This window comes from Sporosarcina sp. NCCP-2716, assembly GCF_023707985.1.
GTDB lineage: Bacteria > Bacillota > Bacilli > Bacillales_A > Planococcaceae > Sporosarcina.
The window spans coordinates 1-56,451 of sequence record NZ_BRCF01000007.1 but is presented as its reverse complement, the minus strand read 5'-3'; the positions used below and the strand labels follow the sequence as shown (position 1 = coordinate 56,451).

At 54.2% G+C, this 56,451-nt stretch carries 59 protein-coding genes, 1 other RNA gene and 1 riboswitch (1 of these 61 only partly in view); of the genes, 38 read left to right on the top strand and 22 right to left on the bottom strand.

The genetic code is table 11. The features are described from left to right. The 9 genes from NFU03_RS10950 to NFU03_RS10910 form a co-directional block, all read left to right on the top strand. Positions 1-431, top strand: partial view of a hypothetical protein gene (locus NFU03_RS10950; protein WP_251638641.1) — the final stretch only. It extends 598 nt beyond the left edge of the window; 431 of the gene's 1,029 nt are visible here — the last part of the coding sequence; the start codon falls outside the window, past its left edge; the stop codon is at positions 429-431. 107 nt (positions 432-538) lie between these two features. Then, complete coding sequence (locus tag NFU03_RS10945) at positions 539-1,201, top strand: hypothetical protein (RefSeq protein WP_251638639.1); 663 nt, start codon at positions 539-541, stop codon at positions 1,199-1,201. Next, on the top strand, positions 1,198-2,217 hold the full coding sequence (locus NFU03_RS10940) for a hypothetical protein (RefSeq protein ID WP_251638637.1): 1,020 nt from the start codon (positions 1,198-1,200) through the stop codon (positions 2,215-2,217). Before NFU03_RS10945 ends, NFU03_RS10940 begins: the two co-directional genes overlap by 4 nt. 235 nt (positions 2,218-2,452) lie before the next feature. Next, positions 2,453-3,793 (top strand): Nramp family divalent metal transporter, encoded by a 1,341-nt coding sequence (locus NFU03_RS10935; RefSeq protein ID WP_251638635.1) that lies wholly within the window; start codon positions 2,453-2,455, stop codon positions 3,791-3,793. 139 nt (positions 3,794-3,932) lie between these two features. Continuing rightward, positions 3,933-5,489 (top strand): ABC-F family ATP-binding cassette domain-containing protein, encoded by a 1,557-nt coding sequence (locus tag NFU03_RS10930; protein ID WP_251638633.1) that lies wholly within the window; start codon positions 3,933-3,935, stop codon positions 5,487-5,489. A gap of 332 nt (positions 5,490-5,821) precedes the next feature. After that, entirely contained in the window at positions 5,822-6,493 is a 672-nt protein-coding gene (gene msrA, locus NFU03_RS10925; RefSeq protein WP_251638631.1) for a peptide-methionine (S)-S-oxide reductase MsrA, read from the top strand. A gap of 183 nt (positions 6,494-6,676) precedes the next feature. Further along, positions 6,677-7,459 carry a 3D domain-containing protein gene (locus NFU03_RS10920; protein WP_251638630.1) on the top strand — a complete coding sequence of 261 codons (783 nt, stop codon included), beginning with the start codon at positions 6,677-6,679 and terminating at the stop codon, positions 7,457-7,459. Between the two features lie 109 nt (positions 7,460-7,568). Then, complete coding sequence (locus tag NFU03_RS10915) at positions 7,569-8,426, top strand: STAS domain-containing protein (protein ID WP_251638627.1); 858 nt, start codon at positions 7,569-7,571, stop codon at positions 8,424-8,426. A 97-nt stretch (positions 8,427-8,523) separates the two neighbouring features. After that, entirely contained in the window at positions 8,524-9,336 is an 813-nt protein-coding gene (locus tag NFU03_RS10910) for a Cof-type HAD-IIB family hydrolase (protein WP_251638624.1), read from the top strand. Between the two features lie 51 nt (positions 9,337-9,387). Here NFU03_RS10910 and ssrS read toward each other — a convergent pair. Next, a non-coding RNA gene (gene ssrS / locus NFU03_RS10905) (6S RNA) lies at positions 9,388-9,579 on the bottom strand. 171 nt (positions 9,580-9,750) lie between these two features. Here ssrS and NFU03_RS10900 point away from each other — a divergent pair. After that, positions 9,751-11,475, top strand: a complete 1,725-nt coding sequence (locus NFU03_RS10900; RefSeq protein WP_251638622.1) for an AAA family ATPase — start codon at positions 9,751-9,753, stop codon at positions 11,473-11,475. A gap of 251 nt (positions 11,476-11,726) precedes the next feature. On the opposite strand, the gene NFU03_RS10890 is transcribed toward NFU03_RS10900, so the two are convergent. Genes NFU03_RS10890 through NFU03_RS10875 form a run of 4 tightly spaced genes read right to left on the bottom strand, consistent with a single transcriptional unit; the run spans position 11,727 to position 14,526 of the window. Then, a complete protein-coding gene (locus tag NFU03_RS10890) occupies positions 11,727-12,461 on the bottom strand; it encodes an ABC transporter ATP-binding protein (protein ID WP_251638618.1) in 735 nt (244 codons plus the stop codon). After that, positions 12,442-13,224, bottom strand: coding sequence for an ABC transporter permease (locus NFU03_RS10885; RefSeq protein ID WP_251638616.1), 783 nt, complete (start codon positions 13,222-13,224; stop codon positions 12,442-12,444). The genes NFU03_RS10890 and NFU03_RS10885 overlap by 20 nt, the downstream gene beginning before the upstream one ends. Next, the gene (locus NFU03_RS10880) at positions 13,221-13,511 is read right to left on the bottom strand and encodes a thiamine-binding protein (protein WP_251638614.1); all 291 of its coding nucleotides are present in this window, start codon (positions 13,509-13,511) and stop codon (positions 13,221-13,223) included. The genes NFU03_RS10885 and NFU03_RS10880 overlap by 4 nt, the downstream gene beginning before the upstream one ends. 13 nt (positions 13,512-13,524) lie before the next feature. Then, on the bottom strand, positions 13,525-14,526 hold the full coding sequence (locus NFU03_RS10875; protein ID WP_251638612.1) for an ABC transporter substrate-binding protein: 1,002 nt from the start codon (positions 14,524-14,526) through the stop codon (positions 13,525-13,527). Positions 14,527-14,608: 82 nt separating this feature from the next. Beyond that, positions 14,609-14,712, bottom strand: a riboswitch (TPP riboswitch). A gap of 163 nt (positions 14,713-14,875) precedes the next feature. Here NFU03_RS10875 and NFU03_RS10870 point away from each other — a divergent pair. The 7 genes from NFU03_RS10870 to NFU03_RS10840 all read left to right on the top strand — a co-directional run bounded on the left by NFU03_RS10870 (position 14,876) and on the right by NFU03_RS10840 (position 21,946). After that, entirely contained in the window at positions 14,876-15,598 is a 723-nt protein-coding gene (locus tag NFU03_RS10870) for a YebC/PmpR family DNA-binding transcriptional regulator (protein WP_251638610.1), read from the top strand. 166 nt (positions 15,599-15,764) lie between these two features. Continuing rightward, complete coding sequence (locus tag NFU03_RS10865) at positions 15,765-16,985, top strand: carboxylate--amine ligase (RefSeq protein ID WP_251638608.1); 1,221 nt, start codon at positions 15,765-15,767, stop codon at positions 16,983-16,985. Between the two features lie 24 nt (positions 16,986-17,009). Then, complete coding sequence (locus NFU03_RS10860) at positions 17,010-18,059, top strand: lipid II:glycine glycyltransferase FemX (RefSeq protein WP_251638606.1); 1,050 nt, start codon at positions 17,010-17,012, stop codon at positions 18,057-18,059. Positions 18,060-18,203: 144 nt separating this feature from the next. Beyond that, complete coding sequence (gene cuyB, locus NFU03_RS10855) at positions 18,204-18,896, top strand: cysteate racemase (RefSeq protein ID WP_251638605.1); 693 nt, start codon at positions 18,204-18,206, stop codon at positions 18,894-18,896. 132 nt (positions 18,897-19,028) lie between these two features. After that, positions 19,029-19,178: a Fur-regulated basic protein FbpA gene (locus NFU03_RS10850; protein ID WP_251638603.1), complete on the top strand. Its 150-nt coding sequence runs from the start codon at positions 19,029-19,031 to the stop codon at positions 19,176-19,178. Positions 19,179-19,257: 79 nt separating this feature from the next. Further along, positions 19,258-20,724: an amidase family protein gene (locus NFU03_RS10845; protein WP_251638600.1), complete on the top strand. Its 1,467-nt coding sequence runs from the start codon at positions 19,258-19,260 to the stop codon at positions 20,722-20,724. 58 nt (positions 20,725-20,782) lie between these two features. Then, entirely contained in the window at positions 20,783-21,946 is a 1,164-nt protein-coding gene (locus NFU03_RS10840; protein ID WP_251638599.1) for a DEAD/DEAH box helicase, read from the top strand. Between the two features lie 41 nt (positions 21,947-21,987). Here the strand turns inward: NFU03_RS10840 and map are convergent, their stop codons facing one another. From map to NFU03_RS10825, 3 genes are all read right to left on the bottom strand, one after another. Further along, on the bottom strand, positions 21,988-22,734 hold the full coding sequence (gene map, locus NFU03_RS10835) for a type I methionyl aminopeptidase (RefSeq protein WP_251638597.1): 747 nt from the start codon (positions 22,732-22,734) through the stop codon (positions 21,988-21,990). Between the two features lie 84 nt (positions 22,735-22,818). Then, positions 22,819-23,187 (bottom strand): magnetosome magnetite crystal formation protein family, encoded by a 369-nt coding sequence (locus NFU03_RS10830; protein ID WP_251638596.1) that lies wholly within the window; start codon positions 23,185-23,187, stop codon positions 22,819-22,821. A 111-nt stretch (positions 23,188-23,298) separates the two neighbouring features. Continuing rightward, entirely contained in the window at positions 23,299-24,033 is a 735-nt protein-coding gene (locus tag NFU03_RS10825; protein WP_251638595.1) for a hypothetical protein, read from the bottom strand. Between the two features lie 206 nt (positions 24,034-24,239). Between NFU03_RS10825 and NFU03_RS10820 the strand changes: the two genes are divergently transcribed. Next, positions 24,240-24,785 carry a GNAT family N-acetyltransferase gene (locus NFU03_RS10820; RefSeq protein WP_251638852.1) on the top strand — a complete coding sequence of 182 codons (546 nt, stop codon included), beginning with the start codon at positions 24,240-24,242 and terminating at the stop codon, positions 24,783-24,785. A gap of 129 nt (positions 24,786-24,914) precedes the next feature. On the opposite strand, the gene NFU03_RS10815 is transcribed toward NFU03_RS10820, so the two are convergent. From NFU03_RS10815 to NFU03_RS10805, 3 genes are all read right to left on the bottom strand, one after another. Beyond that, positions 24,915-25,499 (bottom strand): beta-class carbonic anhydrase, encoded by a 585-nt coding sequence (locus tag NFU03_RS10815; RefSeq protein WP_251638594.1) that lies wholly within the window; start codon positions 25,497-25,499, stop codon positions 24,915-24,917. A gap of 84 nt (positions 25,500-25,583) precedes the next feature. Next, a complete protein-coding gene (locus NFU03_RS10810) occupies positions 25,584-25,733 on the bottom strand; it encodes a hypothetical protein (RefSeq protein WP_251638593.1) in 150 nt (49 codons plus the stop codon). 100 nt (positions 25,734-25,833) lie between these two features. Continuing rightward, complete coding sequence (locus tag NFU03_RS10805; protein ID WP_251638592.1) at positions 25,834-27,066, bottom strand: aminopeptidase; 1,233 nt, start codon at positions 27,064-27,066, stop codon at positions 25,834-25,836. A 188-nt stretch (positions 27,067-27,254) separates the two neighbouring features. Between NFU03_RS10805 and motA the strand changes: the two genes are divergently transcribed. Both motA and motB read left to right on the top strand, forming a co-directional pair. Then, on the top strand, positions 27,255-28,070 hold the full coding sequence (motA, locus tag NFU03_RS10800) for a flagellar motor stator protein MotA (protein ID WP_251638590.1): 816 nt from the start codon (positions 27,255-27,257) through the stop codon (positions 28,068-28,070). Next, positions 28,054-28,824: a flagellar motor protein MotB gene (gene motB / locus NFU03_RS10795; RefSeq protein ID WP_251638588.1), complete on the top strand. Its 771-nt coding sequence runs from the start codon at positions 28,054-28,056 to the stop codon at positions 28,822-28,824. The genes motA and motB overlap by 17 nt, the downstream gene beginning before the upstream one ends. Positions 28,825-28,900: 76 nt before the next feature. On the opposite strand, the gene NFU03_RS10790 is transcribed toward motB, so the two are convergent. Both NFU03_RS10790 and NFU03_RS10785 read right to left on the bottom strand, forming a co-directional pair. Next, on the bottom strand, positions 28,901-29,122 hold the full coding sequence (locus tag NFU03_RS10790; RefSeq protein ID WP_251638586.1) for a DUF1128 domain-containing protein: 222 nt from the start codon (positions 29,120-29,122) through the stop codon (positions 28,901-28,903). A gap of 41 nt (positions 29,123-29,163) precedes the next feature. Beyond that, the gene (locus NFU03_RS10785) at positions 29,164-30,540 is read right to left on the bottom strand and encodes an alanine/glycine:cation symporter family protein (protein ID WP_251638584.1); all 1,377 of its coding nucleotides are present in this window, start codon (positions 30,538-30,540) and stop codon (positions 29,164-29,166) included. Between the two features lie 242 nt (positions 30,541-30,782). Here NFU03_RS10785 and NFU03_RS10780 point away from each other — a divergent pair, with 242 nt between their 5' ends. Next, positions 30,783-31,148 (top strand): YtxH domain-containing protein, encoded by a 366-nt coding sequence (locus NFU03_RS10780; RefSeq protein ID WP_251638583.1) that lies wholly within the window; start codon positions 30,783-30,785, stop codon positions 31,146-31,148. A gap of 31 nt (positions 31,149-31,179) precedes the next feature. Next, positions 31,180-32,211 carry a YihY/virulence factor BrkB family protein gene (locus NFU03_RS10775; RefSeq protein WP_251638581.1) on the top strand — a complete coding sequence of 344 codons (1,032 nt, stop codon included), beginning with the start codon at positions 31,180-31,182 and terminating at the stop codon, positions 32,209-32,211. A gap of 21 nt (positions 32,212-32,232) precedes the next feature. On the opposite strand, the gene NFU03_RS10770 is transcribed toward NFU03_RS10775, so the two are convergent. From NFU03_RS10770 to NFU03_RS10760, 3 genes are all read right to left on the bottom strand, one after another. Beyond that, positions 32,233-34,140, bottom strand: coding sequence for a heavy metal translocating P-type ATPase (locus NFU03_RS10770; RefSeq protein WP_251638579.1), 1,908 nt, complete (start codon positions 34,138-34,140; stop codon positions 32,233-32,235). A 250-nt stretch (positions 34,141-34,390) separates the two neighbouring features. Next, on the bottom strand, positions 34,391-34,555 hold the full coding sequence (locus NFU03_RS10765; RefSeq protein ID WP_398290219.1) for an SE1561 family protein: 165 nt from the start codon (positions 34,553-34,555) through the stop codon (positions 34,391-34,393). 78 nt (positions 34,556-34,633) lie between these two features. Next, a complete protein-coding gene (locus tag NFU03_RS10760; RefSeq protein ID WP_251638575.1) occupies positions 34,634-35,017 on the bottom strand; it encodes an OsmC family protein in 384 nt (127 codons plus the stop codon). 64 nt (positions 35,018-35,081) lie between these two features. Here NFU03_RS10760 and NFU03_RS10755 point away from each other — a divergent pair, with 64 nt between their 5' ends. Then, positions 35,082-36,254 (top strand): MFS transporter, encoded by a 1,173-nt coding sequence (locus NFU03_RS10755; RefSeq protein WP_251638573.1) that lies wholly within the window; start codon positions 35,082-35,084, stop codon positions 36,252-36,254. A gap of 83 nt (positions 36,255-36,337) precedes the next feature. Here the strand turns inward: NFU03_RS10755 and NFU03_RS10750 are convergent, their stop codons facing one another. Together NFU03_RS10750 and NFU03_RS10745 are read right to left on the bottom strand one after the other, a co-directional pair. Next, entirely contained in the window at positions 36,338-37,144 is an 807-nt protein-coding gene (locus NFU03_RS10750) for a polysaccharide deacetylase family protein (RefSeq protein WP_251638571.1), read from the bottom strand. Positions 37,145-37,191: 47 nt separating this feature from the next. Beyond that, positions 37,192-38,103 carry a TIGR01777 family oxidoreductase gene (locus NFU03_RS10745; protein ID WP_251638569.1) on the bottom strand — a complete coding sequence of 304 codons (912 nt, stop codon included), beginning with the start codon at positions 38,101-38,103 and terminating at the stop codon, positions 37,192-37,194. 87 nt (positions 38,104-38,190) lie between these two features. Between NFU03_RS10745 and recX the strand changes: the two genes are divergently transcribed. Both recX and NFU03_RS10735 read left to right on the top strand, forming a co-directional pair. Beyond that, positions 38,191-39,003, top strand: a complete 813-nt coding sequence (gene recX / locus NFU03_RS10740; RefSeq protein WP_251638567.1) for a recombination regulator RecX — start codon at positions 38,191-38,193, stop codon at positions 39,001-39,003. Then, positions 38,993-39,325 (top strand): YfhH family protein, encoded by a 333-nt coding sequence (locus tag NFU03_RS10735; RefSeq protein ID WP_251638566.1) that lies wholly within the window; start codon positions 38,993-38,995, stop codon positions 39,323-39,325. The genes recX and NFU03_RS10735 overlap by 11 nt, the downstream gene beginning before the upstream one ends. Before the next feature lie 11 nt (positions 39,326-39,336). Here the strand turns inward: NFU03_RS10735 and NFU03_RS10730 are convergent, their stop codons facing one another. Next, a complete protein-coding gene (locus NFU03_RS10730; RefSeq protein ID WP_251638564.1) occupies positions 39,337-40,320 on the bottom strand; it encodes a metal-dependent hydrolase in 984 nt (327 codons plus the stop codon). Positions 40,321-40,435: 115 nt separating this feature from the next. On the opposite strand from NFU03_RS10730, the gene mutY reads away from it, so the two are divergent. The 9 genes from mutY to nikC all read left to right on the top strand — a co-directional run bounded on the left by mutY (position 40,436) and on the right by nikC (position 50,065). Next, the gene (gene mutY, locus NFU03_RS10725; protein ID WP_251638562.1) at positions 40,436-41,503 is read left to right on the top strand and encodes an A/G-specific adenine glycosylase; all 1,068 of its coding nucleotides are present in this window, start codon (positions 40,436-40,438) and stop codon (positions 41,501-41,503) included. A 46-nt stretch (positions 41,504-41,549) separates the two neighbouring features. Then, entirely contained in the window at positions 41,550-41,771 is a 222-nt protein-coding gene (locus NFU03_RS10720) for a gamma-type small acid-soluble spore protein (protein ID WP_251638561.1), read from the top strand. Positions 41,772-41,925: 154 nt separating this feature from the next. After that, on the top strand, positions 41,926-42,471 hold the full coding sequence (gene ntdP / locus NFU03_RS10715; protein WP_251638560.1) for a nucleoside tri-diphosphate phosphatase: 546 nt from the start codon (positions 41,926-41,928) through the stop codon (positions 42,469-42,471). 50 nt (positions 42,472-42,521) lie between these two features. Further along, complete coding sequence (locus NFU03_RS10710; protein WP_251638559.1) at positions 42,522-44,267, top strand: ABC transporter ATP-binding protein; 1,746 nt, start codon at positions 42,522-42,524, stop codon at positions 44,265-44,267. A gap of 147 nt (positions 44,268-44,414) precedes the next feature. After that, positions 44,415-45,437, top strand: coding sequence for an ABC transporter ATP-binding protein (locus NFU03_RS10705; protein ID WP_251638558.1), 1,023 nt, complete (start codon positions 44,415-44,417; stop codon positions 45,435-45,437). Next, positions 45,409-46,434 carry an ABC transporter ATP-binding protein gene (locus NFU03_RS10700; protein WP_251638557.1) on the top strand — a complete coding sequence of 342 codons (1,026 nt, stop codon included), beginning with the start codon at positions 45,409-45,411 and terminating at the stop codon, positions 46,432-46,434. The genes NFU03_RS10705 and NFU03_RS10700 overlap by 29 nt, the downstream gene beginning before the upstream one ends. Next, positions 46,431-48,053 carry an ABC transporter substrate-binding protein gene (locus tag NFU03_RS10695; protein ID WP_251638556.1) on the top strand — a complete coding sequence of 541 codons (1,623 nt, stop codon included), beginning with the start codon at positions 46,431-46,433 and terminating at the stop codon, positions 48,051-48,053. The genes NFU03_RS10700 and NFU03_RS10695 overlap by 4 nt, the downstream gene beginning before the upstream one ends. A 93-nt stretch (positions 48,054-48,146) precedes the next feature. Further along, positions 48,147-49,151 (top strand): ABC transporter permease, encoded by a 1,005-nt coding sequence (locus NFU03_RS10690; protein WP_251638555.1) that lies wholly within the window; start codon positions 48,147-48,149, stop codon positions 49,149-49,151. Positions 49,152-49,168: 17 nt separating this feature from the next. Next, positions 49,169-50,065 carry a nickel transporter permease gene (nikC, locus tag NFU03_RS10685; protein ID WP_251638554.1) on the top strand — a complete coding sequence of 299 codons (897 nt, stop codon included), beginning with the start codon at positions 49,169-49,171 and terminating at the stop codon, positions 50,063-50,065. A gap of 36 nt (positions 50,066-50,101) precedes the next feature. On the opposite strand, the gene NFU03_RS10680 is transcribed toward nikC, so the two are convergent. Together NFU03_RS10680 and NFU03_RS10675 are read right to left on the bottom strand one after the other, a co-directional pair. Beyond that, positions 50,102-51,187, bottom strand: a complete 1,086-nt coding sequence (locus NFU03_RS10680; RefSeq protein WP_251638552.1) for an FUSC family protein — start codon at positions 51,185-51,187, stop codon at positions 50,102-50,104. A 75-nt stretch (positions 51,188-51,262) separates the two neighbouring features. Next, the gene (locus NFU03_RS10675) at positions 51,263-52,552 is read right to left on the bottom strand and encodes a glutamate-1-semialdehyde 2,1-aminomutase (RefSeq protein WP_285835441.1); all 1,290 of its coding nucleotides are present in this window, start codon (positions 52,550-52,552) and stop codon (positions 51,263-51,265) included. A 129-nt stretch (positions 52,553-52,681) separates the two neighbouring features. On the opposite strand from NFU03_RS10675, the gene bcp reads away from it, so the two are divergent. The 3 genes from bcp to perR all read left to right on the top strand — a co-directional run bounded on the left by bcp (position 52,682) and on the right by perR (position 54,680). Continuing rightward, positions 52,682-53,173 carry a thioredoxin-dependent thiol peroxidase gene (gene bcp, locus NFU03_RS10670; protein WP_251638550.1) on the top strand — a complete coding sequence of 164 codons (492 nt, stop codon included), beginning with the start codon at positions 52,682-52,684 and terminating at the stop codon, positions 53,171-53,173. Next, positions 53,173-54,117: a D-2-hydroxyacid dehydrogenase gene (locus NFU03_RS10665; RefSeq protein WP_251638548.1), complete on the top strand. Its 945-nt coding sequence runs from the start codon at positions 53,173-53,175 to the stop codon at positions 54,115-54,117. The genes bcp and NFU03_RS10665 overlap by 1 nt, the downstream gene beginning before the upstream one ends. A gap of 113 nt (positions 54,118-54,230) precedes the next feature. Next, positions 54,231-54,680, top strand: coding sequence for a peroxide-responsive transcriptional repressor PerR (gene perR / locus NFU03_RS10660; protein ID WP_251638547.1), 450 nt, complete (start codon positions 54,231-54,233; stop codon positions 54,678-54,680). Positions 54,681-54,723: 43 nt separating this feature from the next. Here perR and NFU03_RS10655 read toward each other — a convergent pair whose 3' ends face one another. Then, on the bottom strand, positions 54,724-55,080 hold the full coding sequence (locus NFU03_RS10655; protein WP_251638545.1) for a YgzB family protein: 357 nt from the start codon (positions 55,078-55,080) through the stop codon (positions 54,724-54,726). 125 nt (positions 55,081-55,205) lie between these two features. Between NFU03_RS10655 and NFU03_RS10650 the strand changes: the two genes are divergently transcribed. Beyond that, complete coding sequence (locus NFU03_RS10650) at positions 55,206-56,084, top strand: nucleotidyltransferase-like protein (protein WP_251638543.1); 879 nt, start codon at positions 55,206-55,208, stop codon at positions 56,082-56,084. The last annotated feature ends 367 nt before the right edge of the window (positions 56,085-56,451 follow it).

Here is a 56,451-nt window from a genome sequence, read left to right as displayed (position 1 = left end):
TGCAGATGGATAACGATCTGGAATCTACAACCCCTGAAGAGTTGTATGAAGCGAACCAGCGTATTTTCCAAATACCACTCGACCGCCCGGATCAGCCGAAAATTATCTTTATGCCAATGGAAACCGGCGACCTGTACGACTTCGCACTGATTCCGGACCATACGACGCTGATTTACCAGGCTGTCGCCGGTACGAATGACCGCGGAATCTACGAATACGAATTGTTCGGCTATAACTGGGGAACAATGCAGACCGAACGGCTTACCTTCCAGAAAGAACATGCAGCCCGTCCAGTGTATGGGGCCGATCAGAAACTTTACTATATGGTCGACTATAACTTCGCAGGGCGCCAGCCGGACTATACGCTGTTCCGCATGGAGCTGAACGGCAGCGAAACTGAGCAAGTGCCGCTCAGAGGCGCTGCAGATTGATCCGCTCTCAGAAACTCTGGTTCCTGCCGAAAACGAAGCATTGTCACCCGGCTGCCGGAATGGTACGCTGAATGGAAAGTACGTAAGGTGTAAGGTGGGGTTTGTCCATGACGGGGAAACGAAATCGATTGCTCGTGAGTCTGTCGGCCGGCTCGCTTCTGTTTGCATATGCCCTCTATCTGACCGCGCTGTTCGGGTCCGGGGAGGCGCATATGGGCTGGCTTTTATTTGCAAGTCTATGCGGAGCGGCCCTGCTCTGTGTCGGGATGGGGCCGGCGGTAAAATCATGGCGTTCCCTGCTCGCTGTAATACTGGTGCTTCTGAATGGGGCGGCAATCATAACAGGGATGTGGCTCGCAGCCGATACAGGCATGCGGGCTGTTCCTGTATTCACGGCTGCAGGCTGGCTGCTGTCAGGAATTGCAGTCATCAGTCTGTATTTACTGGCGATCGCGGGCACTGCGCAAGGCGGGCTTCCCGGGGAAGGAAGGGTGCTGCATGCGGTCAACGTATCCGTCGGCCTGCTGCTGATTGCGGGCACCCTCCGTTACTTCTATGACTATTACTTATTCAGCGAAGATGGAAACACGGCGATCTGGCTGCTGGCCGTGCCGTTTGTGCTGTTCAGCGTCGTCTATTCCATACAGACGGCCCTGCTGAAGCGGCCGGACAGGAAGCTTGTGATCTGCCTGGGCATTTTCCAGCTCATCCTGCCGGCAGTTTTGTACATACTCTGGATTAGTCTGGCAGTCGGGGAGGGATGGCTATGAATCGAAGAAGCTGGATGATGGCGGCGGTCACCTTCCTGACGAGCGCCTGTCTCATCCTTGGTGTACTGTATCGCGTGCCTGCAGCGGAGAAAGAGGACGGGCTGACAGGACAGTTCGATGTGGCGGCAGACGGGACGATCGCCTACGTCACCCAGGAGAACGGCAAGCCGTCGCTGAGTGTGAAGTCTGATGTGAATGAACTGCTCGTCCAGCTGCCGACGGATCGTTCCATACTGGATATTGCCATCACCGCCGACGGGGAGAGCGTGCTGTATGCTGTGTCTGACAAGGAGCTCGGGACGGAGAGCCGGAGCACGGTGTTCCGGCTGGACCGGCTGACCGGCGAAAGTGGAAAGCTGTTCTCGGCGGATGCGGTCATCACCGAACTTGTGATGGACCCGAAAGCGGCGGATCGCCTGTTCTATTTACAGGCGGACCGGTTCTCGGATTATTCACCAGGCGCGATGCTCTATCCGTATGGCTTCGATGTCCACAGTTACGACCTGGCACGCGGACAGCACGAAAAGCATACTGATATGGACAGGCAGAGCATGTCGTCACTGCAAGTATCCGCCGAAGAGGAAGCCGTCTATGTGCAGATGGATGAGGAAACGGGCGGACGGGGAACGGCGGAGGAAGTGGATGCGGTCGGACGCATCTTCAAAATCCCGCTTTCGGATCCCGACCGGAAGCTCGTCATCAGCATCCCGGAAGACACGGCGGACCTGTACGATTTCGTCCTCATCCCGGAGCGGTCCGAACTCATCTACCAGGCGATTGCCGGGACGGATGAGGATGGTTTCCTGGAGTATGAGCTGTTCTCCTACAACTGGGGAACGCAGCAAATCGAAAAGCTGACCCGGCTGCATGCATATGCCGGAACTCCGATCTACGGGATGGACGGCCGTGTGTATTTCATGGCCGACGAGGCATTCGGACGGAATGACTCGGACGTAAAGCTGTACAGTATGGAGCCGGATGGGCGCACGCTTGTGCAGATCGATCTGGATTCATGAAAATGAAACACGTGATGGAGTCCGGACAGCCAAAGGAATTCGGCTGTCCGGACTTTTGCCGTTCAACAGGGCCGGCCGGCTGCCAAAGCGCAAGGGGCGGACCGGTCATCGGCTGAAATTACTTGAGCGGGGACGCTGTTTAAGAACTGGGAAACGTGGTATGTTAGGTTACATCAAGAAAATCGAATGTCAGGCAGACGGAAAAAGTTGCACAAGGGAAAAACGGGGGTGGCGTATGGGAGAGAAAAAAGACGGCTGGCTCCGCGAAAGCTCGGGGGTCAGCCTTGAAGAGGCCAACAGCACGGTCGACGTGCAAAATAAGAAAGGGTTCTGGCGGAAGCTGTTCGCCTTTGCAGGACCGGGCTCGCTCGTCGCGGTCGGCTATGTCGATCCGGGCAACTGGGCGACGTCCATTGCCGGCGGGGCGCGCTTCGGCTACATCCTGCTCAGCGTCATCCTGATCTCCAATCTGATCGCGGTGCTGCTTCAGTCGCTTTCCGCGAAGCTCGGCATCGTGACAGGTAAGGATCTGGCGCAGGCGACAAGTGCGTCAGTCGGTAAGAAGATGTCAGTATTCCTCTGGCTCATCACCGAACTGGCCATCATCGCGACGGATCTCGCGGAAGTGATCGGTTCGGCGATTGCCCTCAACTTGCTGTTCGGCATCCCGCTGTTATGGGGCATCGCCATCACGACACTCGATGTCCTGCTGCTGCTTTACTTGCAGAGCAAAGGGTTCCGCATCATCGAGTCGATCGTCATCGTGCTGATGGCGACGATCTTTGTCGTGTTCGTCGTTGAAGTGATCGCCTCGAAGCCGGAACTCGCGGATCTGTTCGCGGGATTCGTGCCGCAGGCGGAAATCGTGATGGATCCGGGCATGCTGTTCATCGCACTCGGGATCTTAGGGGCGACCGTCATGCCGCACAATCTGTACTTGCATTCATCGATCGTCCAGACACGGAATTACAAGCGGACCGAAGCGGGGAAAAAGGAAGCGATCAAGTTCTCACTCATCGACTCCGGTTTCTCGCTGACCGTCGCGTTCCTCATCAACTCGGCGATTCTCATCCTCGGCGCCGCGGCGTTTTACGGAACCTCTCTTGACGTCTCGGAAATCGAAGCGGCGTATGAACTGCTCAGCCCGACACTCGGCGTCGGCATCGCAAGTACGCTGTTTGCCGTTGCGCTGTTGGCATCGGGGCAGAACTCGACGATCACCGGCACGATCAGCGGACAGATCGTCATGGAAGGGTTCATTCACCTGAAGATCCGGCCGTGGCTGCGCCGGCTCATCACCCGGCTGCTCGCGGTCATCCCGGCATTCATTGTGACCTGGATCGCCGGATCGAAAGGGACAGGGGAGCTGCTGCTGTGGAGCCAGGTCGTGCTCAGTCTGGCGCTGCCGTTCGCGGTCGTGCCGCTCGTGCTGTTCACGAGTGACAAACGGAAGATGGGCAGCTTCGTCAACTCATTGCCCGTCAAAGTGCTCGCCTGGGCGAGCACGGTCGTCATCATCATACTGAACGTCTTTTTGATCGGTTATATCATCGTCACGGGGCATGACCTCGGATGAGCAGGAACGTCTCGGCTGCCGGGGCGTTTTTTGCTGTTCCCCCTCGCATGGGCGCTCTGTTTCTAGTATGATAACGGATAGATGCGGAGCAGGAGATTCGCGCGCCGCCTGAATCTTGTGAGGAAAAAGGTGTACATCTATGAGTTTATTGACAGTAACGGATTTAAGTCATGGTTTCGGGGACCGGGCGATCTTTGAAGACGTGTCGTTCCGTCTGCTGGCCGGCGAGCATATCGGCCTGATCGGCGCGAACGGTGAAGGAAAGTCGACGTTCATGAATATCATTACACGGAAGCTCGAGCCGGATGCGGGCACGGTTTCCTGGGCGAAACGGGTGCGTGTCGGGTACCTGGATCAGCACGCTGCATTGAAGCAGGGTATGACGATCCGCGACGTGCTGCGGACGGCGTTTCAATATTTGTACGACATGGAAAGTGAAATGAACAACCTGTTCGCAAAGATGGCGGACGTCGATCCGGATGAATTGGAGAAGATCCTGGAGGAAACCGGGCAGATCCAGGATGACCTCGAGCAGCACGATTTCTATATTCTTGACGCGAAAGTGGAGGAAGTGGCGAATGGGCTCGGGCTGGACGAATTCGGACTTGACCGGGACGTCAATGACCTGAGCGGCGGACAGCGGACGAAAGTGCTGCTCGGGAAGCTGCTGCTTGAGAAGCCGGACATCCTGCTGCTGGACGAGCCGACGAACTATTTGGACGTGGAGCACATCGAATGGCTGCGGACGTATTTGCAGAACTACCCGAGTGCATTCATCCTCATCTCGCACGATATTCCGTTCCTGAACAGCGTCGTGAACCTGATCTACCATATGGAAAACCAGCAGATCACGCGGTATGCCGGTGACTATGATGAATTCCTGAGGGTCCATGAGATGAAGAAACAGCAGGTCGAAGCGGCGTTCAAGAAGCAGCAGAAGGAGATCGCCGGGCTGAAGGATTTCGTCGCACGCAACAAAGCGAATGCGGCGACGAGCGGGATGGCGCGTTCCCGCCAGAAGAAACTCGACCGCATGGACGTGATCGAGCTGGATGCGGAGAAGCCGAAGCCGCATTTCGACTTCAAGACTGCACGCACACCGAGCAAGTATCTGTTCGAGACGAAGCAGCTCGTGATCGGCTATGACGAACCGCTGTCGAGCCCGCTTGACCTTGTCATGGAACGCGGCCAGAAAATCGCGCTGTCCGGCGCGAACGGCATCGGGAAGACGACGCTGCTGAAAAGCCTTCTCGGCGAGATCCCGGCACTGTCCGGTACAGTCGAGCGCGGCGAGCATCTGCACATCGGCTACTTCGAGCAGGAGATGAAGTCCGACAGCGATAAGACGTGCCTGGAAGAGATCTGGAGCGAGTTCCCGAGCTACACGCAGTATGAAGTGCGGGCGGCGCTGGCGCGGGTCGGGCTGACGACGAAGCACATAGAGAGTAAAGTGAAGGTGCTGAGCGGAGGGGAGCGGGCGAAAGTGCGCCTGTGCAAACTCGTGAACGAAGAGACGAATCTGCTCGTGCTCGATGAGCCGACGAACCACCTGGACGTCGATGCAAAGGCGGAGCTGAAACGGGCGCTGCAGGAGTATAAAGGCAGCGTGCTGCTCATCTCCCACGAGCCGGACTTCTATGAAGGCGTTGTGAATCATGTGTGGAACGGGGAAACGTGGACAACGAAAATGTTTTGATGATTTTAGTGGGGACGCTGCGGCTGCAGCGTCTCTTTTTTGTGTAGGGAGGAAGGGGTTATGAGCGTTATTTGTGTTTTATGAGCGCTTTCCCGGTTTTATGAGCGGAAAACGGGATTTATGAGCGTTTTCCCGGTTTTATGAGCGGAAATCGAGATTTATGAGCGCTTTCCTGGTTTTATGAGCGGAAATCGGGATTTGTGAGCGTTTCCCCATTTTTATGAGCGGAATCCCATTTTTACGAGCCCCCGCCCTCCCGTAAGTTGAATTAATCGCCTCCAACAGGTGGAATCCCGCCCGAAACAGGGTACAGGGAGGCAAGAGGTGAGATTATGGAGCGAGCACATACGATTGTGGAGTTGGAAGAGGGGCTGCACGCGCAGCCGGCGGAGACGGCGCTGTTCGGGATGGGCTGTTACTGGGGGCCGGATTCGCGTTTCGGCAGTCTGCCTGGGGTTTTGCGTACACGGGTCGGGTTCGCCGGAGGGACGACTGAGCAGCCGGTCTACAGGAACATGGGCGACCATACGGAAACAGTCGAAATCACCTTCCGGCCGGAGATCATTTCCTATGAGGACTTGCTGAACGTGTTCTGGGAGAACCATTATCCGAACCGGGATGAATACAAAGGGCGCCAGTACATTTCGCTGATCCGGTACTTCAGCGAAGAACAGAGGGTCACGGCGGAACGCGTCAGACAGCGGATGGAACAGCGCCTGGGCGAGCCTATCGAAACGGAGATCGCCCCGTTCAGCACATTTACGGAGGCGGAAGAGGGACACCAGAAATACTACTTGAAACGTTATCCGAAAGCGCTGGAACAACTGAGCACGCTGTATCCCGAGCAGCGCCTGCTGACGGATTCGGCGTACGCGGCACGGCTGAATGGGCTCGTCAATAGCTTCGGGACACGGGAGGACACCGCCACTGAAATAAGGACGTGGCCGATTCCCGCTGCCGATCAGACAGTGCTGATCGACCAGCTGCACAGCATGAAATGGTGAAAACGGGCAGACGCAGAATGCAGGATTCCTACAAAAGGGGTCCTGTTTTTTCATGCGTTCTGCTGGCAGGATACGAGATTGCCAAAAAATATGTCTAAAAAGAGGACGGTTGGAAATACTTACTTGCATCACCGGGTGCTTCAGCAGCGGTGAAAAGTTCTGAATCGTAAAGGAGGAACGCAATTGAAGACAATTGCCCAAGTCCTTGTCCTCTTACTGGCAAGCAGTATTCTCGCTGTGCCGGCTGCTGCAGGGACGACGACATTCGAAGGGGACACGGAAAGAGAAGAGGTTGACGGTCGGGAGTTTTTCTCATTCCAGCCAGCGCTCGAAGCTGAAACGATCGCCGTCAACCCGATCCTAGCCGACAATCCGGTCCCGCTGACGTATACCGTAAAGAAAGGGGATACGCTGTTCGCCATCGCTGCCGCCCATGAGATCCCGCTGACTTCACTGACGGCATGGAATGCACTGACGAGCGACTTGATCCACCCGGGGGATGTCCTGAACGTATCGCGGGAAGCGCCTGGATCCGCGACGAACGAGAAGAAGAGAACATTGCTCGCAACCCGGCCGGCTGCGCAGAAACAGCAAGTGCCGGCAAGCGGCCCGCCGCCCGCTGCAACAGCGAAAACTGCCTCGGCTGCCCCGGCGGCTCCAGCTCCGGTTCCCGAAGGCAGGGAGCTGACGATGACAGCAACGGCCTACACAGCCTATTGTAATGGATGCTCCGGAACGACGAAAATTGGCATCGACTTGAGGGCGAATCCGAACCAGAAAGTCATCGCGGTCGACCCTTCCGTCATCCCGCTCGGCTCGAGAGTGTGGGTGGAAGGTTACGGGGAGGCGATTGCCGGAGATACCGGCGGCGCCATCAAAGGGAATAAGATCGATGTGTTCATTCCCGGGCAGGGTTCTGCAATCGCTTGGGGCGTTAAGAAAGTACGGGTGAAAGTGCTGAATTGAGAACCGGAGACACTGTCTCCGGTTTTTTCTCTGCAAAGTTCTGCATTCTCATGTAAAATGGAGAGCAGTGGAAAACGTACATAGTGCAAGAGATAGGAGCGGAATTTACATGAGGGACTGGAATAGGGAGTTATATGATTATTTAATGGAACACATCACGACGATCACCGATGAATGGCTTGCATTGCGTGATTTCGAAAAGAATTCCATCTACTCGAACGATGCGGGAGCGGCTGCTGAACAGACGCTGCGCGAGCAGAACAATGTGACGAACCGGACAGTGGCGAGCAGCCTGCTCGGAGATAAGGAAAATTTCAACGAGCGGAAACAGGATTGGGCGAAGCTTATCGCGAAGAGCAGGATCGCTTCGAATACACCGATCTTTCAGGTGGTGGACGCAATCAGCCGGGTCCGGAAAGTGTTCTGGCGGCAGGTCGAGAAGTTCACGGGTCTGCCGGGGAACGAAAGTGTGCCTGTCTCGGCGGTCCTCTTATGGGGAGAGACGATCCACATTGCGTTCGATCAGCTGCTCGGTGCGTTCACGGAACAGTATTACAACCTGATGACGACACGGCTGACTGCGCAGCAGAGCCTGATCGTCGAATTGAGTTCGCCGATCATCAAAGTGAACGAAACGGTCGGGATCCTGCCGCTCGTCGGTGATATCGATACGGACCGTGCGAAGATGATCCTCGAAGTGGTGCCGCAGAAGTGTGCGGAGTCGGACATCTTGAACTTGTTCATCGATCTGTCGGGTGTGTCCATCATCGATACGATGGTCGCCAACCAGATCTACGAAGTTATCCAAGTGCTCAACCTGCTCGGTGTGCACGCGACGATCACAGGCATCCGTCCGGAAATTGCACAGACTTCCATCCAGCTCGGACTCGATTTCTCTTCGATTCCTACCCACAGCTCCCTGCAGCAGGCACTGAAGGACAAATATGTCCTGCGTGAGGTCAACTGACAGCGAGCGGATAGCTGTACGGCACCGTTACCGAAGGATAGACTGGGGCTAGTATCGTTGAAACGGGGACCGATCGTTTCGGCAAGGAGGAATTGAATTGACGAATCGTAAAATCGTATTTTTCGACTTGGACGGCACGCTCATGAGCGACGACAAAACCATTCTGCCGTCGACGAAAGAAGCGCTGAGAGCATTACGGGACAAGGGCATCATCACGGTGATCTGCACCGGCCGGTCGCCGTACATGTTTCGTCAGCTGACAAAAGACCTTGAATTCGACTCTTATATTTCGATGAACGGCCAGCACGTCGTATTCGAAGGGAAGGAGCTTTTCTCGAACCCGATGGCCCCCGCCCTGCTGACGGAAGTGAGTGCATTCGCAAACGAGCATGGCCACGGCATCACGTACTCGAACCATGATTTGTTTTCATCCAACGCAGCGGACCATCCGTTCATCGAAGGGAGCCTCGGCAGCTTGAAACTGGCGTATCCGGAAGTACAGGCGGATGTCTTTACCCATTCACCTGTCCATCAGATTCAACTCTATGCAGATGATGAAGAAATCCGGAAGTACGAAGAACGGTATCCGGACTATGTGTTCATCCGCTGGGGGGAGAACGCGGTCGATATGCTGCCGAAAGGCGCGTCGAAAGCGGTCGGCATCCTGAAAGTGATGGAGCATACAGGTATCGCATGGGAAGACAGCTACGCATTCGGCGACGGACCGAACGACTTCGAGATGATTGAATGCGTCGGCACGGGCATCGCGATGGGCAACGCCATCCCTGAATTGAAGGCGCAGGCGGATCTCGTCACGGATACGTGTTCGAATGACGGGATTGCGAAAGGCCTGATATCGGTCGGCCTGCTGGAGGAATCGGAAATCTCATTGCAATACGGACTGTCCTGACTGGCAGCAACAAAAGAAAAACGCACCTCCCGATATGGGAAGTGCGTTTTTGTTATGGCCGCCTTTGCCGTATTACAGTTCATAGAAAGTTTTAAACCACCACTCCTCAAAGTGGGTGTTCGCAGGATGGTTCCTGTCCGCCCGGTCAGTACTGGCCGGTTTGCCATTCCCCATCCTATATAAAACTCCCTTTTACAGCTTAAAGGTTAAAACTTTATGGGAATACGTACAATGCAGCTTATGTATATAGTGTACTGCTGACAGCCGGGAAATGCAATGGAAAAGTTTCGGGGACGTTCTTTTTTCAGTCAGAATTTTGTTCACGGGATCGACACGAAAATGCAAGATTATTTGTTGTCTTTTCTGAGGAGCAGTCCTTATAATGGAAATATCTTATTTAAGGAGCTGGGAAATTTGAAGTTTGGGAAACTGACTGCTTCAAAAGCAGTTATCGTCCTGTCCCTTCTAGTCATTGGCGCGGCATCGGTCTTCTTCTGGCTGACAAGTGATGCCCATCGTGCAACTCCTGTGTCATTCGCCTCCCTGGAGCAGAAACTCGCGGCGGCTGGAGATACGGCTGCGCTGAAAGAAACCTCATCCGGTGCACTCTATTTAACGACGGAGAACGGACTGTATGTGACGAATGTGCGTCCGGCAAGTGAACTTGCGGAACAGCTTGTCGCTGCGCATAATGTTTCCTATACGTATTCGAACAGCAGCGCATCCGGCTATATCGTTGCAGGGCTGCTGCTTGCGGCGCTGCTGACGTTTTTCATCCTCCAGCGGAAAGGTAAGCTCGGAATCGGGGCTTCGGCCATGAAGCACAGCGCTTCCAAAGAATCGCCGCTTCCGGATATAACGCTGAATGACATCGGCGGTCTTTCGCAGGAGATGAAGGACGAAATCCACCAGACACTCGACATTATCAAAGACCCCCGAAGAGCCGCGGTCCTCGGCGTAAAGGCGCCGAAAGGGATCTTGCTCGAAGGCCCTCCGGGGACGGGGAAAACCCTTCTCGCCCAGGCGATTGCCCATGAGATCGGTGCTTCGTTCTATTCGTCGAGCGGCGCAGCATTCACGGAACTGTTCGTCGGAGTCGGGGCTTCCCGGATCCGGACGATGTTCCAGAACGCACGGAAACAAGGCAATGCCGTCATCTTCATCGACGAAGTCGACGCGCTTGCCGGCAAGCGGAAAGCGCACGGCGGGGAAGAGTCGGAGAAGACGCTGACGGAGCTTCTCGTCCAGCTGGATGGCGGTTCGGATAACGAAGGTGTGCTGTTCATCGCTGCGACGAACCGGAAAGATATGCTGGATGAAGCCTTCCTGCGTCCCGGCCGGATCGATTATTCGTTCCAAGTGCCGCTTCCGGATACGCAAGGACGCCGCGAGATCATGGATATCCATACGAAAGGCAAAGCGCTCGCGCCGAACGTCGCTGCGTCACTCGATATGCTGGCGGAAAGCACGTCCGGTTTCTCAGGTGCTGAAATCAGTGCGCTGTTCACGACGGCGAGCAAGCGTGCAATCCGGGAAGGCCGGTCGGAAATCGATAAAAGCGATATGGACTTCGCCATCGATCGTACGATTCTCGGCAACACGTCCCGTACGCTGAACGATCCGCTGACGAAGCGCAGGGTTGCAATCCATGAGTCGGGCCACGCACTCATCTCGGCGATCACGAAGCCGCACTCCGTCCGGAAAGCGACGATCATCCCTCGGGGGCAGGCGCTCGGCTATGTCGCACCTATCCAGAAAGAGATGCACTTGCAGACGGCGAGTGAGCTGATGGATCAGGTGAGCATGATCCTCGGCGGCGGTGTCGCGGAACGGATCTATCTCGGCGAACACAGCATCGGCGTCAGCGGGGATGTCCAGCAGGCGAAGGACATCATCGAGCGGATGGTCGATACAGGTCTGCTGCAGGACGGTTTTACACTGACATTCAGTACCTCGGAAAAAGAAAAGAAGATGCTGGAAATCTTCGAAGCGGCCGTCAAGCGGACAGAGGAACTGATCCGCGGACACGCCGGACAGTTCGAGAACCTGGTGACGGAGCTCTACAAGAAAGAGACGCTGGACGGCGAGGAAGTGCACGCGCTCGTCTGTGGTCCTGTGAACGAGAAGATCTTCGCATGAATAAGAAAACTGCTCACGGATGCCGTATGGCGTCCCGCGAGCAGTTTTTTAGCGTCTGCGCTTCATGGGCTGGTCCTGCTGCTTTTTGTCATTCATGAACTTCATGACGACCGGCAGGATGACCGGGCCCCATTTCATAGCGGTTTTCACAAGTCTGCCTAGTTTCATAGCCCTCGCTCCTCAACGTTAGTAATACTCTTCCTTTCCCTGAAATGGATCGAGGTTAAACCTGTTAGAACATGGAACTCGTCCTAGCCCCGCAGTTCGCTGTAGATCTCACGCTTCAGCTGAAGGAAAGGTCCGCTCAGCAGAAGGTCTTCGGTACGAGGCCGAGCAAACGGGACGGTCAGTTCCTTCTTGACGGCTGCGGGCTTGTCCGACAGCACGATGATCCGGTCGGACAGGAACAGCGCTTCGTCGATATTATGCGTGATGAACAGGATCGACTTTCTGTTCGTCTCCCAGATGGACAGGAGCCACTGCTGCATCTCGAGACGTGTGAATTCATCCAGCGCGGAAAACGGTTCGTCGAGACAGATGATCTGCTGCGGTGCGTTCAGGCTGCGGATGAACGACACACGCTGCTTCATGCCGCCTGAGAGCTCATCCGGATAGGCATGCTCATAACCGGCAAGCCCGGCACTGCGGATAAGTTCCTTCATCTGCTCTTCATCCGGCTTTATCCCGGCGACTTCCGCACTGAGCCGGACGTTCTGCAGCACCGTACGCCACGGGAATAACGCCGGGCTCTGCGGCATGTAGCTGATATGTCCGCGGGAGCCGTTCAGCACGCTGCCGTCCAGCGAAATCGTTCCTGCATCAGGCGTATACAGTCCGCCGATCAGCTGGAAGATCGTGCTCTTGCCGCTGCCGGAAGGTCCGAGGATCGAGACGAACTCCGCATCGCCGACGGAAAGCGTGATGTTCCGGAGCACCTCGTTGCTGCCGTACGATTTTGCAATATGGTCAAGTGTGAGCCGGGCCATCTGGACTTCCTCCTTTGTGCCGCGAGCGGAGCGCAAATCGTTCCGCCGCAGTGATGATGCCGAAGTAGAGCAGACTTAAAATCATGATGAGGGCGATTGCGACGAATACGCGATCGGTCTTGAATGACGATGACGACATTGTCATGTAGACGCCGATCCCTTTGCTCGCACCGAGCCATTCCGAAATCACTGCACCCATGACGCTGTACGTCGCAGCGATCTTCAGCCCCGAAAAGAGGGAAGGGAGCGCATATGGCCATTGCAGCTTCCAGAAGATCTGACGTCGGCTGGCCCCGATCATCTTCATGTAATGGAGCATGTCTCGGTCGGTCTGGCGGAAGCCGTCGAGCGCCGCGATGGTCACCGGGAAGAAGCAGACGAGCGTGATGACGATCACTTTCGGCATCATGCCGAAGCCGAACCAGATGACGAGCAGCGGCGCCAGCACGATAACCGGGATGTTCTGCGACAGGATGATCAGCGGATAGACCGCCTGCTGCAGGGAAGGGACGCGGAACAGGGAGACGGCAGTAAAGACTCCGACGGATATACCGGCGAAATAGCCGGTTGCGGACAACATGACTGTCGATAGGATATGCGGGGCATAGAGCGCCGAACCGGTCACCGCTTCCTCCGCAATCTGTGTCGGCAGCGGCAGCAGCCAGGAAGGGACGTCGAACAGTCGGGCAGCGCCTTCCCATAGAATGAGCAAAAGGATGAGGACCGCTGCGGGCCGCCATCCTTTTTTCAAGAGCGAACTCACTCGTACTTCTCCGTCAGTTTGTCCATGGATGCCCCTTCAGGATTCATGTAGATTTTCACTTGCGAGATGACACTCACGGCACCGAGTTCCGTCATCCGGGTATTCATCGCTTCGATGATCTGCAGCAGTTCGCTGAGTTCGCCTTCCATCGTCGTTTCTAGCGGTGCTACGCGGTAGGGGACTCCTGCTTGGTCGATCACTTCGATTGCCGCATCGACATACGGGATGACGTCCTCTCCGTTCGGTGTTTTCGGGATGATCTGGATGCTGACGAGTGCATTTGCCATAATGGTTTCCTCCTTATTCCGGTAAGAATTCGTTTGTGAACGCTTCTTCAGGGACGAATTCCCCGTCGAGCAGATCGTTGTACTTCAGCCATTCCGCATAGTTCTTCCACGTCTCGAGTTTCTGTTCGCCAAAACGCGGTGCGTCATCCTGGTATTTCGGCGACAGCCACTGCTGGCTCTTCTTCACGAGATCGGCGTCGAGGTCAGGCACAGCTTTCACGAGGATGTCCGCCGCCTCGTCAGGATGCTCGATCGCATACTCATACCCTTTGACCACCGCGGCAGTGAACGCTTTGACCGTCTCCGGCTCATCTGCAATCAGTTTTTCATTCGTCGTCAGAAGCGGTGTATAGTAATCGAGCGCTTCCGAGTAATCGTTCAAATACTGGATATTCAGCTTCATGCCCCGTTGTTCGGCTTCGATGCCGGTCCAGCCGTAATAGACCCACGCCAGGTCGACATCCCGCTGGATTGCGGTGAAGAAATCCGACGACCCCATGTTGATGAAATTCACTTTGCTGAAGTCGCCGCCGTCCTGCTCCATCAGCGATTTGACGACGGCCTGCTCGACAGGCGCGCCCCAGCCGCCGTAGTTCTTACCTTCGAAGTCTTTCGGGGACTCGATGCCGCTCTCTTTCAGCGATGCGAAGCCCGATGTGTTGTGCTGGATGATCGCTGCAATCGAGACGATCGGGATATCCGCCGCACGGGCTTCTGTCAGCGCTTCCTGGGCACCGATGCCGAAGTCAGCCTTGCCCGACGCAACGAGGTTATCCGCACCCGCTTCCCCAGGCATCATGATTTCGACGTCCAGGCCTTCATCGCTGAAGAAGCCTTTTTCCTTCGCGACATAGATGCCCGTGTGGTTCGTATTCGGCGTCCAATCGAGCGCGAAGTGGACCTGCCTCGCCGGCGTATCCTTGTTTTCCGCTGCGCCGTCCTTCTTGCCGCCGCTGTCATTCCCGCACGCTGCAAGCAGCAGCGCGGCCATCAAAATACCTGCCATCCGTTTCAATTGAAATCCCCCTCCTGGAGTTTCCCACTGCAACAAAAAACGCGCGCTCCCTAATTTAGCGGAAGCGCGCGTCACATAGTCATTTTGAAATGAATATGTTCCCTCCGCTGGCGTTACCCAGATCAGGTTCAAAGGGTCTGCATGTCCTGCATCTCAACCGGCTGTCCGGTACCCCTACATATTGTCAGTGATGAAGTTATTGGTTTCATCTACCACTCTGCCATACTTTCGCACAACCCGCAAGCGCCGTGCGACAGCGTTTTTTTCTTTTCGTAATGAATTCAGTCGTGATATACTGAGGAGTAAGGTTTTCATATCCGATTCTTCAAACAGAAAGCGAGTGGTCATGATGGGCCGTAAATGGAACAACATCAAAGAGAAGAAAGCGTCAAAAGATGCAAACACAAGCCGGATCTACGCAAAATTCGGCCGTGAAATATATGTAGCAGCGAAACAAGGGGAGCCGGATCCGGAGTCGAACCAGGCACTGAAGATCGTACTGGAGCGCGCGAAGACATACAGCGTCCCTAAAACGATCATCGAGCGGGCGATCGAGAAGGCGAAAGGCGGAGGCGATGAGAACTACGACGAACTCCGCTATGAAGGTTTCGGTCCGAACGGCTCGATGGTCATCGTCGATGCACTGACGAACAACGTCAACCGCACCGCTTCCGAAGTCCGTGCGGCATTCGGTAAAAACGGCGGCAACATGGGCGTCAGCGGGTCGGTCGCGTACATGTTCGACCATACGGCTGTGTTCGGCATCGAAGGCAAAACGGCTGATGAAGTGCTTGAACTGATGATGGAGCATGACGTCGACGTCAACGATATCACCGAAGAGGACGGCCAAGTGCTTGTCTATGCGGACCCGTCCGCTTTCCATGATGTACAGGAAGCGTTCAAATCGGAAGGCATCACCGACTTCACCGTTGCGGAGCTCATGATGATCGCGCAGAACGATGTCGAGCTCGATGCGGAAGCTGCCGCACAGTTCGAAAAGATGATCGACGCGATCGAGGATCTGGAAGACGTCCAGCAGGTCTTCCACAACGTCGACCTGGGTGACGAATAACATCTGAAATTGAGGCCGCTCCGGCAATCCGGGGCGGTTTTTCTGTTGGCCGCCGTCCTTGCGTTTCTTGACTTGAGATAGGGGGTAGGCTAAACTTGTGACAGGTATGGACAGTGGAAAACCGGCGCACTGGCGCTGTTTTGCTGTCTTGGAATGGAGGAGCCTCATGGAAAAAACGGATTTTCTGCCCGTCATCCTCGGGTCTGATGATAATGCTTACGGAATGGCGCGTGCGTTCCATGAACAGTACGGCATCGTCAGCATCGTCGCAACGAAAGGCGAGCTGCTGTCGACCATGCACAGCAAGATCGTCGACAAACGCATCTTCGCGGATTTCGACCAGCCGGAGACGTTCGTCAAAAGTCTGCTGGAACTGAAAGACGACCTGCTGCAGCGGACGGACAAGCTGCTGCTCATCGCAAGCAACGAAAACTACGTGGAACTGGCGGTGCGCAGCCGCAGTCAGCTGGAACCTTACTACATACTGCCGTTTGTCGACGAACAGATGATGGACGATATCATCTTCAAAGAGAACTTCTACGACATGGCGGAGAAATACAACTTGGATTACCCGGATACGGTCATGTTCGAAAAAGGGATGGATCCGGAAGCCCCGCTGCCGTTCGATTTCCCGGTCGTCGTGAAACCGTCCGACAGCATGCGGTATTTCATCGCCCAGTTCGAAGGGAAGAAGAAAGCGTACGTCCTGCATTCGAAGGAAGAATACGTCGATGCCATCGAACGGATCTACGGTTCGTCATATGACGGCAAGCTGATCATCCAGGACTACATTCCGGGTGACGACACGGTCATGCGTGTGCTGAACGCCTATTGTGACCGTAACGGGAAAGTCCGGATGATGTGCCTCGGACATGTCATCCTGGAAGACTATACGCCGGTCCTGATCGGGAACTACGTCGGCATTGTCGGCGAAGAGAACCAGGCGCTCTACGACCAGTACAAGACGTTCCTCGAAGCGATCGGCTTCACAGGGTATGCCAACATCGACCTGAAGTACGACCGCAGGGACGGCAAATACAAGATTTTCGAGCTTAACATCCGCCAGGGGCGCAGCAGTTTCTTCGTCACAGCGAACGGCTACAACATGGCGAAGTATCTGGTGGAAGACCGTGTCTACCACCGCGACAATTCGGTGGAATACGGCCGCAACGAAGTGCTCTGGCATGCCGTGCCGCTCAAGCTGCTCGTCAAGTACACGATGGACGACAAGCTGAAAAACCAGGTCAAGCGTCTCATCAGCGAAGGGAAGACCGCTTCCACGCTGTACTACGATCAGGACAAGAGCCTGATCAGGACGCTCAAGCTCTATAACTACTACCGCAACTACTACAAACGGTTCGATCAGTATTTCAAACACAAAGACTAACTGCCGCTAAGGAGTGTCAAATCAGTGCCAATTTTGGATCAGAACAATGCAGCCGACGTTGCACGCTACAACGCGTTCGTCCGGTCATCCCCATACCGGGCGCTGACGCAGGACCTGAACTGGTCCCGCGTCAAAGATGACTGGGGCAACGAGCAAGTGTATTTGGAGGAAGACGGGGAAATCACCGCAGCGATGTCGCTGCTCATCAAGAAAGTGCCGGGCGGCTATTCGCTGCTGTACGCGCCGCGCGGTCCTGTCTGTGATCTGTACGACGAACAGAAAGTCGCCGCACTCATCCGGGAAGCGGAGCCTCTTGCGAAAAAGCATAAGGCGTTCGCTCTGAAGATGGATTCCGAGACAGTATACGACGATGTGCTCGACCAGCTGTACAGGGATGCCGGCTATACGGTGCACAACACGGATGCCGGAAAAGATGATCTCATCCAGCCGCGCATGAACATGATCGTAAGTCTCGACGGGAAAGACGAGGATGCGCTGATGGCGGGATTCCGCAAAAAGACGCGCAACCTGATCCGAAGCGCCGCGAAGAAAGGTGTCGAGACATCCTGGGCCCGGACGGATGATTACCTGACCGCCTTCTATGATATCTACAAAACGATGGCGGAGCGCAATCACATCACGACCCGCTCGTATGATTATTTCGTGAAACTTCGCGATAACTTCGACGGTCTGCGCGTCTACTTGATGACGCACGAAGGCGATAAGCTGGCAGGCGCCGTCACGATCGACTACGCAGGCAAGATGTATTATCTCTATGCCGGAAGCACGAATGTCAAACGCAACCTGAACCCGAACCACCTCATGAACTTCGAAATGATGAAATGGGGACTCGAGGAAGGCGCGGTGTCCTATGACCTCGGCGGGATCTTCAGTACGGATTCTGAAAAGGACGGACTGTATGCATTCAAAAAGAGTTTCTTCAACGACGAGGAAGAGAGCGTGACGACATATATCGGTGAGATCGATCATGTGTACAAGCCGTTCCTCTATAACCTGTTCGTCAAAGTCGTCCCGAAAGTCCAGCAGCTGAAGAAAAAGCTGAAACGCAACTGACGGATCGAAGAGCTGCCATGGCAGCTCTTTTTCCGTTTTGGAGAAGGGAAGAAGACGCAGGGAACTAAACCGCACTTCCGCTCGTTCCACTTAGTATGCTATACTTCTCCCATCAAAAATCCGAACAGAAAGTAAGATGACCCCATGAAAACTCTAGGAATTATCGGCGGTGTCGGCCCGCTCGCGACGATGTACTTCGGTGACATGATCGTCCGCATGACCGACGCCGCACAAGACCAGGACCATATTAACACAATCATATTGAATGACACGACGATCCCGGACCGGACAGCATTCATACTCGACGGGACGAAATCCGATCCCGTTCCGCAGCTTATCAGGGACGCGCAGCTGCTGGAATCACTCGGTGCCGGTGTATTGGCCATTCCATGCAACACCGCCCATACGTTCTACAAAGACATACAGGGGTCCATCGGCATTCCGCTCATCCATATGGTGGATGAGACTGTGCGCCGGGCTGCGGCCCAAGGTGCGGAACGTGTCGGCATCTTGGCTACGACGGGCACTGTCCGCGCCGGTGTCTATCAGGACGCATGCAGACGGGAGGGGCTGACGCCTGTCATTCCTGACGCGGCTGCCCAGGAGCAGATCATGGACGTCATCTACGGCCAGGTCAAAGCCGGGAAACCGGCGGATGCCGGTACTTGGCAGGCGGTCAGTGATGCCATGGATGCGGAAGGCTGCGACCGGATCATCCTCGGGTGCACGGAGCTGTCGATTGTGAAGAAGGAACTCGGACTCGGCAGCCGGTACATCGACGCGATGCAGGTCCTGTCCGAAGCCGTCATCCTGGAATGCGGTGCACACTTGCGCTGAATGCCGTCCGAACTGCGGACAAGCCCGGGGCGGCCCCTGAATTTCATCATGCATTTGAACACTTTCCATGTTTACGGACCCACCGGAAAAGGAATAGACTGATGGGTCCGATTACAAGGAGGAACAAGCACCATGATGAAAATCGAAGAAACAAAAATGGACATGAAACGTGAAGACGTGATCCAGCGGCTCGTCGCCAGAGGGATCTTCAAAATCGGCGGCAAGCAGCTGTACGAACTGCCTTTCTACTTACTCATGAAAGAATATTATAAGCAGGTGTAAGACGTTCAGCCGGTTAGGGATCCTCCTTAGCCGGTTTTGTTGTAGCATCCAATCAACTTACATGAAAAGGGGAGAGTGCATGGATACGGAAAATCAACTGAGACAGGAGCTCGGATGGGTGCTGGAAGCGGATATCGGAACACTTCAGCAGGCGATGGAAGATGGAACGCTGACATCCGAACAGCTTGTCCTATTCTACTTGGACAGGATCGCCCACGAAGGCAGGGAACTGAACGCCATACTTGAGGTGAACCCGCATGCGCTGCAGATTGCACAGGCTCTGGACTTCGAGCGTCAGCAGACAGGGAAGAGGTCCCCGCTGCACGGTATTCCGATATTACTGAAGGACAATATGGATACGCAAGACGCCATGCACACGAGTGCGGGAAGCCTGGCCCTGGCAGATCATTACGCAGACCGGGATGCCTTCTTCGTATCGAAACTGCGGCAGGCGGGCGCTGTGCTGCTCGGGAAGACGAACATGACGGAATGGGCGAACTTCCTGTCGCAGGAGATGCCGAACGGCTACAGTTCACGGGGCGGACAGGTGAGCAATGCGTACGGACCTTTCGAAGTGGGCGGTTCCAGTTCAGGATCAGCGGTGGCGGCCGCTGCCGGCTTGACGGCCGTTGCCATCGGGACGGAGACGACCGGCTCGATCATCCATCCGGCTGCACAGAATGGAATCGTCGGACTGAAGCCGACGGTCGGCGCTGTCAGCAGACACGGGATCATCCCGCTGTCCGTCACGCAGGATACCGCCGGGCCGATGACGCGGACAGTCACAGATGCTGCTGCGGTCTTCCGGCTGATGATCGGCAGCGACCCTGAAGACCCTGTGACGGCCGCTGCATCTGCATATGATGATGTCGACTGGTATGAGTGCCTGTCGTCGGACGCACTGCAAGGTATACGGATCGGCGTGGCGCGCGCAATCTTCAAAGACGAAGTGTCCGCGGAGCGGATGCAACTGTTCGACAAGGCTCTGCAAGTCCTGAAACAGGCAGGGGCGGCTGTGACTGAAGTCGATCTTGGAACGAAGGAGGACGATCTCGGTTACGATGTGCTGCTGCACGAGTGCAAGGCGGCCTTGAATGCCTATCTCGGAAAGACGGTCGCTTCGAATCCGATCCGTTCGATCGATGATATACTCCGCTTCAACCGTGAACATCCTGCGGAAACGCTCGCATACGGACAGCAGCTGATGGAGGAGATCGGCAGCCGCAGCGGCTCGCTGACGGAACCTGCCTATATCGATGCACTCTTGCGGAACCGGCACTTGGCCGAGCAGGTGGCGCTTGGCACAGCACTGGAGGAGAACGGTGTCGACATGCTCGTCTTCCCACAGAATCATGGCTGCAGCTTCGAAGCGGCAGCCGGGTATCCGGCGATCACGGTTCCGGCTGACGTTTCACCGACAGGAGAACCGTTCGGCATCACTTTCACAGGACCTGCATTCTCCGAGCCATCCCTCCTCGGCTGTGCCTACGCGTTCGAACAGCGGACAGAGGCCAGGCGTCAGCTGAAGAGCATCCGGAAGAAGTAGACAATCGGACGGCTCCATGTGGTAAACTGAGAGGAAGAGAGCGAAAGTGGGGATGGATATGTCCTTTTTAGAGAAGTTCGACCATACTATTCAAGAGAAGTGGAAATTTGAGGAACCGATGCCGATCCAGGATCAGATGATCCCGGAAATGCTTGCCGGCCGGGACATCGTAGCGGAATCTCCGACAGGCTCCGGAAAGACGCTTGCCTACGTCCTGCCGCTGCTGGAATTGACGGATGGCACGAAAAAGCAGACGCAGGCGCTCATCGTGGCGCCGTCCCAGGAACTGGCGATGCAGATTGTCAACGTCATACGGGAGTGGATCGCTGGCACACCGATATCGGTCACGCAGCTGATCGGCGGCGCAAACATGCAGCGCCAGATCGAAAAACTGAAAAAGAAGCCGACCATCGCCGTCGGGACACCCGGCCGGCTCGTGGAACTGGTGAAGAATAAGAAGCTGAAGATGTCGGAAGTCCGGCACATCATCCTCGACGAAGGGGATCAGCTATTGTCCCGGGAGAGCCGGGTGATGGTCAAAGGCCTGATTGAAGCCGCCAACGAAGCGCGTCAGGTTGCAGTTGTCTCTGCCACTATCACGGAAGATATCGAAGACGTTGCAAGCCGTTTCATGACAGACCCGCTGCGGCTGAAAGTGACAGCGTCTGAAATGCCTTCGACCGGGGAAGTCGTGCATTCGTTCGTCAAGACGGAGGCCCGGGATAAGACAGATCTGCTGCGCGGGCTGTCCCACGTGGAGGGGCTGCGTGCACTCGCCTTCATGAACAACGTCGACCAGCTGCGCATGAAGGAGATGAAACTCCAGTACGAAGGGGCGCCGATTGCCGTCCTCTATTCGGATATGACGAAGTTCGAGCGCCAGGATACGCTGGATAAGTTCAGAAAAGGAGATATCCGGATCTTGATCGCGACAGATCTGGCCGCCCGCGGTCTCGATATCGAAGGACTGACGCACGTCATCCATGTGACGGTCCCGCACACGGCGGAACAGTATGTCCACCGTTCCGGAAGGACGGGAAGGGCTGGAGCCGACGGAGAGGTTCTGACACTGCTGTCGTATCCTGAAGAACGGGATTACCGGAAGCTTGCCAAAGGGTATAAGCCGGTCCAGAAAGTATGGTACGGCGGGAAGCTGGTCGAAGGGAATTCCAAAACAGTGGGCAGTCAGGCCAAGACTCCGCCGAAAAAGAAGAAGAACTGAACAAAAGCCCCGCACTCGTGTTGAGTGCGGGGCTTTGTTGATCAGATTTCTGTCAGGATGATCGGTTTGTCCTTTGTGACGATGATCGTATGCTCGATCTGTGCGACAAGTGACTTGTCAGGGGTGATGAACGTCCAGCCGTCGCCTTCTTCGATGATGTGCTCGGCTTTCTCGGAGATGAACGGCTCCACAGCCAGCACCATCCCCTCTTTCATGATCGTCGGCTCCCATGCATCGTAATAGTTGAGCACGTGCTGCGGCTCTTCGTGCAGCGATGTGCCGATACCATGGCCGGTCAGGTTCTTGATAACCGTGAGTCCGTTGTCTTTCGCTTCCCGCTCGACTGCTTTGCCGATCTGGTTCAGACGGGAACCTGCTTTCACTTTCGTCATGGCGCGGTCGAATGCGCTCTTTGCCGTGTCACACAGTTTCTGTTTCGCCGCGTCAGCAGTGCCGATCACGAAAGAGATGCCTGTATCCGCAAAATAGCCGCCGTAGGAGCCGGACACGTCGATGTTGATCATGTCGCCTTCTTTCAGCACGCGCTTGCCGGGAATCCCGTGCGCCACTTCATGGTTCACGCTGATGCACGTATACCCCGGGAAATCGTACTGGTCGATCGGTGCCGACACAGCTCCGCGTTCCTCGAACAGCCGGCCGCCGAGCTCGTCCAGTTCTTTCGTTGTCATGCCCGGACGGACTGCCGCTTTCATCTCTTCCCGGATTTCCGCGACGATCCTTCCGATTTTACGCAGCCCTTCGATTTCTGCTTCCGTCTTTGCAATCATGTGAAGTCCTTCTTTCTGTACATTCATTGTCACTTTCTACTATACCATAACTTTGCACGCCTCTTCGAACACGCTGTTTCGCAATCAGATACGGAACACTTTGATCCCTTGGACAACATTCCAGATGACGACCATGAGAAAGAGGAAGCTGTACAGCAGCATGATCAGCAGCGGAGCAGCACCCATATAGCCGAATGTCTCAGGAATACGGGCTTCCGCTGGATTGGTGAGGAACTGTTCCGTTCGGGTTTTCATAGATATAAGCCGGAAAAAGGAAAACAGAGAAGCAGCTGCTACCAGCAGCGCGGGAATCAGGTGTGAGACGAATGCGCGTTTTGCATGCCGTTTCACGTCCCGGTCTTCAACAGCAAACCAGACGATCAGCGGAACAAGCAGCGGAGCAAAGAATATACTGAAGTAACCGAGGGATGAAAAGGCTTTAGCAGGCGTCATGGTCAGGGGATCTCCTTTCGCTTCTTGGCAGTGTCCCCTCAGTATGGTCAACGGAGATGGAAAAAGTACGCGAAAGTACCGGAAATAAGAAAACTCCGTCCCAGCATCATGCTAGAACGGAGTTTCTTCCGGAATCGGCTGGACTCTCGGCGCAGAGAAGAACCAATACCCCCAACTCATCAGCCCCATGAGGAATAAGGTGGAAAGCGTCACGAACAGTTCCTCTGTCCGTACGTTCACGATGATGCCGGCGAATACCCATAGGCAGACCGCGGTGATGACGCCGTCTTGGTGATGATAGCTGAAGTGCAGGGCGACCGCTGTGAGCACCGTCAAGTTGAGGATCGTCCACAGCACCGTGCTGATTCCGAGACGGCTCCAGTCGTCGAATACAAGCAGGTAATTCGCATTCAGCACGAGGTCGATGAGTGTCCAGGCGAGGAACAGGGAAATGGGAACCCGTCCATACCATGCATTCTCTTTCGCCGGATAGGTACGGTAGAGCACATACAGTGCAAGGGCAGTCGCGGCATTGACGGCGAACGCCGTTCCGAAGAAGCCGAAATGCCAGAGCGGATACCACCCCGCATTCGCCGCACAGGCAGCTGAGAACAGCAGCGTGCGCTTCGGCGAGACAGGGGAGGAAGGCCGCATCTTGACAATCCAGCAGAAGAGCACGACTAGCAGCACGGGGCGGACAAGGAACACATAATCGGCAGGCAGCAGAAGAATCGGAAGTTTATGGGCAATACTGATTGTTGTCAGACCATTCAGCGGGATCACATTCGCGACAACGAGTGATCCGGCGAGCAAAAGTAAAAAAAGAAAAGAGATCATTTTTTTCATGAAACATCCTCCTTCACTCAGTATACTAGGTTGGACAGGAACCTGAGAAAGGAATTATGAAGTTTTCTTTACAATTTTTGACGAGAAAGCAGGAAACGGGTGAGGAGTCTGCAGAAAGAACATGGTATACTATACGAAAATGCAGGTTATTGGCTGTCAGCCGGACGTATGACGGCAGCAGGCACGTACGAGGGGTGGACTTCATTGTGATCATGCTTGAAGGGAAGAATTGTTATTTACGCATCCTGACAGAGGAGGATGCAGCCGTTTTCACGGAAATGGTCGTGCGGAACAAGGAATACTGGACCGTGTTCGAGCCGCGCCATGATGCGAGCTACTACACAGTCGGGATGCAGCGGGAGAAAATCCGGGAATCGCTCTACCAGATGAGGGATCGCCGTGAGTACAATTTCGGGATATTCGACAGTGAAACGAGCCGGATCGTCGGACAGATCTCCCTCTACAGCATTAAGCGGCTGCCGTTTTCAAGCGGTTTTGTCGGCTATTCCATCGATCATGCCTCCGCCGGCAGGGGAATCGGGACAGAGGCGCTTGCGCTCATTACCGCATTTGCGTTCGAGACGGCAGGACTTCACCGTGTGGAAGCTTACGTCTCCCCGCGGAATACAGCATCGATCCGGGTGCTCGAAAAAGCGGACTACCTGCGCGAAGGTCTGCACCGCAAACTGCTGTATATCAATGGGGTATGGGAAGACCATTTCATGTATGCGCAGCTGGAAGACGATTATTGAAAGGGCAAGACCGTGTGGCGGTTCCTGAAGAGCCGTTTCCGGATATTGTTCCATACGTAAAAACGCATTTTGTCGGCTCATGGAGCGCGCAAAATGCGTTTTTTGTCTATTTCCCGGGAAATAACCCGATTATTCATTTCCCTGTGCGGCCAATTTTTCATAGCCGTCTTCTATTACATCCAACTTGCCGGTCTTCGGATCAATGACGAGGCCGTGGACAGGTACTTTCTTGTCCATAAGAGGATGGTTCCGTACTGCGTCTGCACTCTGTCTGACGCTTTCCGTCACGTCTTCGAAGCCGTGGAGCCATCCTTCGAGGTCGACGCCTGCATGTGTCAATGTGCTGAACAGTTCCCGGTCGATCCCTCTGCTGACCATCTTGTCGATGATGATGTCCGTGTTGATGGAACTCATTCCGCAGTCATAATGGCCGATGATGTACACTTCGTCCGCCTGGAGTTCGTAGATGGCGATCAGGAGACTCCGCATAATACTGCCGAACGGATGGGCGACAAGGGCTCCTGCGCTTTTGACGATTTTCGCGTCACCGTTTTTCAAGTTCATCGCCTTCGGAAGAAGTTCGATAAGGCGGGTATCCATGCACGTCAAGATGACGATCCGTTTGTTCGGGAACTTGGTGGTGGCATATTTTTCGTATTCGTGCTTTTCCACGAATTTTTCATTATGTTCCATTATGGCAGAAAGGTTGGTCATAGATAACGCCTCCAGATATAAGTATGTAGAGAGAAAAAGGGCGCCGATCGGCTGCCCTTTTCATTTCCTATGGTGCACAGACTCTCAAGACCGTTCCGTCAGTACGTCCGGTTTCGGGTCAATGGTTTCTGAGTCGTGCGATACTAGAGAATCATTCATGTAGTGAATCATGAACATTGCAGCCATGCCGAATACGATCATGAATCCGATGACTGTAACGATAAGCAAGCCCATAATGAGTCTCCTCTCTAAGTTAATAGTCAGTGACTGTTACCAGTATACCGCACTTTCACAAAAACTTTAAGAGGTTTCCGAACTAATTATGGATTCGCAATCAAAATGCCCAAGTTCCGCTGCGGAAGACAGGTTCTGCCGTTCCGTCTTCCAGGATGCCGTCGATATCCATTTCGCCCGATCCGACCATGAAGTCGACGTGGGTGATACTCTGGTTCAATCCGTTCTCCTCCAGCTGTTGGCGGTCCATCTCCTTGCCGCCTGTCAGGTTGAAAGCGTAGGCACTGCCGATCGCCAAGTGGTTGGAGGCGTTTTCGTCGAACAGCGTGTTATAGAAAAGCAGGCCGGATGCAGAAATAGGGGACTCATGCGGAACGAGGGCAACTTCGCCGAGGTATTTGGCGCCTTCGTCTGCTTCGATCAGATTTTCCAGGATGTCCTGTCCTTTACCGGCAGTCACTTCGGTGATCTTGCCGTCTTTGAAAGTGATCTTGAAGTCATCGATGATCGTCCCGCCATAGCTGAGCGGTTTCGTACTGGAAACGTATCCGTTGACGCCCGTTTTCAAAGGTGCCGTAAAGACTTCCTCTGTCGGCATGTTCGCCATGAAGACTGCATTGTCGACGTTGACGCTGCCGGCTCCGCACCATGTATGTTTTTCCGGGAGCTCGATAGTGAGATCCGTTCCAGGTGCTGTGTAATGCAGTTTCTTATAGTGCTTGCCATTCAGATAGTCGACTTTTTCGTGCAGCGTGCTGTCATGGCGCTTCCACTCTTCCACCGGGTCCTCTTTGTCAGCGCGCACTGCTTTGAAGATTGCGTCCCAGAGTGCGGGCACCTGTTCGGCTTCCGGCAGATCCGGGAAGACGAGGGCAGCCCAGTCGTTCGAAGGCGCTGCGATGACGGTCCAGCTGAATTTGTCCGCCTGCATCATTTGACGGAACTTGTCCAGCGCCTGTCCGCTCGCTTTTTGGGCATCGCGGATGCGCGTTGGATCGACATTCTTGAAAAGATCCGGGCTCTGTGACACGATGCTCATGAAGGCAGCACCCTGTTCACCGAGCTGAATGCGTTCGTCGGCTTTCCAGGATGGGAACTCCGCGAACGAATCGGCCGGCGCCTGCTCGTAACGAATGCGGGAGACGACATCATCGCTCCAGTCGACGAATACTTGTCGTGCACCTGCTGCGTATGCTTTTTCAACGATGATACGGACGAATTCCACAGTGTCCGTCGATGCGCTGATGAACAATTTTTGGTCAGGCTGGATGTTGACACCGACTTTCACGGCGAGGTCTGCGTAATTCTGCAATTGCTGTTCAAATGTTTTCACTCTCGATAATCCCCTTTCACTGTCTACATATATAGTACCAATAGTGATCCGAAAAGTGCAAAAAGAAAGATTTGATATCGCTTCCATCGGTTTCCCGGAAGATTGTCGAGTTTTCTCATCCGATTATCTAAAGAACGGTCATCTTTTGACGAAATAATAAGCAGTATGAAAGACATGGAGGTCTTCGCATGGATTTATCAACAGTGTTCGGGTTAATCATCGGGGTTGCAGCGCTAGGCGTAGGGATGTTCTTGAAAGGTGCAGCGCTTTCCAGCCTGATCAACCCTGCAGCGATCCTGATCATTATTTTCGGAACCATCGCTTCGGTCGTCATTGCGTTTCCGATGAGCGAAATCAAGCGCGTGCCTAAATTATTCGGCGTCATCTTCAAGGAACAGAAGCTGTCGTCCGATGCAAATATCATTCGCATGTTCTCTTCATGGGCGGATATCGCGAGAAGGGAAGGGCTGCTTTCATTGGAAGCGCAGACCGACTCGATCGAAGATCCATTCCTGAAGAACGGGCTCGGACTTGCCATCGACGGCCAGAATGCGGAATACATCCGTGACGTGCTCGGTGAGGAAGTCGACGCCATGGCTGACCGGCACTCAGCAGGATCCCTGATCTTTTCCCAGGCGGGCACCTACGCTCCGACTCTCGGTGTGCTCGGTGCGGTAATCGGACTGATCGCCGCGCTCGGCGACATGAACGATATCGAAAAGCTCGGCCACGCGATTTCCGCGGCATTCATCGCAACCCTGCTCGGGATCTTTACGGGGTATGTCCTGTGGCACCCATTCGCAAACAAGCTGAAACGGAAGTCAGCTGAAGAAGTCCGTCAGAAAAACATGATGATCGAGGGTATCCTGTCCGTACTCGAAGGGGAAGCACCGCGAGTCATCGAACAGAAACTGTCCTCCTACCTTTCCATGGAGGAGCGCCGCAAACTAGCAAACGAAGACCCGAAAGGCAAGGAGGCGGGGGAAGTTGCCAAAGAAGCGTAAACGCAAGAAAGAGGAGCATCATGTGGACGAGTCCTGGCTCCTGCCGTATTCGGATCTGCTGACGCTCCTGCTTGCACTGTTCATCGTCCTGTTCGCATCGAGCTCCATCGACGAAGCGAAGCTCAGCCAGCTGTCCTCCGTTTTCAGTGAGATTTTCGACGGCGGGACAGGTGTAATGCAAAACTCATCGCCAACAGCAGTACCGTTTCCGCAAGATGATGCAGGCGAGGAGAATGAGAATTCGTCCTACGTGGAGGATCAGCGTACGCTGAGTGAGATCCAGGAGAACCTGGAAGACTACATTGCAGAGAACAAACTAGAAGGGCAGTTCGATACGAAGATGACGGAAGAGGGCCTGCTGGTCACTATCCGGGACAGCGTGCTGTTCGGACCGGGCCGCTCGGAGATCGATGTTCAGTACCGTTCGATCGCCACGGATATCGGAAAACTGCTCGTTTTCGAGAAACCGCGTCAGATCGTCATCACCGGTCATACGGATAACGTACCGATGAGGAACGGGAAATATAAGTCGAACTGGGAACTGAGCGTCATGCGGGCCGTGAACTTCCTGACAATCATCGCCGAGAACAATAAGATCGATCCGATGGTGTTCAGCGCGAAAGGGTACGGGGAATTCCGGCCGATCGCACCGAATGACACGGAAGAAGGCCGTGCGAAAAACAGACGGGTTGAAGTGCTGATCCAGCCGCTCGTGCTGAAGGACGGCACCGCCTACGAAACACCGAACGAGTGAACAGCTGAAAAAAGGACTGTCACGGCTTCCAGCATCTGCTGGCTGTCCGGACAGTCCTTTTTTGGTTTGTAGATAATCAGCTGCGCATAGAACCGAGTTCAGTCACGATCGCCTGCATTTCGTTCGGCGTGATCGTTTCCCGTTTCATCACCATGTCGTAAATGTAGCGCAGGTCTTCGTATTGTGACGTGCTGAAGTTTTCCGCTTTCATGGCATCGACGTTCACCATGCGCAGTTTTTCCTTGATCTGTTCGATCATGTACGAGACGTTTTCAGGAGTGGGCTGTGTTAAATCCATAGAGTTTCCGCCTTTCGCTTTCTATGGAACCCATCATTCCATTATTCCGGTTTCGTGTCAACCTTCAGACCTGCCTTCAGCTGCTTCTCTTCCTGGATCTTTGCCTGGAACCGTTTCGTTTCATAGACGATCACACCCGACAGGCCAAGCAGCCCGATCAGGTTCGGGATCGCCATGAGTCCGTTCAGGACATCAGCGAGCGACCAGACGACATCGAGTGTAGCAGTCGCACCGACGAAGATGAAAAGGACGAAAATGATGCGGTATCCGAAAACGGCTTTCGGATTCGGGAACAGATACTGGAAACACTTCTCGCCATAATAACTCCAGCCGAGAATCGTGGATGTTGCGAAGAATATCAGGCCGATCGTTACGATGTATGGCCCGGCGCTACCGAGGAACTCGCCGAATGCTACGCCCGTCAGCGCTCCTTTGTCGATCCCTTTATCCCACTGGCCGGACATGACGATCGTGACGCCTGTAATGGAACAGATGATCAATGTATCGAACAGGACTTGTGTCATCGAGATCAGCGCCTGACGACCCGGCATGTCAGTACGGGCTGCAGCCGCTGCAATCGGTGCGGAACCAAGGCCCGCTTCGTTCGAGAACAACCCGCGGGCTACTCCGAAACGGATGACCGTTCCGATTGCGCCGCCTGCAAGCGCCTGGCCGGAGAATGCATCACTGAAGATGAGGCCGAATGCTGCAGGCACCAAGTTGAAGTTCATGACGATGATGATTGCACCTGCGATGAAATAGAATAGGGCCATGATCGGGACGAAGAACGCCGTAACGCGCCCGATTGACTTGATGCCGCCGAGGATGACGAGGGCGCCGAAGATCACAAGTGCGATACCTGTCACCCAGAATGGTACGTTAAACGCGTTATTCATGGCATCCGCGACAGCTTTGGATTGTGTGCCGTTACCGATCCCGAATGCAGCGAATGCACCGAATATGGCGAACAGGACGCCGAGCCACTTCTGTTTTAGCCCGTGTTCCAAATAGTACATCGGACCGCCGGCCATTTGACCGTTCGCATCCTTGACGCGGTATTTGACAGCGAGGATGGCTTCCCCGTATTTCGTCGCCATGCCGAACAGCCCGGCGATCCACATCCAGAAGATCGCACCCGGTCCGCCTGTTGCGACGGCACTGGCAACCCCTACAATATTCCCGACGCCGACAGTGGCCGCCATGGCGGTCATCAGTGCCTGGAACTGGGTGATATCCCCGTCCGCCTTTTTATCGTGATTCCTTGAGAATACCTGTTTAAGCGAGTACGGCAGCAGCCTGAGTTGAATGAAAGTAAGACGGAAAGTCAAGAAGATCCCTGTGCCGACAAGCAGAACGAGCAATGGCGGCCCCCAGATGAAGTCACTCATTTTCCCTAAAAAGTTTTGAACCTGATCCATCCCCGATTCCCCCTTATAATTGGTCCTGCTTCTTTGTTCAGCTGAATCGCAGTGCTGCTTCACTCCCTTTCCATCCACCGGCCAGCCAAGCAGGCAGGCGAGCTTGTTGATTATTATTAATATTGCGAAACTTATAGACGTACGTCAAGCCTTTTTTTAAAAATAAGGACCGGTTTGTTTGGTTTTAACTTGCCAGGGTATAATACCGTAAGAAATTCAATAATCATTTGGAGGTTGTTTGAATGGGAAACAGTAAACTTGGCAGGTTTGTATTGATCGGTGCAATGCTCGGGATCGCAGCAGCAATGATTGACCGCTCGACACGCACCACGGTCGTTTCGACTTCTAAGAAAACGGCGAATGAGCTGTCGTATTACGCGAAGAATCCGGACGAGCTGAAAGACAAGCTGATGGAGCAGAAGGACAAGTTCCAAGCGGCTTACGAACAGCTTTCCGGAGATGTCTCCTACATCAAGGAGCAAGTGGAGGAGCTGAAGTCGCTCACGCCGCAAGTGAAGGAGCTCGTTACGGATACGAAGGAAACATTCGCGGATTCGAAGGAAGAGTATGAAGAAATCCTGAAAGATTCCCCTTCGGCTACATCCTGAGTGCGCTGCAGTACAAAAGGAGTGACACGAATTGAACAAACAAGATGATAAAAAAACGTCCGGTGGGTCGCCTTCTCTCAAGAAGGCCCATCAGGACAAGCCTTACATAAATGAGGTATCCCACCGATCCGGTAACGAAAAGAGCGGCTTCTCGGATACGAAAGTGGGAGGTTTCGTATCCGACATAAAGGACGGGGACATCCACTCATTCGACGTGACAAAAAAAGAGGGGTTCATGAAGGAACTCATCTTGCGCATCAAGACGGTCGATGTATCGGGGCTCGGGGCGGAACTGTCCTATTTCTTCCTCCTTTCGATGTTCCCGATGTTCATCTTCCTGTTCACCCTGCTGCCGTACTTGAACCTCGATCAGGCAGAGATCATGATGTTCATCCGTGATTATGCACCGTCTGAAGTCGGCAAGCTGATCGAAGACAACTTATCGCAAGTGCTTAACAACCGGCACGGCGGTCTCCTGTCAGTCGGGATCCTTGCGACATTATGGTCTGCTTCGAAAGGGATGAACGCCCTGACAAAAGCATTGAACCGTTCGTACTTCAAGGAGGATTCCCGTTCGTTCATCATCCAGCGGGGCATGTCGATCGTCTTTACCCTGATGCTCGTCCTCGTTGTAGTAGTTGCATTGGTTCTTCCTGTTTTCGGGCAGCAGATCGGTTCCGTCATCTTCTCGTACTTCGGTCTGGAAGAAGGATTTGCGAAACTTTGGGCATCTCTTCGTTTCGTATTGCCGCCGGTACTCATAGCGGTCGTCTTCACACTGATCTACTGGCTGGTGCCTGATGTGAAGCTGCCGTTCAAAACGGCGCTTCCGGGAGCGCTCTTCGCAACGGTCGGGTGGATCATCACGACACTCGGGTTCTCGTTCTATGTTTCGAACTTCAGCAGCTATTCCGCGACATATGGAAGTATCGGGACAATCATCGTACTCATGCTTTGGCTCTACTTGTCAGCGATCATCCTGATGATCGGCGGGCAGATCAACGCCGTAACGAAAGAACGTGCTGAAATTATTCAGCGGCAAAAAAGCAATGCATCCGCCTGATACGCGGATGCATTGCTTTTTTCATCGTGACGCATTCAACATGCGCAGTCCGTTCAGGATGACGAGGATCGTGCTGCCTTCGTGTCCAATGACGCCGAGCGGAAGGTCGACCACCTGCAGGAAGTTGGAGATGATCAGCAGGACGATGATGAAGATGGAAAAGAACACATTCTGTTTCACGATGCGCTGCATCTTCCGGGACAACCGGATTGCATATGCAAGTTTCGTCAGATCGTTTTTCATGAGCACGACATCCGCTGTCTCAAGCGCCACATCGGTCCCTTCCCCCATGGAGATTCCGCTTGTTGCTGTGGCGAGCGCCGGAGCGTCGTTAATGCCGTCACCGACCATTCCGACCGCGCCGTATTTCGTCATCAGTTCCTTCACTTTCTCCACTTTTGTATCAGGCAGGCATTCTGCCGTATACTCATCGACACCCGCTTCGGCTGCGATCGCGTGCGCGGTCTTTTCGTTATCACCTGTCAGCATGATCGTCCGAAGTCCCGCCTTCTTCAGTTCCCGCACGGCTGCTGCCGCTTCCGGGCGGAGAACGTCCTGCAGGGCTGCGGCTGCCAGGATGCCGTACCGGTCCTTCAGGAATACGACGGTCATTCCTTCTTCCGACAGGGCCAGTGCTCTGCCATCCAGGAAGGCCTGGGCCTCGATGATACCGACGAAGCGGGGACTACCGGCAATGACTTCGCCTTCTTCGGGGCGGGCGCGCAGGCCGCTGCCGGGAATCTCTTCGATCTCGAAGTCACGACGCAGTTCGACGGACTTTTCTGCTGCGTATGCGGTGATGGCGGCTGCGAGCGGATGATTCGAACGCGATTCGATTCCGGCGAGCAGCGACAGGGCGTCGTCTTGCGACGCACCGTCACGGACGAGGAAGTCTGTGACGACAGGTCGGCCTGTCGTCAGCGTGCCCGTCTTATCGAAGACGATTGCATTGAGGGAACTCAAGTGCTCCAGGTGGACGCCGCCTTTGAAGAGCACGCCGCGCTTCGCACCATTCGACACAGCAGCGAGGGTAGCCGGCATGATCGACGCCACGAGCGCACATGGTGACGCGACGACGAGGAGGACGATGGCCCGGTAGAACGTCGTCGTCCAGTCCCATCCGAACACGAAGTGGGGAAGGAACAGCATGATCGCCACTGTTGCGAGGACAACTTTGACGTAACGGCCTTCGAACCTTTCGATGAACTGCTGGGAAGGGGACTTCTCACTTTGTGCGTTCTGCACCATCGTGATGATCTTCTGGAACAGCGACTCGCTGCTCGGCTTCGTCATTTCCATCTCGATAACACCGCTGATGTTGACGGTGCCGGCAAACAGTTCATCGTCCATCCTTTTATCGGCAGGAACGGATTCGCCGTTGATGGCGGACATATCGATCGATGTGGCGCCTTTTCGTATGATGCCGTCCACCGGGATCCGTTCGCCTGCTTTCACAAGGAGCCGTGCCCCGACGGTCAGCGAGTCGGTCGGGACGCTCTGCTCCGACCCGTCACTCAGGAGCAGCCGGGCTTCTTCCGGCTGCAGCTCCATGAGGGAAGAAATCTCCTTATGGCTTTTGTTAAGCGTGTACGTCTCCAGAGCGCCGCTCACCGCGAAGATGAAGATGAGGACGGCACCTTCCGCCCAATATCCGATCAGCGCAGAACCGACGGCCGCGAACACCATGAGCATCTCCACGTTCAGTTCCTTGTTCTCGATCGTTTCCTCGATGCCTTCTTTCGCTTTCGCATACCCGCCGATCAGGAAAGCGATGACGTAAAGGGCGATGGATGTATTGTCCGCCCCATTTTTCCCGCTCAGCCAAGCAGCCATGATCAGGATGCCTGAAAGGACAGCCATCACAAGTTCAATATGTTCTTTCCAGTTCACGGATTTAGTAACCTCCGCTGTTGCATGAGACGTCGCCATACGATCCCTCCTAATTGAGAATGAATTTCACTTTCACTTACGATATAAAATCAACAAAGTCAGATTCACATAGGGGAATCTGACGAAAACGATACCAGTTACTTATTTAGAATTACTATTATCTATACTATACCATACTCAACTGAAAAGTGAACCGATAAGCAAAAAAAGTCATCGAATGAATGAACGCATACAAAAAACCGGCACGCCTCCTGGAGAACAGGAGGCGTGCCGGTTTTTCAGTGCTGCCTTATTTCAGCTTGCCCATTTGAATTTCCAAGTCATCGACGAGCCGGATAAGACGGTCGATCTCTTCCAGATCGGTCGTTTCCGGTTCGATGGTGTCGAGCGTTTCCAAAAACTGATTGAGCCGGGTTTTCAGCTCTTCCACTTGAGGGGATTGTGAGTTCTGCAAGACGTACACCTCTTTCCTGTCAACAGTGTACCGGAAAATAGGGGCTGTTACAATTCACAACTTGAAAAAGGCCGTCTATTATAAGATCTCGACAGTCTTCCGCACGTCGATGCAATTTGCGACGGACTGATACATGGAGCAGTTCTTGTCCGTCAGTTCCATGATCTTCGGAAGTTTCTCCTCGGTAAGACCTTCCGCACGCACCGTGATGTGGTAATGGATCTTTTCCAGACGGCTCGCATCGTCATTGGAACGGATGACTTCTTTCACTTCAATTGTCAGCGACTCGGCAGGCATGCGTTTCTTCTCCAGGATTTTGCGCATGACGCCGCCCGTGCACGCAGCAATCGAGGATACCATGAGCTGGTAGGGACGGAAGCCTTTTTCGTCGTTCGACGAAATCATCAGGGTGCCGAACTCGGTTTCCGTTTCAAAGCCGTGTTCTGTCATTTCGAATTTCATTAATATTCCCTCCTCGTTATGCTATCATTATAAGGGTTTCAGCAGGAAAAGGGGTGCAGGAAGAATGAAGAGTGCCGAGCAGCGGCAGAGGCACCGGTTTTGGGTGCTCGTCATCATCGTTTCCATATCAGGGTTTTCACAAGGGATGCTGCTGCCGCTCATTTCGTCGATATTCGAAAACGATGGCATTTCAGGTACACTGAATGGGTTGAATGCCACCGGCTTATACATAGGGACACTTCTCGTGTCTCCTTTCATGGAAGCACCGCTGCGCAGGTTCGGGTATAAGCCCGTTATCATCGCCGGCGGGCTGATTGTCATTATTTCACTTCTGTCGTTTCCGCTCTGGAAGAGTGTCGTGTTCTGGTTCTTCCTCCGGCTTATGATCGGCATCGGCGACCATGCGCTTCATTTCGCTACACAGACATGGGTGACGAGCACAGTCCCTCCGGAACGGCTCGGCCGCAGTATTTCGATCTATGGGCTATCCGTCGGTGTCGGGTTTGCGGTAGGCCCGATGTTCGTACCGCTCGTGACGATCTTCGAGGGCCTCCCGTTCATCGTATCCGCATGCCTGACGCTGATCGCTTGGGGTCTTGTGTTCACACTGAGGAATGACATGCCGGAAGTGATGGCTGGAACAGCGTCGGAAGGGCGTTTCGTAAAACGGGTGAAAGCGACGGTGGCCGTTGCAGGCATAGCTATGCTCGGCCCGATGGCGTACGGATTTCTCGAGTCCTCGCTGAATGCGATGTTCCCCGTTTACGCACTGCGGAACGGTATCCCGCTTACCATGGTCTCCGTCATCATCCCGGCGTTTGCATTTGGCGGGATCCTCTCCCAAGTACCGCTCGGCATCCTGTCGGACAGGATCGGCCGCCGCCCGGTGCTGCTCATTGCGATGGGCGGAGGTGTGATCGCCTTCACATGTGCAGCGGTATTCAGTTTCTCGGCCGCCGCCATCATGGCCGCGTTCTTCGCAGGCGGTGTCTTCTGCGGTTCGCTGTTTTCGCTCGGCGTCGCGTATATGTCCGATTTGACGCCGAAGTCCCTGCTGCCGACCGGCAACTTGCTCTGCGGCATCTTCTTCAGTATCGGCAGTCTGACCGGCCCGATACTCGGCGGTTATGTGCTGGAGACATTCCAGGCGAGCTACCTGTATTTGTTCAGTGCGATGCTCGGCATCTTGTTCTTGCTGACGTGGCTCGGAAAGAAACAGCCGCAGCAGACGGTATGATTGTTATAATGAAGTGAAACAGGCAGTTCCTGTAAAGTCCGTAAGCGGCTTTCCCTGGAACTGCCTGTTTCACCGTGTTGCTGTCAATTGGCCATGCCGAGCTCGATATTTTCATATTCCATCACCAAGTCGTCGAGCGTGCCGAATGTGTAGCCCTGCTTCTTCGCATCACGGATGAAGTCCGGCAGTGCTTCGGAATTGTCCGTCGATACGGTATGCATGAGGATCACCGCACCCGGGTGCAGCTGATTCATCAGCTCATTGTAGGCATACGCCTTGCCTTTCGGTTTGTCCGCATACCAGTCGATAAACGCAACCGACCAGAAAATATGGCGATAGCCGAGTTTGTTGCCGACGTCGAGCACATTTTCGTTGAAGATCCCTTCCGGCGGGCGGGCATAGATCGTCCGTTTCAGACCCGTCGTCTTTTCAAGCAGGCTGTCGAACTTCTTCCATTCTTCCTCCATCTGGGCAGGCGTCAGTTTCGCCATGTTCGGGTGGCCGAACGAATGGTTTCCGATTCCGTGGCCTTCATCGACCATCCGTTTGACATATGGGGCGGCACTGTTCAAATAATGGCCTGTCAAAAAGAACGTGGCGGGCGCTTCCTCTTTCTTCAATGTGTCCAGAATGCTTTCCGTGAGGCCGTTTTCATAGCCGTTATCGAACGTCAGGTAAGCCACTTTCTTGTCAGGCTTCCCCTTGTAGATGGCGCCGTGATCTTCAAGCATCCCTTCAAGGACACCACCTGCATTCGGCTGCTCGCCGTTTTGCGCTTTCTTGAACCCCCAATGGAATTCATCGGCATGGGCTGAGAATGGGTTGAACGAGAGACCGACGATAATGACGAAGGCTGCCATCAGAATGCCGGGGCCGTGTTGTTCCATCATGATCGAGCACACTCCTTTTTTCCTTAACGTGTGCTCATTATGGGATTCTATACGTCCCGGATGTCCAATGCGTCCGCAAGCGCGGGACGGATCGCCGGGTAGCGGAAAGTGAAGCCGCTGCCCATCAGTTTTTCAGGCAGTACGTGCTGGCCTTCGAGGACAAGCTTGCTCTTCTGGCCGAGCAGCGCTTTCATCGCGAAGCCTGGAACCGGCAGCCAGTGCGGCCGGTGGAGGAGGGAGGCTATCGTCCTGCCGAGTTCCGACATCCGGACCGGAGCAGGCGCGGTCACGTTGACAGGCCCTTCCAGTGAAGACGACGAAATCGCGAACAGGATGGCGCGTGCAGCATCCTCGGCATGCACCCAGGAGATCCATTGCCGGCCGGAACCGATCGGACCGCCGGCGAACAGTTTGTAGGGAAGGGCGATGAGCGGAAGCGCTCCGCCGCCATTTCCGAATACTGTACCGAAACGGGTGAAGACGACCCGTGAACCGAAATCTTTCATTTCCGATGCCTTCTGTTCCCAGTCGTGGACGGTCTTCCCGAGAAAGTCATGGGCGATTTCGGGTGACTCATCGGTGTAGACGTGGAATTCGGATGTCGGATAAATGCCGACAGCGCTCGCATTGACGAAAACATCCGGTTTCTCGGGGAGTTTTTTCAGGATGCGCAGCAGTTCGTCCGTCGCTTCCATCCGGCTGCTGTAGATCTTCTGCTGATGGGCTTCAGACCAATTGCCGTCGTTGATCGACACGCCGGCAAGGTTGACGACTGCGTCTGGCGGAACAAGTTCACGTTCAGGATGCGCATGCGGCTGGAGCCATTGTACATAACGGACGCCATCCTCTGTTTTCGACTGTCCCCTTGTCAGGACGGTGACAGAATGACCTTCATTTGTTAACAGGCCGAGCAGGCGGGTTCCGACGAAACCGGTGCCGCCGGTGACGAGGATTTCCATGGAAACAACCCCTTCCAAAGTTTTGATTCGGTTCAGCTGACGGGCTGTTTAAGAACGGATATACTTAGAAACAGCGGGGGTGAAGACGTGCCGATCATCACAAAGATCACACAACAGAAAAATGACAAAGAACGTTACAATATCTATCTGGATAATGCTTTTTTCTTCAGCGTCCATGAATCGAGCCTCGTCAAGTTCGGCTTGACGAAAGGGATGCCGCTGGATGAGTTCCTGAAAGATGACCTCATCTACGAAGAAGAGATCCAGCGTGCCTTCAACAGGGCGCTGCACTTTCTCGGCTATCGTATGAGGAGCGAACAGGAAGTAAGACAGAAACTTACCGAAGCCGAATTCGGGGATGCGGTCATCCGGGAAGCCGTCCTTAAATTGAAAAAACTGAACTTCCTCGACGACACGGCGTTCTCGGAAGCACTTCTCAGCACACAGAAAAATTCAAGTGGAAAGGGGCCGGAAGCCATCCGACAGGAGATGAAGAAAAAAGGGATCGATCCGTCCGTCCAGGAAGCGGTGCTTGACGAATACGACCCGGAAGAGCAGCTTGCGACTGCGAAGCGCCTCGCACAAAAAGCGGCGCGGAAGAATGCAGCTATCGCGCCGGTCCAGCTGAAACAGCGCATACAGAATGCACTGCAGCGGAAAGGGTTCTCCTTCGACATCATCAAAGAAGCGGTGAACTCGATTGAATTCGAGCCGGATGAAGACGAATGGACGGCAATCACAGAAACAGCCGGTGAAAAAGCATGGCGGCGCATCAGTGGTAAATACAGCGGCTATGAACGGAAACAGCGCATGAAGCAGGCGCTCTACCAAAAGGGGATCCCGTTCGACCGGATCGATGCGTTCATTGAAAAAAAGGAGCTTGAAGAAAATGGAGAATGACAAAAAATACAGTCAGATGACCGAACAGGAACTCCGTTCGGAGATTGCACGCCTGATGGAGAAGGCGAGGAAAGCCGAACAGCTCGGTATCCTCAATGAGTTTGCAGTCTACCAGCGGAAAGCGGTGATGGCGCAATCATTCCTCGTCGATCCTGCCACCATCGTACCGGGTGAAATCTATAAAATCCAGGGGGACGAGGGTGTGTTCTTCAAAGTGGACTATTTGAAAGGCCGCTTTGCCTGGGGATACCGGCTCGGCGGCGAGCTGGCAGCGGAAGCGCTGCCGATCGCGATGCTCGCATCCGTGAAAAGTGGCAAATGAGCCGCCGGTGATCATGTATCCTGGATGAAATTCAGTTTCTTCCGCAGCTTGTCCTCCGAGAAGATCCAGCCGGTATAGGAATTGACGACTTCCATGTTTTCATCGATATGGGCAACTGCGACGAACGGATAATACGTTTTGCTGCGGTACCGCAAATCGATGAGCCGGACTTCGGTCAGGACATCCACTTTCGTGATCTCCCACCGGTAGATCGGCGAGAATCCCATGAATACCTGGATATTGCGGTCTGTCTTCGCTGCACGGACGTAAGGGGAGTCGGGCAGCGGCTTGCGGTCAAACCGATCGTATATGCTGATGGAACGTCCGTATGCGCGGCCGACATAATGATCGGTCTCGGTCGATGCGGCGACCCGCCACTGGAAGAAGCGCATCGTCGGCGCGACATAGACGTCGACCGCGTCAGGGATTGTATTGCAGACCGCCCTCTTCACGGCGCCGTGGACTGCAAACCTCAGCAAGTAATAGAAGAAGACGATACTGTACAGGATGATCATCGTCCGGACAGGCGGCGCACCGAGCATCCACGCTGCGATGGCGGCGGCATGAAGCCCGAAGATGATCGGGTCGAAGGTGTTGATGACGCTGAGGGCGACCCATTTCTGGGAGAACGGCCGGAGCGCCTGTGTACCGTACGAATTGAAGATGTCGACGAACACGTGGATGAACACGGCAAGGAACGTCCATGCCCATAAGTGCAGGAAATTCGCTTCCGGGACGAACAGGGAAAGCACCAGGGAAATAAGGACCGGCCACAGGAGCACTGCCGGGACTGAATGGGTGATTCCGCGGTGGTTCCGTATATAGACTGCATTGTTCCGTAATTTCAGGACAGTATCGGTATCAGGTGCCAGGGATCCGAGCATGATGCCTGCGAACACCGGTCCCATGGTCGCTGAATGGGAGGCGACAGCGGGGTCGGCCATCGCTATTCCGCTGATGGCGATGCCCATCGCAATATGTGTGCCTGTATCCACTCTCTCACCCCTTCATGAAGACTAATCTGCGCAGGGTCCCTCCGCAGTTCTTATAAGTATATACCCAATTTCGAATAACCTAAAAGCAATTGCAACGCGACCGAGGAGGCTGCCCATGAAGATCGAGCAAAAAAGTGAATTCAACGAACGGCTGCTTGCGTGGTATGCCCGTGAAAAGCGCGACCTGCCCTGGCGCCGCACGACCGATCCGTACTTCATCTGGGTGTCGGAAGTGATGCTCCAGCAGACCCGCGTCGAAACGGTCATCCCGTACTATGAGCGGTTCACCGAGTCGTTCCCTTCCATGGAAGATCTGGCGGCTGCAGACGAAGAAAAGGTCCTGAAACATTGGGAAGGCCTCGGCTACTATTCGAGGGTCCGCAATCTTCAGGCAGGAGTCCGGGAAGTCGTGGAACAATACGGCGGTGCCATTCCGCGGACGCGGGAAGAAATCCTGAACTTGAAAGGGATCGGTCCGTATACGGCGGGCGCCGTGCTGAGCATCGCTTATGGAGTCCCGGAACATGCTGTGGACGGCAATGTCATGCGCGTGTTTTCAAGACTGTTCTTACTGCGCGACGATATTGCCGTGCCGAAATCGAAAAAAGTGTTCGAGGAGAAAGTGATGCAGATCATCGATGAGTCCGATCCATCCTCCTTCAACCAGGCGATCATGGAACTCGGGGCGACGATTTGCACGCCGAGGCCGAGATGCCTTCTCTGTCCGGTCCGCGAGTTCTGTGATGCGTTCGAAGAAGGCGTGCAGGAGCAGCTGCCTGTCAAAACGAAAAAGGTGAAGAACCGGGCCGTGACTGTCCATTCGTTCGCGATCCGCACACCGAACGGGCGCTGGCTGCTCCGGAAACGGCCTTCTAACGGCCTGCTCGCAGATTTCTACGAATTCCCGCAAGCGGAAAATGCGGGGGACGGTCCTCTTACCGCGGTACTCGAAAAGGAAAGCGGCCTCCGTGCCCGGGTCGAGGAGGCGTCTTACACCGAGTACAAGCATGTGTTCTCACATATCACCTGGCAAGTGCAGGGACATTTCGCTGAACTGCTTGACGAGTCGCCGATCCCGGAAGGCTACCGCTTTTTCACGGACGAGGAAATAATGGAGCTTCCGAAGTCCAAACCGATGAACAAGTTATGGGACGCAGTTAAAAAGTTGAAGGGCACCGGATAATTTCGCGGATGCTGGTTATGCTAGTTGTTACGGAGGTGAAAAATCCATGACAAACAACAACCAGCGCAACCAGCGCAACCAGCGCAACCAACAGAACCAACAGAACCAGCAGAACAACAAAAACAACCAAAACAACCCGTTCGCTAACGAAGAATTCGGGTCCGAAACTGATGTACAGCAAGTAAAACAGCAAAACCAAAAAGCGGAAGCGAAAAAGCAGCAAGCTTCCGGACAGCGTGCGAACCGTTACGGAGACCAAACAAAATAATTGGATGGACACTTCCGGCCGGCAGGAGAACCTTTTCTCCTGCCGGTTTTTACGTGTGCAGTCTCAATCATTTTCTATTTTCAGGAACGGTTGGTATAATGGTCTGATAAGAATGGACGAACAATTTTCCTGTTGCGAAAAGGTGGTTTTAATGATGGACATTCCAAAAGAAGGAGAGACCGTACAAGTACATAGTTACAAGCACGATGGCCATATCCACAGAGTGTGGCAGGAGACCGTCGTGCTGAAAGGGACCCGGAATATTATCATCGGGGCGAACGACCGGACGCTTGTCACGGAGTCGGACGGCAGGACATGGATCACCAGGGAGCCTTCGATCTGCTATTTCCACGCGGAGCGCTGGTTCAATATCATCTGTATGCTGCGTGAAGACGGCGTCTATTACTACGTCAATATCAGCTCGCCGTTCGTATTCGACAACCACTCCATCAAGTACATCGACTACGACCTGGATGTGAAAGTCTTCCCGGACATGAGCTATCTCATCCTGGATGAGGACGAGTACGCTGAACACAAAAAGCAGATGGGGTATCCGGAAGTGATCGACAAGATCCTCCGCCGGAACCTGGAAACACTGCTCAGCTGGGTGAAACAGCGCAAAGGCCCGTTCGCCCCGGATTTCATCGACGTCTGGACTTCGCGCTACGAGTTCTACAAAAACATGAACGAAGAAAACTGAGAAAGCGGGCTGCGCAGGTTGCGGCTGGCTTTTTTTGCAGGAGGGGTTGCATGGGAGACAGCATTAAACGTTACATGAAATTCGTCAAACCGTATAACTGGATGATCGTACTGACAGTCGCCATCGGGATTGTGAAATTCGCGATTCCCTTATTCATTCCGCTGCTTATTAAGATTGTCATCGATTCGATCATCGGGTCGACGACGATGACAGCTGCCGAGCAGACGAAACAACTGTTCTACTGGCTCGGCGGGACAGCGCTCCTGTTCTTTCTCATCAGGCCGCCTGTCGAGTACTACCGGCAATACTATGCGCAGTACGTCAGCAACAAGATCCTGTACGACATCAGACAGAACCTTTACGGCCATCTGCAGAAGCTGAGCCTCCGGTTCTACGCTGAAACAAAGGCAGGCGAAGTCATCTCCCGGATTATCAACGACGTCGAACAGACGAAGAACTTCGTCATGATCGGGCTCATGAACGTCTGGCTCGACGTGGCGACGATCATCATCGCAGTCGTCATCATGCTGACAATGGACATCCCTCTGACGCTCGTCACGCTGCTGGCTTTCCCGTTCTACGCTTACAGTGTCAAGCATTTCTTCGGAAAGCTGCGGACGCTGACACGTGAACGGTCCCAGGCGCTCGCAAACGTGCAGAGCTATCTGCATGAGCGCGTCGCCGGCGTCAGCGTCATCAAGAGCTTTTCGCTTGAGGACGTGGAGCAGAAACGGTTCGACGAAGTGAATGAACAGTTCCTGGACAAGGCGATCGAGCATACGAAGTGGAATGCGAAGGCGTTCGCGATCGTCAATACGATTACGGACGTCGCTCCCTTGCTCGTCATCGCCTATGCCGGCTACCAGGTCATCCACGACAACCTGTCCGTCGGTACGATGGTGGCGTTCATTGCATACATCGAACGTCTGTACAGTCCGCTCCGCCGCCTGGTGAATGCGTCGACGTCACTCACCCAATCGTTTGCGTCAATGGACCGGGTGCTTGAACTGATGGAAGAACCGTATGAAGTGACAGACAAACCAGGCGCGCGTCCGATGCCTGAGATCCAGGGGAAAGTCGAGTTCGACCATGTCGGTTTCACCTATGAGGAAGAAGGATACCCTGTCCTGAAAGATATGAATTTCACAGTGGAGCCCGGCGAGACTGTGGCGCTCGTCGGGATGAGCGGAGGCGGCAAGTCGACGATCGTCAGCCTGATCCCCCGTTTCTATGATGTCACGGCGGGCGCCATCCGGATTGACGGGACCGATATACGGGATGTCCAGGTCCGTACGATGCGCGACCAGATCGGTATGGTGCTGCAGGACAGCATCCTCTTCAGCGACTCGGTACGGAGCAACATCCTGATGGGGAAACCCGATGCGACGGATGCCGAACTGATTGCTGCAGCGAAAGCCGCCAACGCACACGACTTCATCATGGAGCTGCCGGAAGGCTATGAGACGACAGTCGGTGAGCGGGGAGTGAAACTGTCGGGCGGTCAGAAACAGCGCCTGTCGATCGCGCGGGTTTTCCTGAAGAATCCGCCGATGCTCATTCTGGATGAAGCGACATCCGCCCTAGACCTGGAAAGCGAAGCGCTCATCCAGGATTCGCTCAAGGTTCTGGCCAGCGATCGGACAACGATCATCGTCGCACACAGGCTGTCGACGATCACGCATGCCGATAAGATACTCGTCATCGATCACGGTGAACTGAAAGAACAGGGAACCCATGCAGAACTGATGGCGCGCGGAGGAATTTACCACGACTTGTTCCGGGTGCAATCGGTATAAAAAGAAATAGCAGACAGTTAGGGGAAAATCCCCTAGTTGTCTGCTTTTTTTGATTGGTTAGAAAATTACCTTGATTTGAATCTAAAAAAACGTATAATACTGAATAACAGATATTTTAAGAAAAATAGTATTGGGGTGTAGGATGTCATGAGTGAAAGAAAAAAAGTCTTGGAAGTAACAGACTTGCAGACCACCTTTTTTACCGACTCAGGGGAAATTCCAGCGGTGGATCATGTCGACTTCTACGTACGGGAAGGCGAAGTGCTGGGAATCGTCGGTGAATCCGGCTGCGGAAAAAGCGTGACATCACTTTCCGTGATGGGACTTGTGCCCAATCCTCCCGGCAAAATAACGGGCGGCGAAATACTATTCCAAGGTAACGACTTGCTGAAGAAAAGTGAAAAGGAAATGCGCCGCATACGGGGCAATGATATCGCGATGATCTTCCAGGAACCGATGACTTCCCTCAACCCTCTGTTCACGATCGGAAGCCAGATGACTGAAGCGATCCTGATCCACGAAAAGAAGTGGTCGAAGAAGATGGCGAAGGCGCGGGCTGTCGACATGCTGAAACTGGTCGGCCTGCCGCGTGCCAATGAACTGATCGACGAATACCCTCACCAGCTGTCCGGAGGGATGCGTCAGCGGGTCATGATCGCCATGGCACTCGTCTGTGATCCGAAACTGCTCATCGCCGACGAGCCGACGACAGCGCTCGACGTTACGATCCAGGCACAGATCCTCAAGCTCATGAAAGAGCTGAATACGCGTCTCGACACTGCCATCATGCTCATCACCCACGATCTCGGTGTCGTTGCGGAATCATGTGAACGCGTGATCGTCATGTATGCTGGCCAGGTGATCGAGGAAGCGCCGGTGAAGATGATCTTCGACAATCCGCAGCATCCGTATACGAAAGGGCTCATCCAGTCCGTCCCCGATATGCGCTATAAGAAGGACCGGCTGTTCTCCATTCCCGGCAACGTGCCGAAACCGGGCTCTGTCCGGCAGGGATGCAAGTTTGCGGCGCGCTGTGAGTTCGCATTCGACAGATGCCTGGCGGAAGACCCGGCACTCCTGCAAACGGGACCAGGCCACCAGACACGATGCTTCTTATACAGCGAGGAAGGAGTGAGGGAAGATGGACCAAAAGCTTTTGTTGAAAGTTGAAGGGCTGAAGAAGTACTTCCCCGTCAAAAAGGGGCTGCTCGGCAGGACGGTCGGTTACGTGAAGGCGGTCGATGATGTGTCCTTCTACGTGAACAAAGGAGAAACTCTCGGCATTGTCGGGGAGAGCGGCTGCGGGAAGTCGACGACCGGACGTGTACTCATGCGTCTGCTGGAACCGACAGAGGGGACAGTCGAATTCGACGGCAAAGAGCTCACTGATCTGTCCGCCGGCGATATGCGCAAAATGCGGCGCGACATCCAGATGGTCTTTCAGGATCCATACGCTTCTCTGAACCCGCGTCACACGATCGGCAAGATCCTTGAAGAGCCGCTGATCGTCCACGGGATAGCAGATGCGAAGGAACGGAAGAAGACGGTGAACAAGTTCCTGGAAATCGTCGGGCTGAGTGCCTATCACGCGAAGCGCTATCCGCACCAATTCAGCGGCGGGCAGCGACAGCGTGTCGGCATCGCCCGGGCGCTCATGACAAACCCGAAGCTGATCATCGCGGACGAACCGGTTTCAGCACTCGACGTGTCGATCCAGGCGCAGGTGCTGAACCTCATGCAGGATCTGCAGAAGGAGTTCGACCTGACGTATATCTTCATCGCCCACGATCTTGGGGTTGTACGGCATATAAGCGACCGGGTCGGTGTCATGTATCTCGGCCGTATCGTTGAGATCGCTCCGAGTGAACAGCTCTACGCGGAGCCGCTGCATCCGTACACGAAAGCGCTGCTGTCCGCCGTGCCGATCCCTGATCCGGATTATCAGAAGGAACAGGTGATGATAGAAGGGGATATCCCGAGCCCGGCCAATCCGCCGTCAGGCTGCACGTTCCATACGCGCTGTCCGTTCAAGATGGATATTTGCACAAAAGTTTCGCCAGCGCTCCTGGAACAGGAAAACGGTCACTCTGTCGCCTGTCATTTGTATACTGAACAGGCCGGCACTGACATAGCATTGAAAGAAAAAGAGATGGAGGGGTCTGTATGAGAAAAGGGAAGTTATGGTCGCTTGCTCTCATTATGCTGCTAGTCCTTTCCACGGCGCTTGCAGCCTGTGGGGATGATGGCAAGAAAGAGGGAGCATCAAACAGCGGGGACAGCGGGAAATCAGGGGGCAAAGAAAAAACACTCGTCTTCGGCCGCGGCGGAGATTCGACATCACTCGATCCGTCACGCGTAACAGAAGGGGAAACGTTCAAAGTAACGGTCAACCTGTTCGAAACACTCGTCAACTTCGGCGAGGAGGATACAACGATCCATCCGGGCCTTGCGAAAGAGTGGGAAACGTCCGATGATGGTCTGACGTATACATTCCACTTGCAGGAAGGCGTCAAATTCCACGACGGATCTGACTTCAACGCAGACGCAGTCGTTGCGAACTTCGCACGCTGGGCAGGCGGGGATGCTGAAATGTTCCCGTACTACAGCTCGATGTTCGGCGGATTCAATGGTGATGAAGAAGCTGTCATCGAATCCGTGACTGCTGAAGATGAGAACACAGTCGTGTTCAAGCTGAAACGTGCACAAGCACCATTCTTGAAAAACCTTGCGATGAGCATGTTCGCAATTTCAAGCCCGGAAGCGTTTGCGAAGGGTGACGATGATTATGAGCGCAACCCGGTAGGTACGGGTCCATTCAAGTTTGTCGAGTGGAAACCGAACGATTCCATCACGATCGAAAAGAACGAAGACTATTGGCAGGAAGGGCTTCCGAAACTCGACAAAGTCGTGTTCCGTTCAATCCCGGATAACGCAGCCCGCCTGAACGCACTGACAATTGGAGAAATCGACCTCGCTGACGGCATCAACCCGTCCGACGGTGAAAAGATCGAGAACGACTCGAACCTGCAGCTGTTCGAACGTCCGTCCATGAACGTCGGGTACCTCGGTTTGACGGTAACACGTCCTCCGTTTGATAAGAAGGAAGTCCGTCAGGCGATGAACTATGCGATCGATAAGCAGACAATCATCGATTCGTTCTTCGAAGGACGCGCGGAAATGGCAAAGAACCCAATGCCTTCTTCTATCTCCGGTTACAACGATGATATCGAAGAATACGAGTACAATCCTGAAAAAGCGAAGGAATTGCTGAAGGAAGCAGGACTTCCAGACGGTTTCGAAATGGAACTGTGGGCAATGCCGGTTCCGCGTCCATACATGCCGGACGGAACGAAAGTCGCTGAAGTGATCCAGAAGAACTTGGCTGACGTCGGCATCAAAGCGAAAATCGTCTCGTACGAGTGGGCGACATACTTGGATAAGGCAAGCAAAGGGGAAGCGGATGCATTCATGCTCGGCTGGACAGGGGATAACGGCGACGCTGACAACTTCCTGTACGTCCTCCTTGACGAAGACAATATCGGCAGCAACAACTACACGTATTTCAAAAACGAAGAGACACACAAACTCTTCCTGGAAGCTCAGACGGAAGTGGACGAAGACAAGCGGAACGAACTGTATGAAAAAGCACAAGAGATCCTTCACGATGAAGCGCCATGGGTACCGCTTGCTCACTCAACGCCATTGCTTGGCGGCGCAGCGGATCTGACTGGGTTCGTACCGCACCCGACTGGTTCCGACTTGCTTTCGAATGTAGATTTCAAGTAATTCTGTCCATGCAGCAGTAAGGGGGAAGGCGATCCGCCCATCCCCCTTTCCTGTTTTCAAAGATGCACAAAAGAGCCAAGAGAGGTGAACGGAATGCTCAGTTACATAGGGAAACGGTTATTCCAGCTTATTCCCGTCCTGTTAGGGATGACGTTTGTCGTATTCATGATGATCCGGGCCATCCCTGGAAATCCGGCCCAAGTGATCCTGGGCCAGCAGGCGACACCGGAGGCAGTCGCTGCGCTGAATGCGAAACTCGGGCTCGACCAGCCGTGGTTCATCCAATTTTTCAGTTACTTAAAAGGAATCTTTACGGGCAATCTCGGCGAGTCGATGAGGACGCGGCTTCCGGTTGCAGACGAAATCTGGCCCTACTTGGCCGCCACGCTCGAACTGGCCTTATTCGCCATGATCGTCGCCGTCATCATCGGCATTAACGCAGGTATCATTTCCGCCTGGTTCCAAAACTCATGGTTCGACTATACGGCAATGATCCTGGCGCTCGTCGGTGTTTCCATGCCGATCTTCTGGCTCGGACTTCTTGGTCAGTGGGCATTCGCAATCGAACTCCAGTGGCTGCCGACAACAGGCCGTGAACAGGTCCGTGATCCTGTGAACGCCATCACCCATCTGTATCTGATCGATGCCATGCTGAACGGCAGGTTCGACCAGATCTGGGTAGTGTTCAAGCACTTGATCCTGCCGGGGCTTGCGCTCGCGACCATCCCGATGGCGATCATCGCACGGATGACGCGGTCCAGCATGCTGGAAGTGATGCGTTCCGATTACATCCGGACAGCACGTGCAAAGGGGCAGAAAATGTTCTGGGTCGTGTACAAACATGCATTGAAAAACGCAATCATTCCTGTATTGACGATTGTCGGACTGCAGATGGGGATGCTCCTTGGCGGTGCGATCCTGACGGAGACGATCTTCGCCTGGCCCGGTATCGGCCGCTACATCTACGACGCCATCAACTACAGGGATTATCCGGTCATCCAATCGGGGATCCTCGTTGTCGCATTCTTCTTCGTGATGATCAATCTCGTCGTGGATCTGCTCTACGGCGTCATCGATCCGAGGATCAAATATGATTGAGGAAGGAGGGGACCCCCATGTCTGAACTGTCACCGAAAATAGATGGGATCGCTGAAGGGCAGATTGAGAAAGAGTCCGGTCCATGGCGGGATGCCTGGAGAAGCTTCCGTAAAAGCAAAGTCGCTGTCGTCGGTATGGTTGTTGTCGTATTCTTCGTCCTGCTGGCAGTGTTTGCTCCGTTCATAGCACCCCAAGGCATCAACGATCAAAACATGGCCGACCGGCTGCATCCGCCTTCTGCTGAATACTGGTTCGGCACTGACGATTTCGGCCGTGACATCCTGTCGCGCATCATACACGGCGCACGGATTTCACTGGCGGTCGGATTCTTCTCCGTCATCGGATCCGTCGTCGTCGGCAGTATACTCGGCATCGTCGCCGGATACTATGGCCGCTGGGTGGATATCATCATCTCCCGGATTTTCGATATCATGCTCGCGTTTCCGTCAATCCTGCTTGCGATCGCCATCGTTGCAGTTCTCGGGCCGAGCCTGCAGAATGCGCTGATCGCCATCGCGACGATCAACGTCCCGAACTTCGGGCGTCTCATCCGCTCGAAGGTGCTCAGTATCAAGGAAGACGAATACATCACGTCCGCCAAAGCGATCGGCATGAAGGACGTCAGGATCCTGTTTTCACATATCCTGCCGAACTCCATGGCGCCTGTCATCGTGCAGGGGACACTCGCGATAGCAACTGCAATCCTTGAAGCAGCCGCGCTCGGTTTTCTCGGACTTGGCGCGCAGGCACCGAGTCCCGAATGGGGCAAGATGCTTGCCGACTCGCGGGATTACCTGCAGTCCGCACCGTGGACGATGATCTTTCCGGGTCTTGCCATCATGCTGACCGTACTCGGCTTCAACCTCATGGGTGACGGCCTTCGCGATGCGCTCGATCCGAAAATGAAAAGCTGAAGAAAAAAGAGCTGCCCCGTACACGGGGCAGCTCTTTTAATAGATTTCATCTTCCAGCTTCGTATTCGCTTCACTGTCGTACCGGCGCTGGTACGTGACGACCAGGCTGTCGAGGTGCTCCAGCTGTTCTTCGTAGTTCAAGATGGAGGACAGGATGTAGAACAAATAGTACGTCGAGAACTCCTCGTTTTCTTCCTTCGAAATGGCGATCTCCTTCAGAAAGATGTCCATCACTTCCTGCCGGTGGATGTACTCATCATGCAGACCCGTGCTCAGCTGATCGGCTTTCAGCTTGCCGACGAACTTCAGATGCAGCTGCTCGTGGTATGTCAGCAGCGCATCGAGCCGTTCCTGGACCATCATCTTGAAATGCTCCGGCAGTGCCGCCAGTTCACTCTCATGCATATGGAGTTTCCGCAGCACTTGCAGGCTTGCATTCGAGGCGACGATCATCTGCCGGTAAAGAACCAGCTTGCGCGCTTTCGCATACTGGTTTTTCTTCATATAATACCGTTCTTCCTTGTACAGCAAGTATAACTGGTCGATCTTCGTCAGCTGATCACGCGAATTCTCGATGACATTCTTCGTTGCCAGGAAGTCGGATGCCTGCCGGCTCGTCAGACGGATCCACCGGATGATCTCCTCCTGTACATGGTGGATGGACTGGAATACCTTCACCTCATACTTCGGCGGGAGGAACGCCAGATTCACGACGAACGCGGCCAACACACCGACGGTGATCGTTAAGATCCGAAGTCCGGCGAACATCAGGAACCCGTCGCCTTTTATCTCCATGATGGCGATCGTCGTCACGAGCGCAAGGCCGATCGACTTCTCCAGACCGAGCCGCAGCATGACCAGGATGACGATGACAGCCGCAAGGCCCACAATCATCAGATGATTGCCGAACATGAGGACGAAGACGACAGCAACTGCTCCGCCGATCAGGTTGCCCTGGATCCGCTCGATGACCGACAGATACGATCTGTAGATGGTCGGCTGGATGGCGAAGATCGCAGCAATCCCGGCGAAGACCGGGTTCGGCAGGTGGAACACTTGCGCGAGGAACAGTGCGAAGACAATGGCAATACCCGTCTTCAAACTTCGGGCACCAAGTTTCATGGATGTCTTCCTCTCTTTAACGGTCTCTTTTGCGCTACTTTACAATAAATCCCCGGACGGGTCAACAGCCCCCGCTTATAGCAGTTCAGCGAACGCAGCATCGACGGCTGCGAGTGTATCCTCGATATCCTTTTCTGTATGTGCGGAAGTGATGAACCAAGCTTCGTACTTCGAAGGTGCCAGGTTGACACCGTTCTTCAGCATGAGCTTGAAGAACTTGCCGAACCGTTCGCCGTCCGTCGCTTCCGCCTGATCGTAATTGACGATCGTTTCATCCGTGAAGAAGACGGTCAGTGCACCGCCTTTCCGGTTGATGGTGATTGGAACGCCGTGTTTTTCGGCCGCTTCGTGGATGCCGGTTTCGAGCATGGCGCCGAGACGGTCAAGTTCACTGTACAGCCCTTCCGTCTGCAGCACTTCGAGGCAGGCGATCCCTGACAGCATCGATGCAGGATTCCCCGCCATCGTGCCGGCCTGATATGCAGGTCCGAGCGGTGCGACATTATCCATGATTTCGCTCCGTCCGCCATACGCTCCGATCGGCAGTCCGCCTCCGATGATCTTGCCCATTGCCATCAGGTCCGGCTGGAGACCGAGCAGTTCAGCAGCAGATCCGTAATGGAACCGGAAAGCCGTAATGACTTCATCGTAGACGATGAGGGCGCCTTTTTCTTTCGCCAGTTCGTGGACGAGCGGCAGGAAGCCTTCCTGCGGCTCGACAATCCCGAAATTGCCGACAATCGGCTCGACGAGGATACAGGCGATCTCTTCGCCCCAGCGGTCCATCGCCGCTTTGAAACTCTCGGGATCGTTGAACGGGATCGTAATGACTTCTTCTGCAATCGTCTTCGGGACGCCTGCCGAGTCGGGGGTGCCGAGTGTGGCAGGACCGGAACCGGCTGCGACGAGCACGAGGTCCGAGTGGCCATGGTAGCATCCCGCGAACTTCATGATCTTCGTACGTCCGGTGAAAGCGCGTGAAACACGGATCGTCGTCATGACCGCTTCCGTGCCTGAGTTGACGAATCGCACTTTGTCGATGCCGGGGATCGCATCCTTCAGCATCTTCGCGAATTTCACTTCGTGTTCTGTCGGCGTGCCGTACAGAACACCGCTCTCCGCAGCTTTCGTAATCGCCGCCGTAATATGCGGGTGGGCGTGGCCGGTGATGATCGGGCCGTATGCTCCAAGGTAGTCGATGTACTTATTGCCGTCGACATCCCAGAAATAGGGGCCTTCCGCGCGCGCCATCACAGTCGGGGCTCCGCCGCCGACCGCCTTATACCCGCGGGACGGGCTGTTGACGCCTCCGACGATGTGCTTGCATGCTTCTTCGTAGATCACTTCTGAATTGGTTCGTTCCATTGTTATTCCTCCGTTCAAATCGGTTCCTTTCCATTTTACCTAAAAAAGAGCCGAACACCAAAGGAATTGAAAATGACGGATTAGTCCGATACTATATAAATAGGAAGAGACCGATAGGAGGAATCGCAAATGTCCACATTGGAAGGCATGCATGCACCTGATTTTTCATTACCGAACGAGAAGGGGGAGACGGTATCCCTGGCGGACTTCGCCGGCGGGAAATACGTCATCCTGTATTTCTATCCGAAAGACGCGACACCCGGCTGTACGCTTGAAGCACAGTCATTCAAAGAGAGCCATGACGACTTCCAGAAGGTCAATGCCGTAATCCTAGGAGTGAGCCCTGACGGCGAAGAGTCCCATACGAAGTTCATAGATAAGCACGGCCTGCCGTTCACCCTGCTGTCCGATGAAGACCACGCAGTCTCCGAGAAATACGGCGTCTGGAAGCTGAAGAAATCATTCGGCAAGGAGTATATGGGAGTGGAGCGCTCCACATTCCTCATCGATCCGACAGGTACAGTCGTCAAGGAGTGGCGCAAAGTGAAAGTGGACGGCCACAGTGATGATGTCTACCGGACGCTGCTGCAGCTGACGGATGACGAAGGGGGAGAGTCCTGATGACGAATGTCCTGTTCACATTCCCCATCAAAGAACAGTTCCGCGATGAGCTCGCCGCGGAATTCGATCGTGTAACCTTCGACTTTTCCGGTACGATCGAAGGCGCCGGAGGCAAAGGCGTCGACATCCTCGTTACATATGGGTCCGATCTGGATGAGGAATTGCTCGGTCAGCTGGAGCAGCTGAAATGGGTGATGGTCGCTTCGGCAGGGGTCGATCAGCTGCCGCTGCAGGAGCTCGGACGGCGGGATATCCTCGTCACCAATGTCAGCGGCATCCATAAGACTCCGATGGCGGAAACCGTACTTGCCCATATCCTGTCGCTGAAACGGGCACTGCCCCAGCTGCGTGAACAGCAAAAACAGAAAGTCTGGGAAAAAGTGAAGTCCGGCGAGCTGAGAGGCTCCACGGCCCTGATACTCGGCCCCGGCTCGATCGGCGGAGAAATCGGTCGGCTGCTGCAGGCGTTCGGCGTCCGCACAATCGGCTGCAGCCGATCGGGCAGTACTCACGACGGCATGCACGAAGATATTTCTTTCGACTGCATCACCGATCATCTCGGGGAAGCCGACTATGTGATCTCCGTCCTGCCGAGCACGCCGGAAACACGCTGGATTCTGAACGGAGACCATTTCAGGCGGATGAAGGATACAGCGGTATTCATGAACTTCGGAAGAGGCGATCTCGTAAAATCCGAAGTGATCATCGAAGCGCTGCAGAACAAGGAGATCGGGCACGCTGTCCTCGATGTGTTCGAGCAGGAACCGCTGCCTGAGGACAGCCCGCTCTGGTCATTGCCGAACAGCACCGTATCGCCGCACGTGTCCGCCCTGTCTGCGAAGTATATCGAGCGGGCCCTTGAAGTTTTCAAAGGCAATCTCCGCACGTGGCTGAAGGATACGGGTGATTACAGGAATATCATCGAACCGGATCGCGGGTACTGAAGAACCGCCAGTGCAGCTGCTGTGAACAGATTGGTTGACAGAACACCACGAATTCAGTAAACTAATTGTAATCATTACAATGAAGTAATCTTTACGGAATAGAGGTGCTCGACATGTCTGGTGCAATGCTGAAAAATGCGCTGGTCACATTGAAGGAGAGCGGTGTGCGGATCACACCGCAGCGGCACGCCATTTTAGAATTCCTCATTTCTTCTGAAACCCATCCGACGGCTGATGAAATTTATAAAGCACTTGAACACGATTTTCCGAACATGAGTGTCGCGACAGTCTATAACAACCTGCGCGTCTTCCGAAATGCTGGCCTTGTCAAGGAGCTCACCTTCGGGGACGCTTCCAGCAGATTCGACTTCGTCACGCATGATCATTACCATATCATTTGCGACGAATGCGGCAGTATTGTCGACTTTCATCACCCGGGGCTTGAAGAAGTGGAACGGCTTGCTTCCTATGTGACAGGATTCAAAGTGAATTCCCACCGTCTTGAAGTGTACGGCGTCTGTCCTTCCTGCCAAGAGCAGGGGAAAGCGTCCAAAGCGAACTGAAAAAAAGCACCTGCCCCTCCGAGTGAGAGGCAGGTGCTTTTTTCTACTCTTTTTTACCGGCTGGCCGGTTGTAGGTCTCATCGAACTCTTTTCCTTCAAGCGAAGGATCGAGAGTCAGCGGTTCACGGCAGTGGCCGCACATATCGACGCGTCCGAGCATTTTCGTCTGCTTGCCGCAGTTCGGACAGACGATCTGGACGGCGCGGGTGGACAGGGTCCCGATCCAGGCGTAGACGACGACGCTCGCCAAGATGGCGAATACCCCGAGGATCATGAACAGCAGCATGATGATTTCATATTTCCTGAAGAAGAGACCAATATACATCACGATCACTCCGATGAAGATGAGTGACAGTGCAAATGACCGGATGCGGTTGATTTTATTTTTATAAGGTTTCACAGCAGGACCTCCTTTAGCTTGCTCTTTTAATATAGCATAGTTTGAAGAGGAGCAACATAGGAGTCACTTCAAAGAAGGATTTACGGCAGAAGCCGGCGAATAGATAGATGCTGGGAGGTAAGGCAATGGAACAAACACTGAGACCGATCTACCAGGAGCGTGCGAGTTTTCCCGATACACTCGGCGTCCTGCTGGTCAGCAAGCGCTGGGAAGGGGATCCGCTGACCGATACATTCGATGAGATCCTGCTCATCATCACGTCATCGGACACGACTCCGATCCAAACGAAGCACTACACGGACGGCGAAGAAAAAGCGGCCATGCATATCATCAGTGAACAGCAGCTGAAGAAGTGGCTGCTGCTCGGGACGAAACGGAAAGTGGTCGACTGGCTGTTCTACGGTAAAGTCTTCTTCGACCGCAACGAATACGTCGAGAACTTGAAGATGGGACTCGAGGAGTACCCTTTCTTCGGGAAAGACCTGAAGATGGGCATCGAACTCGCCAAGCTTGTCCGCCGCTATATGGAAGGGAAAACATTCTATGATCAGAATCATTACATGGACGCGTACCACCATGCAGTCCAATCGCTGCATCATCTGGCGAGACTGTCGGTCATCGAAAAAGGCATCCTTCCTGAAGTGACCGTCTGGTCGCAAGTGAAGAAGATCGACCCGTCCATCTATAAACTCTATGAAGAATTGATCATGAGTGACGAACCGCTGCAGAAACGGCTGGAGCTCATGTTCCTGGCGAGCGAGTTCTTCATCCATAACCGGACGGACGACGGTGCGCAGCATATACTGGCGGTCATGGCGGCAAAAGAACGATGGACCATACAGGAGCTGCATGAACACGAAGAACTCAAAATGTATTCAGTCGACCTGGAGATGCTGATCGAATTCCTAATAGAGAAAAACATTTTGCGTGTCATCTTGTCGGATTCCAAAAACGAATTTATCTGCCACCGAATGTACAGTGTCGATGAGCAGCAGGAAGACTGAACCCCTGCTGCCCTCTGGTTCAGAGGGCGGTACAATAGGGTTTTCAACTTTTTTTAAAAAGGTGTTGACGGAAATGAAGATTCAATGCTATTATAGTTCTTGTCGTTAAGAAGGCAGCTTGCTAGCTTGCCAGACGAACAGAAATGAACGAAAAAAGTTTTTCAAAAATAACTTGACCGGAACGCATCGGCCATGTTAAGATAATCAAGTCGCTTCGGAAGAACGACAACATGAACCTTGAAAACTGAACAGCAAAATGTCAACGAATTATCGTCTGCGAAACCGACCCCGTCGGCGGAACAGACACAAAACAGATCAACAGATCTGATAGACATCTTAAATGATGCCAGCAAGAATTGAGCAATCG

What these genes read in the sequence shown, in the direction of transcription:
- NFU03_RS10780 (WP_251638583.1), top strand. Translation starts at nt 30,783, where the DNA reads ATGGGAAACAGTAAACTTGGCAGGTTTGTATTGATCGGTGCAATGCTC.
- NFU03_RS10945 (WP_251638639.1), top strand. Translation starts at nt 539, where the DNA reads ATGACGGGGAAACGAAATCGATTGCTCGTGAGTCTGTCGGCCGGCTCG.
- msrA (WP_251638631.1), top strand. Translation starts at nt 5,822, where the DNA reads ATGGAGCGAGCACATACGATTGTGGAGTTGGAAGAGGGGCTGCACGCG.
- mutY (WP_251638562.1), top strand. Translation starts at nt 40,436, where the DNA reads ATGAAGATCGAGCAAAAAAGTGAATTCAACGAACGGCTGCTTGCGTGG.
- cuyB (WP_251638605.1), top strand. Translation starts at nt 18,204, where the DNA reads ATGAAAACTCTAGGAATTATCGGCGGTGTCGGCCCGCTCGCGACGATG.
- NFU03_RS10665 (WP_251638548.1), top strand. Translation starts at nt 53,173, where the DNA reads ATGACGAATGTCCTGTTCACATTCCCCATCAAAGAACAGTTCCGCGAT.
- NFU03_RS10735 (WP_251638566.1), top strand. Translation starts at nt 38,993, where the DNA reads ATGGAGAATGACAAAAAATACAGTCAGATGACCGAACAGGAACTCCGT.
- NFU03_RS10870 (WP_251638610.1), top strand. Translation starts at nt 14,876, where the DNA reads ATGGGCCGTAAATGGAACAACATCAAAGAGAAGAAAGCGTCAAAAGAT.
- motA (WP_251638590.1), top strand. Translation starts at nt 27,255, where the DNA reads ATGGATTTATCAACAGTGTTCGGGTTAATCATCGGGGTTGCAGCGCTA.
- NFU03_RS10940 (WP_251638637.1), top strand. Translation starts at nt 1,198, where the DNA reads ATGAATCGAAGAAGCTGGATGATGGCGGCGGTCACCTTCCTGACGAGC.
- NFU03_RS10760 (WP_251638575.1), bottom strand. Translation starts at nt 35,017, where the DNA reads ATGAAATTCGAAATGACAGAACACGGCTTTGAAACGGAAACCGAGTTC.
- ntdP (WP_251638560.1), top strand. Translation starts at nt 41,926, where the DNA reads ATGGACATTCCAAAAGAAGGAGAGACCGTACAAGTACATAGTTACAAG.
- NFU03_RS10915 (WP_251638627.1), top strand. Translation starts at nt 7,569, where the DNA reads ATGAGGGACTGGAATAGGGAGTTATATGATTATTTAATGGAACACATC.
- NFU03_RS10695 (WP_251638556.1), top strand. Translation starts at nt 46,431, where the DNA reads ATGAGAAAAGGGAAGTTATGGTCGCTTGCTCTCATTATGCTGCTAGTC.
- NFU03_RS10705 (WP_251638558.1), top strand. Translation starts at nt 44,415, where the DNA reads ATGAGTGAAAGAAAAAAAGTCTTGGAAGTAACAGACTTGCAGACCACC.
- nikC (WP_251638554.1), top strand. Translation starts at nt 49,169, where the DNA reads ATGTCTGAACTGTCACCGAAAATAGATGGGATCGCTGAAGGGCAGATT.
- NFU03_RS10825 (WP_251638595.1), bottom strand. Translation starts at nt 24,033, where the DNA reads ATGAAAAAAATGATCTCTTTTCTTTTTTTACTTTTGCTCGCCGGATCA.
- NFU03_RS10755 (WP_251638573.1), top strand. Translation starts at nt 35,082, where the DNA reads ATGAAGAGTGCCGAGCAGCGGCAGAGGCACCGGTTTTGGGTGCTCGTC.
- NFU03_RS10750 (WP_251638571.1), bottom strand. Translation starts at nt 37,144, where the DNA reads ATGATGGAACAACACGGCCCCGGCATTCTGATGGCAGCCTTCGTCATT.
- NFU03_RS10830 (WP_251638596.1), bottom strand. Translation starts at nt 23,187, where the DNA reads ATGACGCCTGCTAAAGCCTTTTCATCCCTCGGTTACTTCAGTATATTC.
- NFU03_RS10935 (WP_251638635.1), top strand. Translation starts at nt 2,453, where the DNA reads ATGGGAGAGAAAAAAGACGGCTGGCTCCGCGAAAGCTCGGGGGTCAGC.
- NFU03_RS10790 (WP_251638586.1), bottom strand. Translation starts at nt 29,122, where the DNA reads ATGGATTTAACACAGCCCACTCCTGAAAACGTCTCGTACATGATCGAA.
- NFU03_RS10815 (WP_251638594.1), bottom strand. Translation starts at nt 25,499, where the DNA reads ATGACCAACCTTTCTGCCATAATGGAACATAATGAAAAATTCGTGGAA.
- NFU03_RS10865 (WP_251638608.1), top strand. Translation starts at nt 15,765, where the DNA reads ATGGAAAAAACGGATTTTCTGCCCGTCATCCTCGGGTCTGATGATAAT.
- NFU03_RS10930 (WP_251638633.1), top strand. Translation starts at nt 3,933, where the DNA reads ATGAGTTTATTGACAGTAACGGATTTAAGTCATGGTTTCGGGGACCGG.
- NFU03_RS10880 (WP_251638614.1), bottom strand. Translation starts at nt 13,511, where the DNA reads ATGGCAAATGCACTCGTCAGCATCCAGATCATCCCGAAAACACCGAAC.
- NFU03_RS10675 (WP_285835441.1), bottom strand. Translation starts at nt 52,552, where the DNA reads ATGGAACGAACCAATTCAGAAGTGATCTACGAAGAAGCATGCAAGCAC.
- NFU03_RS10700 (WP_251638557.1), top strand. Translation starts at nt 45,409, where the DNA reads ATGGACCAAAAGCTTTTGTTGAAAGTTGAAGGGCTGAAGAAGTACTTC.
- NFU03_RS10710 (WP_251638559.1), top strand. Translation starts at nt 42,522, where the DNA reads ATGGGAGACAGCATTAAACGTTACATGAAATTCGTCAAACCGTATAAC.
- bcp (WP_251638550.1), top strand. Translation starts at nt 52,682, where the DNA reads ATGTCCACATTGGAAGGCATGCATGCACCTGATTTTTCATTACCGAAC.
- NFU03_RS10840 (WP_251638599.1), top strand. Translation starts at nt 20,783, where the DNA reads ATGTCCTTTTTAGAGAAGTTCGACCATACTATTCAAGAGAAGTGGAAA.
- NFU03_RS10720 (WP_251638561.1), top strand. Translation starts at nt 41,550, where the DNA reads ATGACAAACAACAACCAGCGCAACCAGCGCAACCAGCGCAACCAACAG.
- NFU03_RS10650 (WP_251638543.1), top strand. Translation starts at nt 55,206, where the DNA reads ATGGAACAAACACTGAGACCGATCTACCAGGAGCGTGCGAGTTTTCCC.
- NFU03_RS10745 (WP_251638569.1), bottom strand. Translation starts at nt 38,103, where the DNA reads ATGGAAATCCTCGTCACCGGCGGCACCGGTTTCGTCGGAACCCGCCTG.
- NFU03_RS10810 (WP_251638593.1), bottom strand. Translation starts at nt 25,733, where the DNA reads ATGGGCTTGCTTATCGTTACAGTCATCGGATTCATGATCGTATTCGGC.
- map (WP_251638597.1), bottom strand. Translation starts at nt 22,734, where the DNA reads ATGATTGCAAAGACGGAAGCAGAAATCGAAGGGCTGCGTAAAATCGGA.
- NFU03_RS10770 (WP_251638579.1), bottom strand. Translation starts at nt 34,140, where the DNA reads ATGGCGACGTCTCATGCAACAGCGGAGGTTACTAAATCCGTGAACTGG.
- NFU03_RS10690 (WP_251638555.1), top strand. Translation starts at nt 48,147, where the DNA reads ATGCTCAGTTACATAGGGAAACGGTTATTCCAGCTTATTCCCGTCCTG.
- perR (WP_251638547.1), top strand. Translation starts at nt 54,231, where the DNA reads ATGTCTGGTGCAATGCTGAAAAATGCGCTGGTCACATTGAAGGAGAGC.
- NFU03_RS10785 (WP_251638584.1), bottom strand. Translation starts at nt 30,540, where the DNA reads ATGGATCAGGTTCAAAACTTTTTAGGGAAAATGAGTGACTTCATCTGG.
- NFU03_RS10850 (WP_251638603.1), top strand. Translation starts at nt 19,029, where the DNA reads ATGATGAAAATCGAAGAAACAAAAATGGACATGAAACGTGAAGACGTG.
- NFU03_RS10890 (WP_251638618.1), bottom strand. Translation starts at nt 12,461, where the DNA reads ATGGCCCGGCTCACACTTGACCATATTGCAAAATCGTACGGCAGCAAC.
- NFU03_RS10680 (WP_251638552.1), bottom strand. Translation starts at nt 51,187, where the DNA reads ATGAAACTTGGTGCCCGAAGTTTGAAGACGGGTATTGCCATTGTCTTC.
- NFU03_RS10845 (WP_251638600.1), top strand. Translation starts at nt 19,258, where the DNA reads ATGGATACGGAAAATCAACTGAGACAGGAGCTCGGATGGGTGCTGGAA.